Origin of the sequence: Bacillus sp. FJAT-27445 (assembly GCF_001510665.1) — a bacterium.
Taxonomy (GTDB): Bacteria; Bacillota; Bacilli; order Bacillales; family Cytobacillaceae; genus Bacillus_D.
In genome coordinates, this window is sequence record NZ_LMTI01000007.1 from 18,197 (window position 1) to 75,867 (window position 57,671).

Annotated in this window: 56 protein-coding genes, 1 pseudogene and 1 riboswitch (1 of these 58 cut by a window edge); of the genes and pseudogenes, 18 read left to right on the top strand and 39 right to left on the bottom strand. The window is 44.6% G+C overall.

What is annotated here, in order from left to right:
• Positions 1–98: 98 nt before the first annotated feature.
• The 4 genes from AR337_RS19555 to AR337_RS19570 are packed head-to-tail and all read right to left on the bottom strand — an operon-like array spanning position 99 to position 3,559.
• Positions 99–383, bottom strand: coding sequence for a ferredoxin family protein (locus AR337_RS19555; RefSeq protein ID WP_059173733.1), 285 nt, complete (start codon positions 381–383; stop codon positions 99–101).
• A complete protein-coding gene (locus AR337_RS19560) occupies positions 383–1,678 on the bottom strand; it encodes an FAD-dependent oxidoreductase (protein WP_059173734.1) in 1,296 nt (431 codons plus the stop codon). Before AR337_RS19560 ends, AR337_RS19555 begins: the two co-directional genes overlap by 1 nt.
• The gene (locus AR337_RS19565) at positions 1,671–2,702 is read right to left on the bottom strand and encodes an electron transfer flavoprotein subunit alpha/FixB family protein (RefSeq protein ID WP_059173735.1); all 1,032 of its coding nucleotides are present in this window, start codon (positions 2,700–2,702) and stop codon (positions 1,671–1,673) included. Before AR337_RS19565 ends, AR337_RS19560 begins: the two co-directional genes overlap by 8 nt.
• Before the next feature lie 32 nt (positions 2,703–2,734).
• Positions 2,735–3,559 (bottom strand): electron transfer flavoprotein subunit beta/FixA family protein, encoded by an 825-nt coding sequence (locus tag AR337_RS19570; RefSeq protein ID WP_059173736.1) that lies wholly within the window; start codon positions 3,557–3,559, stop codon positions 2,735–2,737.
• Positions 3,560–3,927: 368 nt separating this feature from the next.
• Between AR337_RS19570 and AR337_RS19575 the strand changes: the two genes are divergently transcribed.
• Positions 3,928–4,191, top strand: a complete 264-nt coding sequence (locus tag AR337_RS19575; RefSeq protein ID WP_156424477.1) for a hypothetical protein — start codon at positions 3,928–3,930, stop codon at positions 4,189–4,191.
• On the opposite strand, the gene AR337_RS19580 is transcribed toward AR337_RS19575, so the two are convergent.
• From AR337_RS19580 to AR337_RS19605, 6 genes are all read right to left on the bottom strand, one after another.
• Entirely contained in the window at positions 4,192–4,479 is a 288-nt protein-coding gene (locus tag AR337_RS19580) for an aspartyl-phosphate phosphatase Spo0E family protein (RefSeq protein ID WP_059173738.1), read from the bottom strand.
• A gap of 236 nt (positions 4,480–4,715) precedes the next feature.
• Positions 4,716–5,231 (bottom strand): acireductone dioxygenase, encoded by a 516-nt coding sequence (locus AR337_RS19585; RefSeq protein ID WP_059173739.1) that lies wholly within the window; start codon positions 5,229–5,231, stop codon positions 4,716–4,718.
• Between the two features lie 55 nt (positions 5,232–5,286).
• Positions 5,287–5,916, bottom strand: a complete 630-nt coding sequence (locus AR337_RS19590) for a methylthioribulose 1-phosphate dehydratase (RefSeq protein ID WP_059173740.1) — start codon at positions 5,914–5,916, stop codon at positions 5,287–5,289.
• Positions 5,910–6,584, bottom strand: coding sequence for a 2-hydroxy-3-keto-5-methylthiopentenyl-1-phosphate phosphatase (locus AR337_RS19595; RefSeq protein WP_059173741.1), 675 nt, complete (start codon positions 6,582–6,584; stop codon positions 5,910–5,912). Before AR337_RS19595 ends, AR337_RS19590 begins: the two co-directional genes overlap by 7 nt.
• Positions 6,581–7,777 carry a 2,3-diketo-5-methylthiopentyl-1-phosphate enolase gene (locus AR337_RS19600; RefSeq protein ID WP_059173742.1) on the bottom strand — a complete coding sequence of 399 codons (1,197 nt, stop codon included), beginning with the start codon at positions 7,775–7,777 and terminating at the stop codon, positions 6,581–6,583. Before AR337_RS19600 ends, AR337_RS19595 begins: the two co-directional genes overlap by 4 nt.
• A gap of 109 nt (positions 7,778–7,886) precedes the next feature.
• Positions 7,887–7,988: riboswitch (SAM riboswitch) on the bottom strand.
• A 75-nt stretch (positions 7,989–8,063) separates the two neighbouring features.
• On the bottom strand, positions 8,064–9,248 hold the full coding sequence (locus AR337_RS19605; RefSeq protein WP_059173743.1) for a pyridoxal phosphate-dependent aminotransferase: 1,185 nt from the start codon (positions 9,246–9,248) through the stop codon (positions 8,064–8,066).
• A 118-nt stretch (positions 9,249–9,366) separates the two neighbouring features.
• On the opposite strand from AR337_RS19605, the gene AR337_RS19610 reads away from it, so the two are divergent.
• Positions 9,367–10,155 carry a carbon-nitrogen family hydrolase gene (locus tag AR337_RS19610; RefSeq protein ID WP_059173744.1) on the top strand — a complete coding sequence of 263 codons (789 nt, stop codon included), beginning with the start codon at positions 9,367–9,369 and terminating at the stop codon, positions 10,153–10,155.
• 228 nt (positions 10,156–10,383) lie between these two features.
• Here AR337_RS19610 and AR337_RS19615 read toward each other — a convergent pair whose 3' ends face one another.
• From AR337_RS19615 to AR337_RS19625, 3 genes are all read right to left on the bottom strand, one after another.
• Positions 10,384–10,965, bottom strand: a complete 582-nt coding sequence (locus AR337_RS19615; RefSeq protein ID WP_059173745.1) for a metalloregulator ArsR/SmtB family transcription factor — start codon at positions 10,963–10,965, stop codon at positions 10,384–10,386.
• Between the two features lie 399 nt (positions 10,966–11,364).
• Positions 11,365–13,659, bottom strand: a complete 2,295-nt coding sequence (locus AR337_RS19620; RefSeq protein ID WP_059173746.1) for a thiamine pyrophosphate-dependent enzyme — start codon at positions 13,657–13,659, stop codon at positions 11,365–11,367.
• Between the two features lie 2 nt (positions 13,660–13,661).
• Positions 13,662–14,672 (bottom strand): 2-oxoacid:acceptor oxidoreductase family protein, encoded by a 1,011-nt coding sequence (locus tag AR337_RS19625; RefSeq protein WP_059173747.1) that lies wholly within the window; start codon positions 14,670–14,672, stop codon positions 13,662–13,664.
• Positions 14,673–15,003: 331 nt separating this feature from the next.
• Here AR337_RS19625 and AR337_RS19630 point away from each other — a divergent pair, with 331 nt between their 5' ends.
• The gene (locus AR337_RS19630; RefSeq protein WP_059173929.1) at positions 15,004–16,038 is read left to right on the top strand and encodes an acyltransferase family protein; all 1,035 of its coding nucleotides are present in this window, start codon (positions 15,004–15,006) and stop codon (positions 16,036–16,038) included.
• Positions 16,039–16,160: 122 nt separating this feature from the next.
• Positions 16,161–17,906 (top strand): B12-binding domain-containing radical SAM protein, encoded by a 1,746-nt coding sequence (locus AR337_RS19635; protein WP_059173748.1) that lies wholly within the window; start codon positions 16,161–16,163, stop codon positions 17,904–17,906.
• A gap of 16 nt (positions 17,907–17,922) precedes the next feature.
• Here AR337_RS19635 and AR337_RS23365 read toward each other — a convergent pair whose 3' ends face one another.
• Both AR337_RS23365 and AR337_RS23555 read right to left on the bottom strand, forming a co-directional pair.
• Positions 17,923–18,081 carry a hypothetical protein gene (locus AR337_RS23365; RefSeq protein WP_156424478.1) on the bottom strand — a complete coding sequence of 53 codons (159 nt, stop codon included), beginning with the start codon at positions 18,079–18,081 and terminating at the stop codon, positions 17,923–17,925.
• Positions 18,081–18,242: a hypothetical protein gene (locus AR337_RS23555; RefSeq protein ID WP_172797575.1), complete on the bottom strand. Its 162-nt coding sequence runs from the start codon at positions 18,240–18,242 to the stop codon at positions 18,081–18,083. The genes AR337_RS23365 and AR337_RS23555 overlap by 1 nt, the downstream gene beginning before the upstream one ends.
• Before the next feature lie 117 nt (positions 18,243–18,359).
• On the opposite strand from AR337_RS23555, the gene AR337_RS19640 reads away from it, so the two are divergent.
• The 5 genes from AR337_RS19640 to AR337_RS19660 all read left to right on the top strand — a co-directional run bounded on the left by AR337_RS19640 (position 18,360) and on the right by AR337_RS19660 (position 23,244).
• Positions 18,360–18,707 carry a DUF3905 domain-containing protein gene (locus tag AR337_RS19640; RefSeq protein ID WP_059173749.1) on the top strand — a complete coding sequence of 116 codons (348 nt, stop codon included), beginning with the start codon at positions 18,360–18,362 and terminating at the stop codon, positions 18,705–18,707.
• Positions 18,708–18,910: 203 nt separating this feature from the next.
• The gene (locus AR337_RS19645) at positions 18,911–20,035 is read left to right on the top strand and encodes a sugar diacid recognition domain-containing protein (RefSeq protein ID WP_059173750.1); all 1,125 of its coding nucleotides are present in this window, start codon (positions 18,911–18,913) and stop codon (positions 20,033–20,035) included.
• 112 nt (positions 20,036–20,147) lie between these two features.
• Positions 20,148–21,572: a glycolate oxidase subunit GlcD gene (gene glcD / locus AR337_RS19650; protein ID WP_059173751.1), complete on the top strand. Its 1,425-nt coding sequence runs from the start codon at positions 20,148–20,150 to the stop codon at positions 21,570–21,572.
• Positions 21,569–22,909 (top strand): (Fe-S)-binding protein, encoded by a 1,341-nt coding sequence (locus AR337_RS19655; RefSeq protein WP_059173752.1) that lies wholly within the window; start codon positions 21,569–21,571, stop codon positions 22,907–22,909. The genes glcD and AR337_RS19655 overlap by 4 nt, the downstream gene beginning before the upstream one ends.
• A 134-nt stretch (positions 22,910–23,043) precedes the next feature.
• Positions 23,044–23,244 carry an alpha/beta-type small acid-soluble spore protein gene (locus AR337_RS19660; protein ID WP_059173753.1) on the top strand — a complete coding sequence of 67 codons (201 nt, stop codon included), beginning with the start codon at positions 23,044–23,046 and terminating at the stop codon, positions 23,242–23,244.
• 28 nt (positions 23,245–23,272) lie between these two features.
• On the opposite strand, the gene AR337_RS19665 is transcribed toward AR337_RS19660, so the two are convergent.
• From AR337_RS19665 to AR337_RS19680, 4 genes are all read right to left on the bottom strand, one after another.
• A complete protein-coding gene (locus AR337_RS19665; protein ID WP_059173754.1) occupies positions 23,273–24,526 on the bottom strand; it encodes an anti-sigma factor domain-containing protein in 1,254 nt (417 codons plus the stop codon).
• Entirely contained in the window at positions 24,523–25,278 is a 756-nt protein-coding gene (sigI, locus tag AR337_RS19670; RefSeq protein WP_253701994.1) for an RNA polymerase sigma factor SigI, read from the bottom strand. Before sigI ends, AR337_RS19665 begins: the two co-directional genes overlap by 4 nt.
• Before the next feature lie 346 nt (positions 25,279–25,624).
• On the bottom strand, positions 25,625–26,704 hold the full coding sequence (locus AR337_RS19675; protein ID WP_059173756.1) for a DUF5667 domain-containing protein: 1,080 nt from the start codon (positions 26,702–26,704) through the stop codon (positions 25,625–25,627).
• 225 nt (positions 26,705–26,929) lie between these two features.
• On the bottom strand, positions 26,930–28,510 hold the full coding sequence (locus AR337_RS19680) for a peptide chain release factor 3 (protein WP_059173757.1): 1,581 nt from the start codon (positions 28,508–28,510) through the stop codon (positions 26,930–26,932).
• A gap of 474 nt (positions 28,511–28,984) precedes the next feature.
• On the opposite strand from AR337_RS19680, the gene AR337_RS19685 reads away from it, so the two are divergent.
• Both AR337_RS19685 and AR337_RS19690 read left to right on the top strand, forming a co-directional pair.
• Positions 28,985–30,724 carry an AAA family ATPase gene (locus tag AR337_RS19685; RefSeq protein ID WP_059173930.1) on the top strand — a complete coding sequence of 580 codons (1,740 nt, stop codon included), beginning with the start codon at positions 28,985–28,987 and terminating at the stop codon, positions 30,722–30,724.
• A 127-nt stretch (positions 30,725–30,851) separates the two neighbouring features.
• The gene (locus AR337_RS19690; RefSeq protein ID WP_059173758.1) at positions 30,852–31,274 is read left to right on the top strand and encodes a YkvA family protein; all 423 of its coding nucleotides are present in this window, start codon (positions 30,852–30,854) and stop codon (positions 31,272–31,274) included.
• A gap of 25 nt (positions 31,275–31,299) precedes the next feature.
• On the opposite strand, the gene AR337_RS19695 is transcribed toward AR337_RS19690, so the two are convergent.
• The 9 genes from AR337_RS19695 to AR337_RS19725 all read right to left on the bottom strand — a co-directional run bounded on the left by AR337_RS19695 (position 31,300) and on the right by AR337_RS19725 (position 40,906).
• The gene (locus AR337_RS19695; RefSeq protein WP_059173759.1) at positions 31,300–31,857 is read right to left on the bottom strand and encodes a cell wall hydrolase; all 558 of its coding nucleotides are present in this window, start codon (positions 31,855–31,857) and stop codon (positions 31,300–31,302) included.
• A 200-nt stretch (positions 31,858–32,057) separates the two neighbouring features.
• Positions 32,058–32,927 carry a carbohydrate ABC transporter permease gene (locus AR337_RS19700; RefSeq protein ID WP_059173760.1) on the bottom strand — a complete coding sequence of 290 codons (870 nt, stop codon included), beginning with the start codon at positions 32,925–32,927 and terminating at the stop codon, positions 32,058–32,060.
• A complete protein-coding gene (locus AR337_RS19705; RefSeq protein ID WP_301335734.1) occupies positions 32,928–33,935 on the bottom strand; it encodes a carbohydrate ABC transporter permease in 1,008 nt (335 codons plus the stop codon).
• Positions 33,936–34,021: 86 nt separating this feature from the next.
• The gene (locus tag AR337_RS19710; protein ID WP_059173761.1) at positions 34,022–35,314 is read right to left on the bottom strand and encodes an ABC transporter substrate-binding protein; all 1,293 of its coding nucleotides are present in this window, start codon (positions 35,312–35,314) and stop codon (positions 34,022–34,024) included.
• A 418-nt stretch (positions 35,315–35,732) separates the two neighbouring features.
• Positions 35,733–35,867, bottom strand: a complete 135-nt coding sequence (locus tag AR337_RS22905; protein ID WP_082687081.1) for a YjcZ family sporulation protein — start codon at positions 35,865–35,867, stop codon at positions 35,733–35,735.
• An 18-nt stretch (positions 35,868–35,885) separates the two neighbouring features.
• Complete coding sequence (locus AR337_RS22910) at positions 35,886–35,993, bottom strand: YjcZ family sporulation protein (protein ID WP_082687082.1); 108 nt, start codon at positions 35,991–35,993, stop codon at positions 35,886–35,888.
• A gap of 255 nt (positions 35,994–36,248) precedes the next feature.
• The gene (gene ytvI / locus AR337_RS19715) at positions 36,249–37,280 is read right to left on the bottom strand and encodes a sporulation integral membrane protein YtvI (RefSeq protein WP_059173762.1); all 1,032 of its coding nucleotides are present in this window, start codon (positions 37,278–37,280) and stop codon (positions 36,249–36,251) included.
• 182 nt (positions 37,281–37,462) lie between these two features.
• Positions 37,463–40,099: a cyanophycin synthetase gene (gene cphA / locus AR337_RS19720; protein WP_059173763.1), complete on the bottom strand. Its 2,637-nt coding sequence runs from the start codon at positions 40,097–40,099 to the stop codon at positions 37,463–37,465.
• A 3-nt stretch (positions 40,100–40,102) separates the two neighbouring features.
• A complete protein-coding gene (locus AR337_RS19725) occupies positions 40,103–40,906 on the bottom strand; it encodes a cyanophycinase (RefSeq protein WP_253701996.1) in 804 nt (267 codons plus the stop codon).
• Positions 40,907–41,116: 210 nt separating this feature from the next.
• Here AR337_RS19725 and AR337_RS19730 point away from each other — a divergent pair, with 210 nt between their 5' ends.
• Together AR337_RS19730 and AR337_RS23880 are read left to right on the top strand one after the other, a co-directional pair.
• Positions 41,117–41,335 carry a hypothetical protein gene (locus AR337_RS19730; RefSeq protein ID WP_059173765.1) on the top strand — a complete coding sequence of 73 codons (219 nt, stop codon included), beginning with the start codon at positions 41,117–41,119 and terminating at the stop codon, positions 41,333–41,335.
• Positions 41,336–41,414: 79 nt separating this feature from the next.
• Positions 41,415–41,648 carry a hypothetical protein gene (locus AR337_RS23880; protein WP_059173766.1) on the top strand — a complete coding sequence of 78 codons (234 nt, stop codon included), beginning with the start codon at positions 41,415–41,417 and terminating at the stop codon, positions 41,646–41,648.
• On the opposite strand, the gene AR337_RS24115 is transcribed toward AR337_RS23880, so the two are convergent.
• Positions 41,598–41,711 carry a hypothetical protein gene (locus tag AR337_RS24115; RefSeq protein WP_367576270.1) on the bottom strand — a complete coding sequence of 38 codons (114 nt, stop codon included), beginning with the start codon at positions 41,709–41,711 and terminating at the stop codon, positions 41,598–41,600. The genes AR337_RS23880 and AR337_RS24115 overlap by 51 nt on opposite strands.
• A 707-nt stretch (positions 41,712–42,418) precedes the next feature.
• On the opposite strand from AR337_RS24115, the gene AR337_RS19740 reads away from it, so the two are divergent.
• A complete protein-coding gene (locus AR337_RS19740) occupies positions 42,419–42,718 on the top strand; it encodes a hypothetical protein (RefSeq protein ID WP_156424479.1) in 300 nt (99 codons plus the stop codon).
• Between the two features lie 55 nt (positions 42,719–42,773).
• On the opposite strand, the gene AR337_RS19745 is transcribed toward AR337_RS19740, so the two are convergent.
• The 4 genes from AR337_RS19745 to AR337_RS19760 all read right to left on the bottom strand — a co-directional run bounded on the left by AR337_RS19745 (position 42,774) and on the right by AR337_RS19760 (position 45,744).
• Entirely contained in the window at positions 42,774–43,424 is a 651-nt protein-coding gene (locus tag AR337_RS19745) for an amino acid ABC transporter permease (RefSeq protein WP_059173768.1), read from the bottom strand.
• 12 nt (positions 43,425–43,436) lie between these two features.
• Positions 43,437–44,090, bottom strand: a complete 654-nt coding sequence (locus AR337_RS19750) for an amino acid ABC transporter permease (protein ID WP_059173932.1) — start codon at positions 44,088–44,090, stop codon at positions 43,437–43,439.
• Positions 44,091–44,182: 92 nt separating this feature from the next.
• Positions 44,183–44,995: a transporter substrate-binding domain-containing protein gene (locus AR337_RS19755; RefSeq protein WP_059173769.1), complete on the bottom strand. Its 813-nt coding sequence runs from the start codon at positions 44,993–44,995 to the stop codon at positions 44,183–44,185.
• Positions 44,996–45,015: 20 nt separating this feature from the next.
• Positions 45,016–45,744, bottom strand: a complete 729-nt coding sequence (locus tag AR337_RS19760; RefSeq protein ID WP_059173770.1) for an amino acid ABC transporter ATP-binding protein — start codon at positions 45,742–45,744, stop codon at positions 45,016–45,018.
• A 324-nt stretch (positions 45,745–46,068) separates the two neighbouring features.
• Between AR337_RS19760 and AR337_RS19765 the strand changes: the two genes are divergently transcribed.
• On the top strand, positions 46,069–46,440 hold the full coding sequence (locus AR337_RS19765; RefSeq protein ID WP_253701999.1) for a hypothetical protein: 372 nt from the start codon (positions 46,069–46,071) through the stop codon (positions 46,438–46,440).
• Between the two features lie 80 nt (positions 46,441–46,520).
• Here AR337_RS19765 and AR337_RS19770 read toward each other — a convergent pair whose 3' ends face one another.
• A complete protein-coding gene (locus tag AR337_RS19770) occupies positions 46,521–47,495 on the bottom strand; it encodes an aldo/keto reductase family oxidoreductase (protein ID WP_059173771.1) in 975 nt (324 codons plus the stop codon).
• A gap of 93 nt (positions 47,496–47,588) precedes the next feature.
• Complete coding sequence (locus AR337_RS19775; RefSeq protein ID WP_172797576.1) at positions 47,589–48,425, bottom strand: GNAT family N-acetyltransferase; 837 nt, start codon at positions 48,423–48,425, stop codon at positions 47,589–47,591.
• 198 nt (positions 48,426–48,623) lie between these two features.
• Here AR337_RS19775 and AR337_RS19780 point away from each other — a divergent pair.
• The 3 genes and pseudogenes from AR337_RS19780 to AR337_RS19790 all read left to right on the top strand — a co-directional run bounded on the left by AR337_RS19780 (position 48,624) and on the right by AR337_RS19790 (position 52,423).
• A pseudogene (locus AR337_RS19780) lies at positions 48,624–49,498 on the top strand (ABC transporter ATP-binding protein).
• An 11-nt stretch (positions 49,499–49,509) separates the two neighbouring features.
• Positions 49,510–50,466 carry an ABC transporter permease gene (locus tag AR337_RS19785; protein WP_059173773.1) on the top strand — a complete coding sequence of 319 codons (957 nt, stop codon included), beginning with the start codon at positions 49,510–49,512 and terminating at the stop codon, positions 50,464–50,466.
• Positions 50,467–50,572: 106 nt separating this feature from the next.
• Positions 50,573–52,423 (top strand): GGDEF domain-containing protein, encoded by a 1,851-nt coding sequence (locus AR337_RS19790; protein ID WP_059173774.1) that lies wholly within the window; start codon positions 50,573–50,575, stop codon positions 52,421–52,423.
• A gap of 146 nt (positions 52,424–52,569) precedes the next feature.
• On the opposite strand, the gene eis is transcribed toward AR337_RS19790, so the two are convergent.
• From eis to AR337_RS19810, 4 genes are all read right to left on the bottom strand, one after another.
• Positions 52,570–53,826, bottom strand: coding sequence for an enhanced intracellular survival protein Eis (gene eis, locus AR337_RS19795; RefSeq protein WP_059173775.1), 1,257 nt, complete (start codon positions 53,824–53,826; stop codon positions 52,570–52,572).
• 21 nt (positions 53,827–53,847) lie between these two features.
• On the bottom strand, positions 53,848–54,729 hold the full coding sequence (locus AR337_RS19800; RefSeq protein WP_059173776.1) for a GNAT family N-acetyltransferase: 882 nt from the start codon (positions 54,727–54,729) through the stop codon (positions 53,848–53,850).
• A gap of 287 nt (positions 54,730–55,016) precedes the next feature.
• Positions 55,017–55,292, bottom strand: coding sequence for a hypothetical protein (locus AR337_RS19805; protein ID WP_059173777.1), 276 nt, complete (start codon positions 55,290–55,292; stop codon positions 55,017–55,019).
• Between the two features lie 76 nt (positions 55,293–55,368).
• A protein-coding gene (locus tag AR337_RS19810; RefSeq protein WP_059173778.1) for a type III restriction-modification system endonuclease crosses the window boundary here: on the bottom strand, positions 55,369–57,671 show its 3' portion. It continues 658 nt past the right edge of the window; 2,303 of the gene's 2,961 nt are visible here — the last part of the coding sequence; its start codon lies off the right edge, out of view; its stop codon occupies positions 55,369–55,371.

The following is a 57,671-nucleotide window of genomic DNA, read 5'->3' on the forward strand; positions in this document are numbered from 1 at the left end:
AGCGAATTCAGGGATGCCATTCAGTGTCCTGCGGGCCCCGTCTTATGCTAGTCGGGGCTGACCCAGGGGCTTGCGCATTTTGTTCCTATTCTCTTAACCTAGGCAAGCCGGAATACGATACCATGGCCGCCTTTTGGGTATTCCCATTTAATATTTTGGTGCGGGCAGCCAATTCGGCAGCTGCCACATTCATGGCAGCCTTCAAAGCCTACCTGCATGCGGGTTCCTTCCCACTTGTAAACTTCTGCGGGGCAAAATACCGTACAAATCTTGTCAGGACATTTTGTCGCGCAAATATCATGATCCAGTACGGTTAAATGGGATTTCGTGTCACACCTGAAGCGAAGGAGGTATTGTTTTTCTTCTAGTGTTGTAACTGACATTATTTCACCGCCTTCCATGCTCGATAAATATCCTGAAGTACCTTAAAGGTACCACGTTCGCTTGTCATACTCTTCAGGATTTCCTTCTGCTTATCACGTTTCGGAGTCCCGTCGACCGTAAAGAACTTGCTCATCGCCTGATTCATCATCGGTACATATTCCTTAAAGTATTGTGGATACTTTTCAAAGGTATGGGCAGCATCCTTATACTTTTCAAGATCCTTCATTATAAAGCTTCCATAAAGTGCTTCGCGGTAGCTGTTCAAGCTGGATTCGCTAAAATTGTTACGGTTTTTCGCTTCAATAATAGCCTCGGCAGCAAGCTTTCCGGAATACATGGCCATGTTCGAGCCTTCACGATGGATCGCATTGACAAGCTGAGCAGCATCCCCGATCACTACAACCCCGTTCCCGGCAACCTTTGGAACAGATCTAAAGCCGCCTTCCGGAATCAAATGTGCCAAGTATTCAGCTGGTTCCCCGCCTTCAAGCATAGGCCTGACCATTGGGTGAGCCTTTAAATAGTCAAGCAGGTCATACGGCTTCAGTTTTGCCTTGATCATGCTCGATAAGGTTGTGCCGACACCAATATTGAGGCTATCTTTATTCGTATAAAGGAATGCAGTCCCAAGATTCCCTTTTGTAGAATCTCCGAAAATCTCAATTGTGCATCCATGGTTGCCTTCGAGGTTAAAGCGGTCGTTAATCTTCTCTTTTGGAAGATTGATAACCTCCATGACTGTCAGGGCAACTTCATCCGGACGGAATTCCTTGTGGAAGCCTAGCTGTTTTCCAAGTAAAGAGTTCACGCCATCCGCGAGAACGACAACATCCGCATACACATCTCCATCCGGCCTGTCAGTCCGCACTCCGATGACCTTCCCATTTTCCACAATGCATTCAGTAACGACCGTCTCGTTGATTAGAAGGGCTCCATTATCGACCGCCTTTTGGGCAAACCACTGGTCGAACTGGGCTCTTAGGACGGTGAAATTGTTATATGGCTCATTAGCCCATTCCATTCCTTTATAGCCAAAAGAAACGACTGATTCTTTATCCATCATCCAAAATCTTTGCTCGACAACCGGCCTTTCCAGCGGTGCTTCCTTCCAAAATTCAGGGATGAGTTCCTCCGTTTGCTTCCTATAGAGTACGCCGCCCATTACGTTTTTGCTACCAGGGTATTCCCCTCTTTCAATCAGCAGCACATTTAATCCATTTTTTGCGCAAACGAGGGCACATGCAGCTCCCGCAGGTCCCGCGCCAACGACGATAACATCAAATTTTTCAGGCATAACTGATTTCACCGCCCTTTTGGTTCCGCATCTGTTTGAATTGTTCTGTAAGTTTCGGGACGATTTCAAGTGCATCCCCTACGATTCCGTAGGTAGCAACATCAAAAATCGGTGCATTTGGATCTTTGTTGATTGCGATGATAATTTCAGAGTTTTTCATTCCAACTACGTGCTGGATCGCTCCGGATAAAGCTACCGCAAAGTATATTTTTGGGGTAACTGTTTCCCCGGTCTGGCCAATCTGCAGGTGGTGAGGCAGCCAGCCGGCTTCGACAACATCCCTCGTCCCGCCAACGGTCGCGCCAATTGCATCTGCAAGGTCGTTGAGCATTTGGAAGTTTTGCAGATCTCCCATTCCTTTGCCTCCGCAAACGATGACATGTGCTTCTGCAAGATTAACCTTATTTGTTATGTCTTTCACAATTTTAAGCACTTTTGTTCGCATATTTTCTTCAGAAAGTGCTATCGTTTCTTCAATGATTTTACCTGTTCGTGAACTGTCCGGTTCAAGGGCTTTCATCACCTTAGGCCTAACCGTCGCCATTTGCGGCCTGTGCTTTTTACACAGTATTGTCGCCATTATGTTTCCACCGAACGCCGGCCGGCTTGCCTCAAATAGTCGGTTGCTAATGTCAATATCGAGCATGGTCGTATCCGCGGTCAAACCAGTATTCAAATCCGTGGCGACGGCGCTTGCGAGGTCCTTTCCGTTTGGAGTAGCCCCGTAAAGGAAGATTTCCGGCTTATATTTTTCGGCCAGCATGATTACACCCTTCATGAATGACTCCGTCCGATAGTTCTTCATAACCGGATGGTCGATTACATACACCTCATCCGCCCCGTAGGCAATGACTTTGGATGCAAGCGGCTTTATTCCGTCTCCCATAAGGACCCCTGCCAGCGAAACTTCAAGCTTATCGGCGAGCATACGCCCTGCACCGAGCAGTTCGAGGGAAACGCCTTCAATTTCCCCATCTGTTTCTTCTATAAAAACCCAAACCCCTCTGTATTCATCTAAATTCATCAGAATCCTCCTATCCACATATGCTAGTTTGTTTAGTTTGCGGAACTGGGCATTAAGAGCTCTTTTTTCTCCATTAGGAGCCCCATCAGCTCTTTCACTTGCTCATCCGATGTGCCTTCGAGCCTTTTTCCTCCTTCAGGCTTTGGAGGAGAAAACATTTTGCCAACAATGGTCGGGGAGCCCTTCAGTCCCAACTGGGTCTTGTCAACATTTTCAAAATCGCTCACAGCCCAGATGACAGGCTCATACCTGGCCGCCTTTATCATATTCGGGAGCGGCGAATAGTCAATTTCATTAATTTCTTTTTCAACCGTCAGCAGGCATGGAAGCTCAGCCTGGATCAATTCGTAGCCATTTGTCTGCTTTCTTTTAATCAAAACGGTCTTTTCCTTTTGATTCACCTCGGAAACTTCGATGACATTGGTAATAGGCGGGATATCTAGCCTGCGGGCGATTCCTGGTCCAACTTGCCCTGTATCCCCATCAATGGCGTGCTTTCCGCAAATCACCATATCGATTGGCTTTTCCTTGCTAATCTTCTCAAGCGCCTTCGACAATGCGTAGCTGGTGGCGAGTGTATCAGCCCCAGCAAATGCCCGGTCTGAAATTAAATAGCCTCTGTCGGCCCCAATTTCAACACTTCGCTTAATAACGGCAGTTGCCTGTGGTGGCCCCATTGACAGCACGGAAATCGTACCGCCGGTCAGCTTCCGGATTTTCACTGCTTCCTGGACGGCATGGGCGTCATAAGGATTCAGGATGGCTGGAGCACTTCTGCGGTCAAGCGTATTTGTTTTAGGATTAATTTTAATAATTTTTGTATCCGGTACTTGTTTGACACAAACGACAATATGCATGTACTACCTTCCCCTCTGTACTAAATTGTTGTAAGCGTTTCCTTGGTTGAAAATAAAAATGCTTTGTAATACGATATATGAATCATAAAACAAGCATAGTACCAACAAAACGAATGGTTTGGAGTTTAAACCAAACTTCAGCAATTCCGGTCATAGGACGGCATAACACCTGCCGTACAAACATACGACGCTGATCATAACATTGCTGTTAATACTACTATAATAAATATTCAGATACAGACAATGATATAAATCACATTTAAAGGTTTTTTAAATATTTTTTGGGAGACGAGGATGAAATTGGACAATATTGAAGAAAGAGGTTCATCACCATAAGTGCTGGTTTATGATTAAAATGCGTAACTTATATGTTGATTGGAGCGGAGGGCACCGACTCCTGCGGGATGCAGCGGCAAGGTGGAGACCCCACAGGCGCAAGCGCCGAGGAGGCTCCACTGACGCCCCGCGGAAAGCGTGTGCCTGTAGCGCAAATCAACATATTTGCTAAAACCACTTTTTGTGGTGAAGAACCAAGAAAGAAGAGTTTAGCGGCGGTTACCGTAAAGGAGCAAAATGAGGTCTTTGATCATTGGATCAATATTTATTACAAAAAAAAGAGGATGCCAGCTTAGTTAGCATCCCACTACATTTTTAAATATTCCTGAATTTCCTGCCTGCCTGTCTCCAATATTCTTTCGGGCAAGTCGCCACTTTGATAGGACAATATCAACCTGGTTTGATCTCTCCCGGCAGGATTGCGTTGCCTTTTGATAGGCGACAATGATATCATCAAGCTCCTGGCTACATTGGATTGTCATTTCACTTGTTAATCCATTCTTATTTGCCAATTCAATCATTACTTTTCGTTTCTTCTGTATTTCTTCCAATAGTTTAATCATTTCAAAGCTATTTATAAACACCCTTAACCTGCCTCCAGTTGAATCAATTATTTTTCTATAAATGCGTGTCCTTACCTACAAAAATAATGACACTTGTTGAATTATGCCAGGCTTTGGAAGTAATGTAAATAGATTCGCAAAACAGGTCAAAACATCTTAAAATTCACCGTATTTCGACATCGATTTATCGGTATTGTTTCAAAAAAAGAAAAACCGGCTCCACTTGGAACCGGTTTTTAAGGCAAATTTTATATTACCTATTCATAAATTGGCACCCAGCCTTCGGGAGTTACAAAAATCCGGATGGCTACTACCTTCCTGTCTTCCTGGAGAGTAAAATAGTGGCGGACATTTTCAGGGACAGAAATCAGGTCTCCAGGGTCGAGGTTGACATCAAAAAACTCGCCATTCTTCCCTTGGATGACAAAGATTCCGTGACCGCTGACGATAAAGCGTACTTCATCGTCTGTGTGATGATGCTCCTTTTTAAAGTTATCGAGCAGTGTATCAAGATTAGGGGTGGAGTCAGAAAGAGAAATCACGTCCTGTGCCTTGTAGCCCCTCCTTGCTGAAATTTCGTTGATTTCGTTTTCAAAGGTTTTAAGTATATTTTCCTTATCTTCTTCCGAAAGCGTAAAATTTTCCTTTAGATTTTCAGAAAGCTTGTTAACATCCCAATGCTCATAAATAACTTCCTGGGATTCAAGGAAGGAAGCGACTTCCTCCTGTCCCCGCACTTCTTGGCCCCTTTGTTGAAATTTAATCCATGCCATATGAAAAACCTCTTTCTATATATTAGTGGATACCTTATTTTCAAGCTTGATAGTTTTAAACGACCTTAAACAGTTGGAAAGGTTTGTGTTCAAGGAGCCGGAGTTGGTAACGGAAGAGAAACTCGGATGCTTCAAGTACTTTCTTTGCTTCGAAAGCATTCCTTCCCCAAACCGTGATTCCGTGGTTCCGGATGAGTACAGCTCCAGTGTCACCGTCAATATGCTCTGCGAACGCCTTTGCCAATGAAGGGATATGGGCGTAATTTCGGATAATCGGGATTTTTAACACCGCATCCTCTTCCCACCTATCGAAGGCTTTGATAATTTCCTGGCCCTGAAAAGACACTTCTCCGCGTTCTCCGTAAATTTCGGAGATGACATTGTTGTCGATCGTATGCACATGGAGGCTGCAGCCTGCATTGGTCCTGCGGTATATTTCAACGTGAAGAAGAGTCTCCGCGGAAGGTTTCAAATGGGTATCCCCCACCGGCCTGCCATACTCATCAACAAGCAAAAAGTCTTCATCGGTCCTTTTCCGCTTATCCTTACCGCTTGCTGTAACAAGGAATTGCAGTGGATTACCACTAACTTTTATCGCAAGATTCCCACTTGTCCCCATAAACCAATCCCGTCCCGAAAGCTCATCCTTCACATCAGCAAGCTCGTTCCACTTTTCGTTCAGCATGCCTGCTCCTTCACCCCAGTCTTCTTTTTTATCCATGCAAGGCAATCATGAAAATTGTCGAATGGTGCATGTGGCAGTCCCCATTCCTCACATTTTTCCTTAAGCAAGTCACGCGCCAGGACAAAATCCGCTTGTTTTGCCGCCTCAAGGTCTGTTATTGAATCCCCGATGACAATTTTAAAATAATCCCCACCATGGCCAAGCCGCCTGATGACACTTGGCTTGCAGCAGCCGCAGTTATTGCCGCAACCTTCATCACAGCTGTTGGGCCAGAGAATGTGAATCCTTTCCCCGCTGAAGTCAGCACTGTTGCAGAATACCCCATTAAACGGGCCATATTGTGAAATGACTGGTTCGACGAAGAAATCAATGCCACCGCTTATAATATAAAGAGGAATGCCAACTTTTCTTGTAAAAGCAACAAATTCTCCAAAGCCCTCCCTGATTTTCGCCTGTTCAATAGCAAATTCGGCAATCTGTCCTTTTTCGCTCGACGGAAGTAGTGAGAATAATTCCCCAACCCCTTTCCTGATGGAGGTTTCTCCAGAAAGGATCTGGTCCTTAATCGGTTCCCACTCCGGCGGAGCAAAGGTCTTCATAATTGAAATTATGTTGTCCTTTTCGGTAATTGTTCCATCGAAGTCACAGTAAATAACGGGCGTTTTCATTTTACAGGCACCCCCCATAGCTCCAGGGCTTTTTCAAGTTCCGGTTGATAGGCAGCCGCATCTGACAGGCTGCGGCCGTCCAGGACTGCATCGATTGCTTGGCGAAAGGCCTTTCCCCCGGCAGCTGCTCCGCCCGGATGTCCATGGACTCCTCCGCCAGCATTAATGACTGAGTCAATGCCGAAGTCGGAAATCAAGGCTGGAACAAGTCCTGGGTGAATGCCGGCGGAAGGTACCGGTAACGCCTTTTTGTACAGCTCTTCCTTCGTCAGCTCCTTTGCAATCCCGAGCGCGCTTTCCCTTGCAAGCGCCACCGAGCCGTACGGTGATGGGAACAGAGCAAGATCCGCGCCCGAATACCTGAGCAGTTTCCCTAAGAGGAGGGAATGGGAAACCCCATATACAGAAGATGATACGATTGCACCGCTGAACGCCGGATGCGCCATGATTGGCAGGCCGATGCTTTCGTCCTCCCTAAGTTCCTGCAGGACATCCAGTCCGTAGGAAAATACATTGAACAAGAGTAGATCGGCGCCATCTTCCGCAAACCTTTTTGCTTTTTCCCTAAGTTCCGAAGTCCTCCCTGTTAAGTTCACTGCGTAAAGTGTCCGGTGGCCAGTTTCGGAAAATACTTCATCCAGGACGAGCCGGCCGGCCTGAATTCTTTTCCTCGAGGGGGTCAGCGGATTTTCGAAAAGGATTTCGTCATCCTTAACGATGTCGATTCCGCCCAATGCCTGCTCTCTAAGCTGGCTTGTGAGGAAATCGGGACTTTTTCCAAGTACACCCTTAAAAATGCTCATCAACAGCGGCCTGTTGAAAACATTGAGTTTATCCCTTAGCCCTTCAATCCCAAACCGTGGACCCGGAAAAAAACGTTTAAACTCCTGGCTGAATTCCAAATCCATCAGCCGAACTTTCCCATCGAGGGACAATTTTCCAAACACTGTAGTCAGGATTGCGGGAAGGTCCGCCGAGAAATTGGCTGCGGGATACGCTACCGAGATTGTTGCGATGGTTTCGGCGGTTTTTTCAGCCGATACCACTCTCCCTTTGTGCTTCCTTAACTGCTCCTGTTCCAGTGCGGGTAAATTGGTCCATGAACCGACCGTCAGGCCTAGGGCAATTTCCTCCGCTTTTTTCGCGGGATTATTTTCATCATGTATAAGATATGTCGCTATAATTTCGCTCATTGTGTGCCATCCTTTCTTACGTGGAATTTCCGATGGGCATAGATATTTTTCATTAAAGGCATTAAAAAAACCCCTTCCAAAGAAGAGGTTAGCGCAGCAAACTAATCTCTTCTCATCTATCAGCTTTCGCTGCAAGAATTAGCACCGTGCTTAAAATAAGTCGGTTGCCGGGCTTCATAGGGCTAGTCCCTCCGCCTGCTCTTGATAAGAAAATGATTTTTATTATATTCACTATTTTCATAATGTTAAGATTCAATATGGATTATCGCAAGAATTAATATTATTGTCAAACATTTTTTTGGAATATCTCCAAAGAACCAATTCGTTGGACCGCTTCAGCAAGCCTCTCCTCCGATGCAAGGAGGCCAACCCGTACATAGCCTTCTCCAAATTGGCCAAAGCCGATTCCTGGGGCAACCATGATATGCGCCTTTTCCAGCAGATAGTCGGCAAATTCCATTGAGCTGAAGCCTTCCGGAACCTTCAGCCAGGCAAAAAACGAGCCTGCCGGCGCAGCGACATCCCAACCAATTCGCTTTAATCCGCCAATTAAGGCCTTTCGCCTGCCTTCATACAAACGGACTAGTTCATTAACGCAGTCCTGGGAACCATTCAATGCTTCCGCGGCTGCTTCCTGTACAGCCCCGAACAGGGAAACATACATATGGTCCTGAATCAATTCAATAGCGGAAATAACGCTTTTGTTCCCAACGGCAAAGCCAACCCTCCAGCCGGCCATGTTGTAGGTTTTCGATAAGGTATAGATTTCTATGCCAATATCCTTAGCCCCTTCGGACTGTAGGAAGCTTATTGGCTTTTTTCCTTCGAAACCTATTGCCCCGTAAGCAAAATCGTGGACGATGCAAATACCGTGTTTGTTTGAAAGCGACACGGTTTCATCAAAGAACTCTTTTGTTGCAACTGCGCCAGTGGGATTGTTTGGATAGTTGAGGATCATGAGTTTGGCACTTTCCAAGGCTTCAGGCGAAATCGCTTTGTAATCGGGCAGGAAACCATTCTGCTCGAGGAGAGGCATTGTTTCAAGCTTCGCCTGGGCTAGGGCTGCCCCTGATAAATAATCAGGATAGCCTGGGTCTGGCACAAGCAACGTATCTCCTGGATTAAGCAGGCACTGCGGAATTTCCACAAGGCCGGCTTTTCCACCAAAGAGGATGGCTACTTCTGTATCCGGATCCAAATCAACGTTGTATTCGCGTTTATAGAAATTTGCCGCAGCCTCTTTCAAGTACCTGAACCCCTGAAATGGAGAATATTTATGGTTTAAAGGATTTGCCGCGGCATTCTGGAGTTTTCTCACAATATGGGCCGGCGTCGGCTGGTCCGGGTTTCCCTGCCCAAGATTGATGACGTCATGCCCTTTCTCAATTGTCTCGCCAACTTTTTTGACAAGCCCTGCAAAAAATTGGCCTGGTAAGCTGTTCAATAAATCCGACTTAGGATATTCCTTCACAAAAGCCACCTGCTTTATAATGGTTTGATTTTTTTATGGAAATCTAGTCACAAATGATATAACGTAATAGGTATCTTGTAAAGAGGTTTTTTACTTTTCTGAATTGGGGGAAAATAATTTGAAAATGAAAATCGCCATTTTACAAATGGATATTGCATACGGGAACCCGGCTGAGAATTATTCCATTGCCGAAAATTTGATTCAAGAAGCAGCAGATACAAATCCAGACCTCATTGTCCTGCCGGAATTATGGACGACCGGTTACGACTTGGACAGGCTTGATGAAATTGCCGATGACCATGCGCTGGAGTCAATTGCTTTTCTTGAGAAAAAGGCTGTTGAAAACCATGTTAATCTCATCGGAGGATCAGTCGCGAACCGAACCGGGGACGGAGTCGAAAATACGTTCCTGGTCGTCTCGAAGGATGGAAGCCTGGTCCATAAGTACAGCAAGCTTCATTTGTTTCAGCTCATGGATGAGCATCATTTTTTCAAACCAGGAACCGGAACAGCGAATTTCGAACTTGAAGGCCACGGCTTTGCCGGCTTTGTCTGCTACGACATCCGTTTCCCGGAATGGCTAAGGAAACATGCGTCGAAAGGGGCTGAAGCAATCATCGTTGTTGCAGAATGGCCGAAGCTTCGCTTGGCCCACTGGCGCGCGCTCCTGATTGCCAGGGCGATTGAAAACCAATGCTACGTCATTGCCTGCAACCGGGCGGGGAGCGATCCGAAGAATGTTTTTGCGGGCCATTCAATGGTAATTGATCCATGGGGCGAAGTAATTGCCGAAGCTGGTGAAGGCGAGGAAATTCTAAGTGCCGAAATCGATTTTGAAAAGGTGAAGGAAGTCCGGGGTATCATCCCGGTTTTTGATGACAGAAGGCCTGAACATTACAGGGAATAAGACACAAAATGCGCAGGCGCCTTGGTCAGCCCCGACCAGATTAAGACGGGGCCCGCAGGACGGGCCTTCCCTCCGTAGGGAACCGGCTTAAGACCTCGAGGGGCTAGGCGCTGGAGCTAGATTACAATAAATTGTTTCGAGTTATCCACAATGTTCTATTTAAAAATTTCCAGACAAGTACAAAGGAGGCAGTGCCAGGTGGCAGCCTCCTTTTTTTCACACACTTACCTACGGCTTTGCCCACATTTCTTCAGGGTTCAGCTCGTAAATGCCATTTTCTCTGTACATGTAATGGTTGATAATAAACTCACGCCGGATGGTCGCGTAATCATCATGGAAATTCTTGACGTATTCGTTAATTTCCTTTTCTTCGTACTTTTTCCCTTTTGCCAAGCCCCTTACGATATGTTCAAATACATAGAGCTTCTTTCTTCGTTGTGCCGGAATGTTTTTCAGCTTCCCATCCGCTGTAAAGAAGTTGCTGATAACCTTCTGCCTCTCCACGTTTGTATTAGCCATTTCGTCTAGTTCCTCCCCTTCCCGTTTCGCAAGCTGCGTTAGCGCCTTTGCCTGCTGCTCCATCACTTTTTCATTCAGATAAAAATAGATTGTATTTTTGTCCCTTCTCTCGAAGACAACATGGATTTCCCGTAGTTTTTTCAAATGATGGGTAATTGTTGGCGGAGTCAGCCCCAGCTTTCCCGCAATCGCCTGGCCATGAAGCGGGCCAGTTGCCAGAAGCGCAACAATCCGGATGCGTGTTGGATCGCCCATGGCTTTATAGAATGAAACCAGCCTGTTTAACTGCATATTCATCACCTTTACTAATTCGATATATATCTAATTAGATTTATATCAATTGTTTGCTGAATAGTCAAGAGAGGACTGGATAATTTCACTAAATTGGGGGAGTAATAATACGCGGTTGGTGACCTTGTCCAAATTGTGACAGTTTTCGATATATCTTAAAAGTTTTCGATAACTACTAGAAAATTTTCGATATATTTTCCGAGTACCTAAAAGGCAGCTCATTTTGACTTTCCATCACGGAATAAATATGCCATTAACAGCCAAAATGTACCCGGAAACCGAAAGCATCCCAAAATATGCAAATTCCGTTTGCCAAAATGCAAAAAGCGGCCTTTTTTCGCAAAAAGGACCGCTTTTCATTCATCTTTTTCCTATACCCATGTTTCAGACACCATTAGCTTATAGCATCGGATGTTCGTTCTTTGCCTTCAGTCGCTGCCAGCGGTTTTCGATTTCCTTTTCGAACGCCGCGAGCAATTCCTTATTTTCTTCTTTTAAAAGATGCTTGGATTTGCCCATGTATCTCAGCCATTCGGATGCAGGTACACGTTTATTTTTTTCCTCAGGATTGTATGTGATCGTTGTCGCGCCCTGCTCGATTTCGTAAAGCGGGAAGAAACAGGAATTCACTGCTTGTTCCATGATTGTGCTCCCGTAACGATCCTCTGATTTCCAGTTCAACGGGCAAGTGATTAGGATTTTCCCATATACTGTGCCAACATTCTGTGCGTACCACTGGGCCTTTGCACCTTTTTTAACAAGGTCCTGCGGGAATGCTTCTGTACCGGTGAAAACGTAAGGAATGTTTGCAGCCGCCATCAGCTGGGCCGTATCCTTATGATGGAAACTCTTTCCCTGCTGGGTTTTTCCAACACTTGTGGTACTCGTCATGTGGCCCATCGGAGTGGAATATGACATTTGAGAGCCGGTATTCATATAGCCCTCGTTATCATATTCAACAATGATCAGCTTGTGGCCGCGCAATGCGGTTCCAATCGCCGAGCCCATGCCAATATCCATTCCGCCGTCACCGGTAATCATAACGAATGTGACGTCATCGGCAATTTCAATTTCTCCGCGTTTTTGCAGTTCAAAGAACGCTTCAACGGTGCCAGACAACGTCGCCGCCCCATTTTGGAATAGGTTGTGGATCATCGTTTGCTTGTGCGATGTGTACGGATACGCAGTTGTCGTCACGTAAGCGCAGCCTGTCTGGTAAAGGACGACGATATCCCCCTCGATACCCTTAAAGAACAGCTCAAGTCCTGGGAATATACCGCAGCCTGGGCAGGCGCCGTGGCCTGAACCGAGGCGCTTTGGCTTGGAGGCCAGTGCCCTAAGCGGAGGGATTTTCACCTTCAGTTTGCCTGTTTCCTCATCCATTTTCACATCGATGAGGCCGGATTTATACGTTTCTCCGTATTGCGGCTCAATGACAGGCTTGAGCGCTTTTTCCGGGTTGCCTGGAACAATTCCGTAATAATCAAATGGCTTTTCTGCATATCCTTTTTCCTTTGCCTCTAATGCCATTTCAAAAAATGCTTCCGCATCATCTGAATAAAAGTCTTTACCGCCTAGGCCAAATACCCTGCTAAGGACAACCGTGGCGTTTTGTTTATCTTCCTGCAGCGCCGATTTTACCTCATGGGTCAGATTCGGCCCGTGAGCGCCATACGAATCGGCGCGCTCGCCCACTAGCAATGCCTTAACATTTTTCAGGGCTTCACGGATTTCCTTTGCCGGGAATGGGCGAATGATGTTCGGTGAAATGACCCCTGCCTTGATTCCTTTGGACCTAAGCTTGTCAACAACATCCTTTGCTGACTCGGCCGCGGAATTAAGGAGGAACAGTGCTACTTCGGCATCTTCCATTTTATAAAGGTCAAGTACAGGATATTCTCTGCCAGATAGTTTCGCATATTCAGCTGCAACTTCCTTGAAAACTTCCCCTGCGGCATAAATTGCTTCGGATTGCTGGAAGTGGTTGTTCATCAGGTCCTCGCCGTTCATATGCGCGCCAATAGTAACCGGTTTTTTCGGGTCCCTTGCAAAATTGTAATCAATCGGACATTCACCGACAAATTTCTGGACTACAGCCCGGTCCTTAAAATATTCAACCCTTCTCTTCTGATGGGAAGTGAAGAATCCGTCATAGGCGACGATGACAGGCAATCGGACCTTTGAATGTTCGGCGATTTTCAGTGCCATGATATTCATGTCATAAACTGCCTGCGGAGTCCTCGCGGTAAGAATGACCCAGCCTGTATTCAATGCATAGTACAAGTCGGAATGGTCTCCCCTTATATCAAGCGGACCGCTGACAGCCCTCGTTACGAGGTTCATGACCATCGGGAAGCGCGTACCCGCCTGGACCGGAAGCTGCTCGATCATGTAGAGGAGTCCGTTCGCGCTTGTTGCGTTGAAAACGCGCGCCCCAGTTGCTGCGGCACCGTAGCATATTCCTGCAGATCCATGTTCCCCATCCGCAGGTATAAGCTTGATGTCATGCTCCCCCCTTGCCTTCATCATGTCAAGGTATTGGGCCACCTCAGTAGAAGGGGTGATTGGGAAGTATCCCATAATATGATAATTGATTTGCGCCGCCGCCATCGCGGCCATTTCATTCCCGGATTCAAAGGTGAGCAATTGCTCCGCTTTTGCAGTTCCCTTAAGTTCTTTTTCTAACATGGCCATTTTTATATCCTCCCCTGCGCATAAGGAAAGTTTTGCCTGACCCGGTTGGCATCAGCATAGCCAATAGCCTCTCGGAGGTCGCTTAGCGCGTCTGTCGGGCATGCCTCTACGCACTTCAGGCAGCCTTTGCAGTATTGATAATCAATTCCCTTTAGGAACATTTGCTCCCTGCCGCGCTTGTCCTGACCCGTTTCCCAAACAAAGCAGAAATCAGGGCAAACCGTATCGCACGATGCGCAGTGGATGCATTTTTCAAGTTTCAGTTCTGGCAGGAAGCCCTGTCTGGATCCGCTAAGATCTTTAAGGATGCTGTTGCCAGGTGCGGGGATAACCCCGCCAATTTCTTGGGTAAGATAGCCAAGCTGAGGAAGCGGCCTCGTGAAGGTTTTGCCCTCGGCACCAGCTGGCACTTCATATACCTTGAACGTTACTTCATTGTAACCGCGTTCAAACGTCCTGATATTTGGCTCGACCAAGTGCGGGTATTTCTTTTCAAAAGTCCTTCTTATGACTGCTTTCATTGCCTCCGGATCAAGAAAATCACATATTCGATACAGCGCGCCAAGCATTGCTGTATTTACTTTCGTTTTTTCCTCAACCGCAATTGTTAAGGCATCAACGATTGCTAAAGTGCCATATTCAAGCTGCAGATCGGTTTTTATGCCGTCAAAATCCCTGGCCGAATTGACGAGGACAATCCCATCGGCCTCGAGTCCGCTGACGACATCGACCATTTTATATAAGGCTTCATGAAAAACTCCGATAATATGAGGCTGTTCAATCGGGCTGTGATCCCGAATCTCTACTTCCGCGTCGCAAAAACGGATAAAACTCTTTACAGGTGAACCCTTTTTCTCGGACCCGTAGGATGAAAAATTCGATCCATTCAGTCCAAGGCCAAGCACCCCCGCTTCAGCAAGCATTTTCCCAGCCAGATTCGCCCCAAGGCCCCCGATTGATTCGAGGCGTATTTCAAAGAATCCCAGATCATTTCTTTTTGGCAGAATTGACATGTCTTCCCTCCCATTTTCCCTTTCTTATGTTCTCAGCCGGCGATTTGCCGGCATCCCCACCATCTATTTTAGGCAACAGGAAATATTTACGCTGTGACAAAAGTTATACAACTCTAATAAAATTTAGATACAGCTCGAACTGTATTAACATGAATTCAGATTTCACAAAGGAAAGAGAGCAATCATAACAATGGATACAGATTCGAACCTGTATTATAACAGTACCCATCTTTGCAGACTGGCTTACTGGAATTCATTACCTTGTTTCTGCGAATTTAGTTAGGGTAATAAGGAAGTGAGATTGCTGGGGGTCTCTTAATTGGAGGAAATGATGAAAAAACGAAACCACTACTTTGACAATGCAAAATTCATTCTGATTTTTCTAGTTGTTTTTGGCCATTTGCTAAGAGCGTTTATTGAAGATAATGAAATCTTTTTTGCCCTATACAAGGCTATATATACGTTCCACATGCCCGCTTTCATCCTAATATCAGGCTTTTTTGCAAAAGGGTTCAATGAAAAAGGGTATGTCGCTAAAATTGCCAAGAAATTGATTCTGCCCTATATCATTTTCCAGGTTATCTACTCGGTTTTTTATTATTACCTATACCAGAAGCCTGATTTCCGGATGGACCCATTCGATCCGCATTGGTCACTATGGTTTTTGATCAGTATGTTTTTCTGGAACTTGCTACTAATCCCCGTTACAAAAATCAGGCCGTCCGTTGCGATAGCGGGGGCGTTTACTATTGGATTGCTGATCGGCTATGTCGGTTGGGTATCCAATTATTTGAGCCTTTCAAGGACTTTTGTGTTTTTCCCATTGTTCCTGACCGGCTATTACATGAAGAAGGAACATTTTTATTCCCTGTTTACAGTACGGAAACGGATTCTGGGAATGGCTGCGTTTCTTATCATTTTTGCCGGATTTTACCTCTATCCGGATATACAGTATCAATGGCTGCTCGGTTCCAAGCCTTACGAAGCAATGGGGGCCGCATCAGTCTGGGCCATGTTTAAGCGTCTGGGCATTTACGCATTGAGCCTGGTGATGGTCATGAGCTTTTTCGCCTTTGTTCCGAGAAAGGAATATTTCTTTACCAATCTTGGAAAAAATACACTTTATGTCTATCTGCTGCATGGTTTTTTCGTTAAGGTCTTCCGTGAAAGCGACATCGTTTCCTATTTTGACAGGACGGAACAGATTGTCCTCCTTGCGGGAATTTCCCTTATCATAGTCCTAGGATTGTCAAGCAGGCTAATCACGTCATTCACCCAGCCGCTTATTGAGCTAAGGGCATCGAAGACAAGGAAATTGCTCAGCCGGCTCTCGGACGGGCTTAGCGTAAACCAAGGGCGGCAATAAAGATTCAGTGCAAAGCAATAGTCCCTTCCCGTTCCCGGAAGGGACTTTTACTGTTCCTTCCTTTTACATCCTTGAGTGATTATACTAAAATACTTATAAGAACCTTTCAAGGAGCTATTTACATGAAAATAATTTGTTCGACTTTGAATGCCAAATACATCCATACCAATCTGGCTATACGATATTTGAAGGCTTATGCCGAACCAGAGTTCAACATTGAACTGGTGGAATATACAATTAAAGATCCAGCAATGAATATCGTCTCGGATCTCATTGCTAGAATGCCTGATGTCATTGGCTTTAGCTGTTATATATGGAATATCGAGGAAACCATTAAGGTTATTTCCATGATAAAAAAAATAAACCCTGCTATTGCCATCGTCCTCGGAGGGCCAGAAGTTACTTATGATACAGCACAATGGCTTGAAAGACTTTCGGCCGCTGACTATATCGTCATCGGCGAAGGGGAAGCGGCTTATAAGGAACTCCTTCAGGAACTTGAAAGCGGAGCGCCTAATCTTGGCAAAGTACCTGGTTTAGCCTACAGGCAAAATGGCCAGGTAAAAATCAACCTCCAGTCCGGCAAGCTTGATTTGAAGGAAATTCCTTCCCCTTACCAGTTTCCGGAGGATATAGAGCATCTGGGCAAACGGGTGACTTATATTGAAACGAGCCGCGGCTGCCCATTCAACTGCCAATTCTGCCTATCGTCAATCGAGGTTGGCGTTCGCTATTTTGACCGGGAAAAAATAAAAGAAGACATTCGCTACTTAATGGCGAACGGGGCAAAAACGATTAAATTTGTCGACCGCACCTTTAACATCAGCAGAAGCTATGCGATGGAAATGTTCCGCTTTCTCATTGATGAGCACTTGCCGGGGACGGTTTTCCAATTTGAAATTACCGCCGACATTATGCGCCCGGAGGTCATTGAATTCCTAAATCACGAAGCACCGAAAGGGCTTTTCCGTTTTGAAATTGGCGTCCAATCAACGAACGAGTATACGAATGAGCTTGTTATGAGGAAACAGAATTTTGATAAGCTTAAGCGAACGGTAACGATGGTTAAGGAAGGCGGCAAGATTGACCAGCACCTTGACTTGATTGCGGGTCTGCCGGAGGAAAACTATCAGTCTTTCCGGAAGACCTTTAACGATGTATTTGAAATGAGGCCCGAAGAATTGCAGCTTGGATTCCTTAAAATGCTGCGGGGCACAGGTGTGAGGCTGCGCGCGGATGAGCATGAATACATTTTTATGGACCAGGCACCTTATGAAATACTTGGCAACAATGTCTTGCCGTTCGAGGATATCATCCGGATCAAACAGGTTGAGGATGTCCTTGAAAAATATTGGAACAGCCACCGGATGGATACCACCATCGAGTATTTGATTACCAGGGAATTTGAATCCCCGTTTGATTTCTTCCAGGAGTTCGGAGCCTTTTGGGATCAAAAAGGCTGGGCAAGAATCGGACACCAGCTTGAGGACTTGTTCAAACGCCTCCGTTCCTTCCTTATCTCGAGAAATACACAAAACCTGGAAGTTGCCGAGGGGCTGATGATGTTCGATTACTTATCAAGGCAAAAATACAGCCCACGTAAACCATGGTGGGAAAAGCGGTTTGATAAAAAGGGCAGGAGCCTGTTATACCAGCGCCTGCTTGCAAACCCGGAAATTGCCGGCCAATCGTTTGAAGGCCTGAACCTTTCGGAAAAAGACATGTACAAGCATACCATTTTAGAGCCTTTGGCATTTGATTTAAACGAATATGTTGCTTCTGGTACGATTCGCTTCACCCCAACAGCCCTTGCGGTTTATTATGACCCGGCTGGAAAAGGGGCGAAGATCAGTTCATTCGCTCAATAAGCCGGCATCCGCCGGCTTATTTTTTCTTATTCGAGGAGCTTTTCGTTGTACTTCCTTCCTCTTTGTCTTGCCGGTTGGAAGCAAAAAGCTCATATAACTTAATTCCATTTACATCACCGAACTCAATACTGAATTCTTCCTTGGGACTTGATTGCTGATGAATCTTTTTTTTCATCAGCCTCGCCCTTTTCTTCCTTGCTTTGAGTTTCGATTGGCCCCTTTCATGGGATCCTCCTCATGGGCAAGCTCAGCTGAAAAGTCTGACTCCTGGGTATTTTTATGCGGTGTTTTGCTATATTTCTCGACAGCATTTCGTTCCGCTTTTCTTTTCGCCATTGGTACGCCTCCTTTTTCATTAGTTTCCTACAACCATGCAAAATTCATGCATCCCTGTTCCCCATTCATAAATCCCTCTCCTGTGCCTAAAAATAAAACTAAAAAGGAGGAAAACACATGGCAAAAGAGCGAAATAAATTGGAAAGACCGGAAATTGACGGAACACTCCCCCACCAAATTAACGCCCCGGATTTCAAAGGGACAGACATCGAAATGGAAACTCCTTTTGTTAACCGGTATGGTGTTGTAATCGGAGACAGCCTCTATTCTTCCCCGGACTCGCCACTTGAAAACTGGTCGGATAAAACCGACCCTGAAATCATGTCCGGTGATCAATGGGTCCACCCTACAAATGATATTGGTTGGAACACGAAAGAAAACAGGGAAATACTCGAAAGCAGAAGAAAGCCAAATGCGGTTCCATTCATGCACCCGCAAATCGATACAGGAAAAGGCACGGATTAAAAAACAAAATGCGTAAGCTCGCTTAAGCTGGATTACAATAACATGTTTCGAGTTATCCAAAATGCTCCATTCTATAGCTTCCTAAGCACGTAAGCAAAACGCTGTCCCCCCATGGATAGCGTTTTTTTATGAAAGGCTTAAAAGACCGGTCCTGCTGGAAAACAGTATATAATGGACTTTAACAGACAAGGGGGCGAAAAACGATGCTGAATCCGGATCTTGCAGGGAAAATTGTCAATGAGGTCAAGAGACTGATAGATGAAGATGTAATTGTCGTAAGCACCGATGGAACCATCATCGCCAGCACTGACCAGTCTCGTATAGGGGCTTTCCATGAAGGGGCACTCATCGCCGCGAGAGAAAAAAGAAAAATCACCATTACTGTGGATGAGCAAACAACTTTAAAGGGCGTTAAAGCGGGAATGAACCTTCCGATTTTTTTTCAAAATGAAGTAATCGGGATTGTAGGAATAACAGGCGACCCTTCAAAAGTGGCTCCATTTGGCGAAATCATTAGAAAAATGACAGAGCTGCTGATTGCCGAGGATTCCTATACAAGCCAATTCGAATGGCAATCACGCGCAGTTGAAACGTTTGTCATCGACTGGCTTCAAAACCAAAATCGGGAGGATTCGTTGACAGACAGGGCAAGGCTGCTTGGGATTGATTTGTCATTGGCTAGGATCGCTGCAATTATTGAGTTTAAGGCCATCCGCCAACCCATCTCAAGACAAACATGGTCCGTTATTTTCAATTGGCCCCTATTTTTACAATCCGATGTTGTAGCACGCTGGGGCAACGATCGAATTGTCCTTCTCCTCGACTATTCTCTTAAACCTGAAAGGGAGGAAATTGAACGGAAAATTCGGCAGTTTCACGAATTCCTTTCTGGCCTTACAGGAATTGTTCCGTTTATTGGCCTCGGGCAAGCAGTAGCTCCTCTAAGCATAGAAAAATCATATACTCACGCTGTAAGAGCGCTGAACATTGCGTCGGAGGGCAATCCTGTTGTTTTTGATGAAGATCTTACATTGGAAATGCTTCTTGATGATTTGAATACGGAAATAAAGAAAGAATTTATTACCCGGACGGTTGGCCCCATTTTAAAAGAAAGAGACTTGCTTCAAACAATTTCTGAGTTTTTTTCACAAAATCAGTCCTATAAAAATACAGCAAAAAACCTTCATATTCACATCAACACCCTTCACTACCGGCTAAAAAGAATCAAGGAATTAACAAACCACGACGCTGGCAGGACTTCTGATGTCACTGCTATGTACCTCGCAATCCGTCTATTAGATAAACATACAAAAATCGACTTATTATAAACTTTTTATTTAGATATACATACATAGCAGGTTGATGGGTGTTTTTTTATAATGGACTTATACCAATTTTTTCAGCGCTCAGTTGCTTTACAAAGGGATTGGAGGAATGAACATGCTGGCTCAAACGATTAGTAACGAGGTAAAAAGGAAGTTCATCGACATTGTTTCCGACGAAAATTATGAGGATTCGCAAACGAGCCGTCTCGTCTATTCCTATGACGCGACGCCGAATTTCCAGGCTTTGCCGGAAGCGGTCATTAGCCCTAGAAATACCCATGAAGTTTCTGAGGTTCTAAAAATTTGCAATGAGTACGGAATCCCTGTTGTGCCGAGGGGATCGGGTACCAATCTTTGCGGAGGGACTTGCCCTATTGAGGGAGGGATTGTCCTCCTGTTTAAACATATGAATAAGATTTTAGAAATTGATGAAGCCAATTTGACGATTACGGTCCAGCCCGGTGTTGTGACTAGCCAAATTATCCAAGCTGTGGAAGCGAAGGGGCTCTTTTATCCGCCGGATCCGGGTTCAATGAAAATCTCGACCATCGGAGGAAATATTAACGAAAATGCCGGGGGGCTGCGCGGCCTGAAATATGGCGTTACAAGGGATTATGTGATTGGTTTGGAGGCAGTGCTCCCAAATGGCGATACTATCCGGACGGGCGGAAAGCTTGCAAAAGATGTCGCTGGCTATGATTTCACCCGCTTGTTTGTCGGATCGGAAGGAACGCTTTGCATCATAACAGAAGCAATCCTTAAGCTTCTTCCACTTCCGGAAACGAAAAAAACGGGGCTTGCGCTTTTTGGGGATCTTGAATCAGCAGCCAGGGCAGTTTCGAAAATCATCGCCAATAAAATCATCCCGGCTACTCTTGAATTCCTGGACAATGCAACGATACGGGTTGTTGAGGATTATGTGAAAATCGGCCTTCCCATTCATGCGGAAGCTGTCCTTTTGATTGAACAGGATGGCCCACCGGAAATCGTTGAGCGGGATATGGAAAAAATAATGAAAATCTGCCTAGAGGAAAAGGCATTTTCCGTTGAAGTTGCGAAAACGGAGGTTGAAGCCGAGGCACTAAGGATGGCAAGGAGGACAGCTTTGTCCGCTTTGGCAAGACTTGCGCCGACCACGATACTTGAAGACGCGACAGTCCCCCGTTCTGAAATTGCCAAAATGGTTAAATCCATTACGGAAATAGCGGGAAAATACAATCTTAAGATTTGTACCTTCGGCCATGCCGGAGATGGCAACCTTCATCCCACCTGTCCAACCGATATCCGAAACAAAGAAGAAATGGCTCGTGTAGAAAAAGCATTTGAAGAAATTTTCGCGAGGGCCATCGAGCTTGGCGGGACAATAACAGGTGAGCACGGTGTAGGCATCATGAAGGCTCCTTACCTAGAGATGAAGCTGGGGAAGGAAGGAGTTGCGGCAATGAGGGCAGTTAAGGCAGCGCTCGACCCGAACAATATCATGAACCCCGGGAAAATTTTTGCGAATGACAACAGGAAACGGGTGGTGGTTTCAAAATGACTTCGGTACAGGAACGTGAAGCTATCCAGCAGCAGTTCAAAGAACGGATGGACGAAGATGAATTATTGAATTGCATGAGATGCGGTTTCTGCCTGCCAAGCTGCCCGACCTACATTGAATCGGGCTTTCAGGAAACCCACTCACCAAGGGGCCGCATCGCATTGATGAAGGCGGTTGCCGATGGGCTGATTGAGCCCGGCGAGGACTTTGAACGTTCACTGGATTTATGCCTTGGGTGCAGGGCGTGTGAGACGGTCTGTCCTTCAGGTGTAAGGTATGGTTCGCTCCTTGAGGAGGCCCGCGATATCATTTCCAGCAACAAAACCTACTCCTTTGGGGTTAATGTCGCCCGCAAAGCTGCTTTTAAAGGGCTGTTTCCCCACCAGGACAGAATGCGGTCCGTTGCCGGGTTGATTGGCTTTTACCAGCGGTCCGGCCTCCAAACAGCCGTCAGGAAGCTTGGGTTTATAAACCTCTTTCCGGAAAGCCTGGCTTCCATGGAAAAAATACTTCCAGACGTACCGCCGATGAAGGAGCTTAAAAACAGGCCGGAGTACATGCCCGCAATAGGAAAGCGGACAATGCGGGTTGCCTTTTTTAGAGGCTGCCTGATGGACACCATGTTCCTTGAAACAAATAATGCAACATTAAAGCTTCTTCAACTGGCAGGCTGTGAGGTCGTCATACCCAATAGCCAGGCATGCTGCGGTGCTCTTCACGGCCATTATGGTGAAAAAAATTCCGCAAAGGAAATGGCAAAAAAGAACATTGAAGCATTTGAAGGAACAGGAGCCGACTATATCATCTCCAATGCAGGGGGATGCGGCGGATTCCTGATCGATTATGGCCATTTACTTCAAAATGATAAAGATTGGCGAACAAGGGCAGAAATATTTTCCTCTAAGATTAAGGATCTTTCAGAAGTTCTTATTGAAGCAGGTTTCCTCGGGAAAGTGGATTTGGAACTGCCATCTCAAGTTGTCACCTACCAGGATTCCTGTCATTTGCTGAATGCCATGAAAACAGCCTCCGCTCCAAGAACTTTATTAATGGCAATCAAAGGGGCGGAATACAGAGAAATGGCTGAGGCAGACCGTTGCTGCGGTTCAGCAGGCATTTACAATATTATTGAGTCAGAGATGTCAATGAAGGTCCTGGATTATAAAATGGAAAAAGCAAAAGATACACATGCCGCCGCTATTGTAACAGCCAATCCAGGCTGCCTCCTTCAGATGAAACTCGGGATTGAACGAGAAGGATTAACAAAATCGATGAGGGCGACACATATTGCGGACTTCCTTCTGGATGCTGTAAAACACAGCTTGCCGGAAAGGTAAGATGTATTTAGGTAATATTCCTTTCTTTATCTTTGCCAATTGGGAAAAGAATTACCACTCATAAAACACAACCCGCCTTCAAAAACTACCCTTACAGAGAAGAAATCTCTGATGTTAGCGAAGGAGTGAGAATCATGGCAAGAAACAGCAATAAGCTACTTGTTCCAGGCGTAGAACAATTCCTTGACCAGGTCAAATATGAAATAGCCCAGGAGTTTGGCGTTCAGCTGGGTTCAGATACGGTATCACGGGCGAATGGATCTGTTGGCGGGGAAATCACAAAACGCCTTGTTCGCCAGGCACAGGCTCAAATGACCGGGCAAAACAATCAATAACAATCGAATAACATGGAAAAAAGTCCGGCTATTTGCCGGACTTCCCTTTTTCTTTTTGATTTGAGTCTGATTTATTTCCATCCTTGTTCCCATTATTGCTTTTGCCCTTATTCTCGGATTTCTTTTCATTGTTGTTGGGATTTCCTTTATTTTCGACAGGTTTTGGTCCCTTACTCTGGGGACTTGGTTTTTGTTCGCTTTTCCCTTTTTCGTTATTCTTCTCTTTTGGACCTCCCCGCTTTTTTTCCTGGTCACCACCTTTTGCATCTTTACCCTTTTTTCCAGGATTGTTTTCCTTGTCGTCCCCGAGATTATTTCCTTGGCCATTTCCGTGCCCGTTATTTTTCTTATCTTTATTTTTCTCTTTATTGTTTTTCCCGTTTTCTTTATTATCGGTTTTTTCCTTTTGGCCAGGTTTATCTTTACCGGATTCGGATTTTGGCTTTTTACCTTCATTCCCTTTACTTTCCTTGTTTGCAGGGTCGGCATTCAGTTCCTTTTTGGCCTGGCCCGGAGGGGTGTTTTTCTTTCCTTCCTTGCTCGGAACCGCAGACGGAACTGGAACAACTTGAGGAACATCCTGTATTACCGGCTTTGTTTCAACCGTTTTCGTTGTTTCTACCCCCGCCTTGTATATACCAGTAGTCACCCCGCGTTTCCGGGCCTCCTTCAGGTCTTTGGCAGAGCCATTAATAACTGTTACTTCATGGTTTTCCTTCTTTGCTGTAGCGGATATTTCCTTTATTGTTTCATTTAGCTTTTTTTCAGCCTGTTTTTCTTCTTTATCGGTTTTTACCGCTGAAATAATAACGGTATTCGTTTCTGTAAAATAGCCCTGGCGGCCGATTTCAGAAAGAATGTTTTCCGCTACCGTGGATACATTTTCCTTTTCCCAATCCTTCAACCCAGATACGATTTTCTTGCCTGCCGAATTATAGGCGTTTAATTTCAGAACCTGCATTTTGTCATTGACGCCAAGCTCAATGCTTGGATTTACATCAATGGACATATAGGCATATACCTGATTGCTGCCCTGCAAAGGTATGAGTCCGGAAGCCATAATGATAATGGCTGCAGCTGCTGCAATCCAAGTCCTCTTCATCCCCGCGAGTTTGCCAAATACAAATCCCTTTTTATTATGGGATTGTAAAGCTGGTTCAAAAGTAATTTCTTCCCCGATTGAGTACACTTTTTCTTTTCTACGCGCCCTCAAAAATTCTCCCTCAGGGGTCAATAAGGTAAGAAACGACTCATCCATTTCCATAATGATACCTGTCCTCATGAATCAAGCACCCCTTTAATATAATCCTTCATATAAACATAATCACCGGACATTATCAGAGCCATTGCGATAATATATTTTCTATTCCGTTCCAGAGTCTTTCGGCTGACGTCCACCATTTCCTCCAATTGTTTCATGGGAAGCCGTTTCTTAACGAGCAAGCTCTCTCTTAATTCTTCATTTTCAGCAAGCATCCTGGCAGCCTGAATGGCATTTTTGCGTGCATCTGCATGCTTTGGGGCTTGTTCAACCAATTCCTGGAAGCTAAGTTCATAGTCCCGCAGGTGTTGCTGGAAACGAAGGATTTCCTCCCGCCTTAACTCTTCATCTGTTTTTTTACGATAATCGTCAAGGGATAATTCATTTTCAATCATTGCACCCCTGGAATCCGGCTCGCCCGTTTCTGTCTGATTTTCCAGGCTTACAGTCGGATTCTTTGCTTCCTTGCGTATATGGTCAATCACTCTGCGCTTTATAAGTACCTCTGCAAAGCTTAAAAGTGAGCTTCCCCGTTCGGGTGAATATTTTTGGATGGCTTCATTAAACGCTATAAGGCCTATGCTAAACTCATCGTCTGATTGAACGATATACCTCTTGCATACAACCGAAACAGTTTTTGCAATGAATGGCTTGTAAGCTTCAATCAGTTCATTATTCAGCTTCTTGTCGCCCTGCTGTATTAATCGAACAGACTCCTCAAGCGTCCGCTTCTTTTTTTTGGCTAAGAACAATAAGCTTAGCATAAACCTCACCTCTCTAATCCCCAATTATAGCATATGAGAGATGCCAAGTGGTTTAATTGGGAGAAAAGATAGCTTTTTAGAGCTATCTTTTCCAATGCTTCATGCTTATGGCTTTTTGTTTTTTGCTTTTTTCTTTTTATTTCGGTTCTTCACCACAAAAAGTGGTTTTAGCAAATATGTTGATTTGCGCTACAGGCACACGCTTTCCGCGGGGCGTCAGTGGAGCCTCCTCGGCGCTGGCGCCTGTGGGGTCTCCACCTTGCCGCTGCATCCCGCAGGAGTCGGTGCCCTCCGCTCCAATCAACATATAAGTTACGCATTTTAATCATAAACCAGCACTTATAGTGATGAACCTTTATTTCCCGCTTTTTCCATGTTCTGACTCAAGGCCTTTTTCTTTTTTAGCTGTTTTCACTTCAATTTTCGCTTCAACCTTGGCAGCTTTTTCAGCTTGCTTAATGTTCTTTACTTCCTGCTTCGCCTCGCTGCGGATTTGCTTTACCTGTTGGTTCGCCTGTTTGCGGACTTCTTTTACTTCCTGGTTTGCTTGCTTGCGAATTTCTTTTGCTTCCTTTTTGGCTTGCTTTACTTCCTGCTTTTTCTGTACTGCTGGTACTGCAGGAGTTGCAGGTACTGCTGGTTCGGCTTTTACCACTGGTTTTTCAACTACAGCCTCTTCCTTAACACTTATCTCGTCGTCAGTTGAAACATTCGTTTCAGTTTTCACTGTAGCCTTTTCATCCTCGTTTGCTGCTTCTTCTGCTTTTGCTGCCATTTTAGCAATAGTTTTATCAATGTTTTTTTGCAGGGCTGCTTTGGCAGTTGGATTCTTGACCTTTTCAAGAGCAGCTTTTAAAGCGATTATGTTATTGCGGACAAGGTCTTCCCCAGGTTCATCATTGTCTTCATTCTTATCAACAGCCTTTTCTTCCTCTGCTGGCTGATCCTTTACTGTTTCTTCACCTTCGGCCGGCTGTTTTGTTTCATCCGCGGATTTTGGCTCGTCCGATTTTGGTTCTTCCGTTTTTGTATCCTCGGATTTTGGCTCTTCTGCTTTTGCTTCATACTCGTTTAGGTAAGCAATTCCGTCCTTAAGTGTTTTAACAGCAAGGTCTTCTTTGCCTGCATTAAAGAGTTCTTCCGCTTCTGCAAGCCTTTCCGCCGCATAGCCGGCAAGAAGTTCGGCTTCCTTCTCTTTATCAAACGTAATGGCAAGCTTAATTTTTTCTAGAGCGATTTTAACAAAGTAGAAGAAGTCACCTGGGACCAAATCCGGTTTTTGCACATCTTCGTTTATCTGTACGTTAGCGGCAACTGTGGAATCTGCCTGTACTTGAGTATTCGCGGACGCGAGTGTTGGGGAAAAGGCGAATGTTCCTGCAAGGGCCATTGCCATTGCTGCTTTCCCAATTTTTTTCATTTCAATGTTTTTCATCGTTGTCACCTCATGGTAAGATTTGAGCGGCCGCTTTTCACTAAAGCTTACGCAAGAGGTAGATGCTTTTTTGAGGGTACACAAAAAAAGAATATAATAAACATAAAAATAGGGCCATAAACCAACATGGTTTATGGCCCTAAGAAATATGGTAGAGCGGCTTGAGAAAAGCGCGCCGTAAAGGGAAAACAAAGAGTGCCTTCGTTTTTTTAAAGAATGGACAACTTAATCATGCATATCCATCGGGTTATAAAGCTTCACTTCCGGATTTTTATCCTGGAACCAACGTAATGCAAACTCATTTTCAAACAGAAAAGCATATTTTCCGAAACGGTCTTTGACGAGCAGGCTCCTGGAGTTTGAAAGATTTTCGTTAACAGAATCACCTTCAACCCACCTTGCTACCTTGGAGCCAAGGCTCTCCATGATGACATCCGAATTGTATTCGTTCTTCATCCGATGTTCGAAAACCTCAAACTGGAGCTGGCCAACCGCGCCGAGCAGATATTCCTCCATCCTTGCCGTTTTGAAAAGCTGGATAGCCCCTTCCTGGACAAGCTGCTCAATCCCTTTATAGAAGGATTTCTGCTTCATTACGTTTTTCGCAGATACCTTCACGAACAATTCAGGCGTAAATTGAGGCAGTCGTTCAAACTGGAATTGATCTTTGCCAGATGTAATCGTATCGCCAATCTGGTAGGTACCCGTATCATAAAGGCCGATAATATCCCCGCTTACTGCTTCATCGACAGTACTACGCTCTTCAGCCATAAATGAGGTTGACTGGGAAAGCTTGATTTGTTTCCCAATCCTTGGCACATTCACACTCATCCCACGCTCGAATTTTCCGGAGCATACGCGGACAAAAGCTATCCTGTCACGATGCGCAGGATTCATATTCGCCTGGATTTTGAAAACAAATCCAGAAAAATTTTCTGAAAGCGGGTCGATTTCCCCAACCGAGGAATTACGCGGCTTTGGAGGCGGCGCGAATTCCAGATAAGATTCGAGGAATGTCTGGACTCCAAATGTCGTAAGCGCGCTCCCGAAAAAGACAGGCGTCAAGTTCCCCGCTGCAACACGCTCAGGGGAAAAATCGTTCCCAGCCTCATTCAGCAGTAATACTTCTTCGAGTGTCTGGTCATACAAACCCGTTTTCTTGATTGGGTGGTCACCCTCAATTTCGCCGTCATCATTCAATGGAATGAATCGATCTTCTTCATCGACCCTAAACTGCTCAATGCGGTTATTGAATCTGTCGTAAATTCCCAAGAATTCCTTTCCCATACCAATCGGCCAGTTCATCGGGTAGGATTCGATTCCAAGCACTTCCTCAAGCTCTGCCAAAAGCTCAAGCGGTGCTTTCCCCTGCCGGTCCAATTTGTTCATGAATGTGAAAATTGGGATCCCGCGCATCCGGCAGACCTTGAAAAGCTTCATTGTTTGCTCTTCAATCCCCTTTGCCGAGTCGATAATCATGACCGCGCTATCGACAGCCATCAGCGTCCTATACGTGTCTTCACTGAAATCCTGGTGGCCAGGGGTATCCAATATGTTAACCCTGAAACCGTCATAATCAAATTGCATTACACTCGATGTAACAGAAATTCCACGTTGTTTCTCAATTTCCATCCAGTCGCTAGTCGCGAACTTCCCTGTTTTTTTTGCCTTAACCGTTCCCGCGTCCCTGATTGCTCCTCCAAATAGAAGCAATTTTTCCGTCATCGTCGTCTTTCCCGCATCCGGGTGGGAAATGATTGCAAAAGTCCTTCTTGAGAGGACTTCATCTTTAAGATTCTTACCCATATTTGTATCCTCACTTTTGACAATTAGATTTTGTCCATAACTTTTATCTTATCGCTGCGCACTGAAGTTTGCAATCATGAATATTTTCCTTATCGTATCAAACGTTTAAAATAATCAAAAAAAGTTTTGTGTATTAATTTCCCCTCTAAAGAACATATTGCAATGAAGGAAATTTACAATATTTTTCTAACGGGTTAAATATGGCGGGAATGTGTCCGAAAAACCAGCTTTTTTTAAAAAAACTCACTCTCGGCTAACGCATTTTTTTCATAGGGTTAATCCTCCTAAAGTCCCTTCCATTCAATAAAGCAGGGATGTTTACTGTGTTAAACGACTCATAAATTCACTAGTTGTTCAAACCTCGACCAATTAATTTCCTGCAATTCCCAGAGGGGATAATTCTCATTCCCTATTTATTACAAATAGTATTTTCATATAATGGAGATAGACATAAAGGAGATGAGCATAGTGGATATGAGTAAAAAGACAATTAATAAATTCATACCGCTGATTACAGCAGTTATTATAGCAGCCGCGGGAATTACTTGGGCAATTCAGTCTACGGTGAAAGAAACCGTCATTCCGTTCTCTTCGATGGAAAAGAAAATCGCAGCGGAAAACGGCAAAATTGTATCTCTGGAAGAACGATCCGATGGAAGCCTAACATTAACTACAAGCGAGGGAAAATTCATGGCAAAAGTGCCTCCTAATAGCCAGATGGCGAATGATTTAGTATCCAAATACAACGTTGACTACAAATTTACAAACAGCAGCAAGTACGGAAAATGGATTATGGGCGGAGTAATCGTTTCAATGGCAGCCGTGGCATTTGCCTTACAGAAATCAAAAGGCGGCAACGGAATCGGCGTTTCGAACACAATGAAAAACAGCCTATCCAAAGCACGTCCACTCCCGGAAATCTCCCTTAAGGATGTAGGGGGCCTCGGCGATGAAATGAAGGAAGAAATACTCCAGACACTTTCTATTATAAAAGAACCCGAGCGGTCCTCAAAGCTTGGCATTAAGCCCCCAAAAGGAATCCTCCTATACGGGCCTCCAGGGACTGGAAAAACTTTGCTTGCACAGGCGATAGCAAAGGAGCTTGGCGCAAATTTCTTTTCTACGAGCGGTTCTGCCTTCAATGAACTGTTTGTCGGCATCGGTGCTTCCAGGGTGAGAAGCTTGTTCCAAAATGCAAGGAAGCAAACGCCGGCCGTTATCTTTATTGATGAAGTCGATGCCCTTGCCGGAAAACGCAAGGCGCTTGGAGGGGAAGAATCCGAAAAGACCCTTACCGAGCTTTTGGTCCAGCTGGATGGGGGACACTCAAACGAAGGTATATTATTCGTAGCGGCAACGAATCGGAAGGACATGCTTGATGACGCGTTCCTCCGTCCTGGCAGGATCGATTTTTCCTTCCAAGTACCGCTCCCTGACACGAAGGGCCGCAAGGAAATTATCAACATCCATACAAAGGGTAAAATGCTTGCTGATGATGTATTCGCATCCCTGGATGACCTTGCTGAAAGTACTTCGGGATTTTCAGGTGCCGACTTGAGCATGCTATTTGAAACAGCCAGCAGGCGCGCCGTCCGTAACGGCCAGGATGTAATTACCAAAGCGGATCTTGATCATGCGTTGGATCGAACAATCCTTGGGAGTACTTCCCGGGAGCTTCAGGATGCTGATACGAAACGCAGGGTCGCAATCCATGAAGCTGGCCATGCAATTGTAGCTGCGATTACCAAACCAGGTTCTGTTCGAAAAGCAACCATTATTCCTAGAGGAGAGGCACTTGGGTATGTTGCGCCAATCCCTAAAGAATTGCACCTCTCAACAACCAGCGACCTTCTAGACCGGATTGCAATGATTCTTGCCGGCGGGGTTGCAGAGAGAATGTTCCTTGGAGAGCACAGCATTGGGGTCAGCGGCGATGTTCAGCAGGCGAAGCGCATCATTGAGCAAATGGTCGATACAGGGATGCTACAGGAAGGATTCACGCTCACTTTCGTAAAGACTGAAAAGGAAACGAAAATGCAGGAGCTGTTCCAAAATGGACTCGAAAAGTCCGAGCTGATCATCCGTTCTAACCGCTTAGCTTATGAGAGGCTAGTCGAAGCACTTCTAAAAAAAGAAACACTTGAAGGTTCTGAAGTTGAAGACATCATCGCTTCCAGTAATAAAGCAATTGAAGAAGAATTCATCTTAGCTTAAAAAATAAGCCGGGAACCGATTATATCGGAGCCCGGCATTTTTTGTCTAATTCGAAAAAGTTTAAGCCTGTCCTTTCTGTGGAAAATAATATGAAGGTACAAACCTTTTTGAAGAAAGGAAGCTGCATATGGATAAGGACTATGAAGGCATTGGCAAAAAATATGAACAGAAGGCCCAAAAATATTACGACAATCCGAAAGAAACGGATTCCCTTCTAAAAAGGGCTTTCGGAAAGGCTGATAAAAACAAAAAGTCACTTGGCGACACCTGGCACAAGCTTCAGCTCCTATTCGAACTTGCGAGGGCATGGGCAAAAGGAGAATATAAGGAAGTTTCCAAAGGGACAATATTGGCGGTTATCGGAGCTATTATTTATTTTGTATCTCCAATTGATATAATCCCTGACTTTATTTTGGGCCTTGGCCTGGTAGACGACGCCGCGGTGCTCGCGTTTACGTGGAAACGGCTGTCGAAGGATATTGAAAATTTCAAAACCTGGAAAAACACCATAGAAATGCATGAAAATCAAAAACCCCTTGCTTCAAGATAACAAGGGGTTTTTGATTATACGGTATTTAACTCGCAAAAACATGCCTTCCTATTTTGGCGGTGACAGTCCTGGTACGGATCCACCTATCTCCTGCGGTTACGGGATTGTAGAAAAACAATGCATCTGTAACCTTTTTCTCTTTCGATACTGCTTCCTCTACTGCCTTCTTTGCTTCGGCGCCTGCTGGTTTGTTTATCTCTCCATTAGCGACAGGATCAAATTGCCTTTTCTGATAAATCACTTCTTTCACTGTATCAGGGAACTGGCCGTTATGAACCCTATTCAAAACGACCTCCGCTACGGCTACTTTCCCTTTGAACGGCTCACCCTTTGCTTCGGCATGAACAAGCCTTGCAAGGAGATCCTTTTCTTCATTTGATAAAACCGGACCTTTGACCGCTGCTTTCACGTTCTTCTTATTTTGAACAGGCTTTACAGCTGCAGCCGCCTTTTTTGGCTTAAACAGCTTTTCAACAGCCGGAATGCAATTTGGATCATTCTGTTTTTTTACTAACAGGCTGCCAGGCAGGCAATTAGGGAAGGCAATCATGAGCGATATGGCTGGCGTAAAAAACCATTTCATCTCCTCCAACTCCCTTCTTTTTGGCTCCCTATAAGGCTAACATTGTATGAAGGGCGAAACCAACCCCAAAATGTTGCCATGGAAAAAGAGACAACTTTTTCCGATTAAAAAGTTGGAACTTCTGCAGCTCGACCATTCATCCCATTTTGGTTTTTACATTGGCAATTAAAAAACCCGGTGCAACCGGGTTTTCCAACTCCTTATCCCTTCGTTCCGGAAGAAATATTGGCCCCTTCAATAAAATAGCGCTGAAAGAAGAAGAATAACAAAACAACGGGCAAAAGGACGGTTACAGACATGGACATCAAATAATGCCATTGTGTCTGGACGGTACCCTTAAATGTCTGCAAGCCAATTTGTAATGTATACATACTCTCATCGTTAATGTACAGAAGCGGGCCAAGCAAATCGTTCCAAGCCCCGTTAAAGGAGAATATTGCGACTGCCATCAAAGCCGGCTTGGTCAAAGGAATCATGATATGCCACCAAATTTGCAAATGGTTGGCTCCATCAAGCACTGCCGCCTCGATCAGCGAGTTCGGGATGGTCATCATGAACTGCCGAAGCAGGAAGATAAAAAATGCGCTGCCGAGGAATGCGGGGACGATTAAAGGTAAGTACGTATTCACCCAACCCAGTTTGGAAAACAGGATATACTGGGGGACCATTGTAACAAACCCTGGAATAAGCATCGTTGAAAGGACGATGACAAACAATGCATTGCGTCCCTTGAACCGTATTTTTGCAAAAGAATAGGCTACGAGAGAATTTATAAGGACGCTGCCAATCGTACCTATTACTGCGATGAATGCTGTGTTCATTGCCCAGCGCGTGAAAGGCGCTGTCTGCCACGCTTTTAAATAATTTTCAAATTTAAATTCCTTAGGAAAAAAGGTGGGAGGGTATTGAGCAATCTCCGCTGGTGTTTTAAGGGATGTAGAGATCATCCACCAAAGCGGCGACAGGATAATCAAACTGCCTGCCAGCAGAATCAGGGTAATCGCCCAAGCCTTAACCTTTTCCTTGAATTTTTTCTTCTCATAAAACTTTGGAGCCGTGTACGTACTCATTTATTTTTCTCCCCCCTCATAATGGACCCAACGTTTGCCAATCTTCAAATTCAGCACTGTCAGGACCATGACGATGATGAAAAGAATCCAAGCCATCGCTGAAGCATAGCCCATATCGAAAACCTTGAAGGCATTGTTCCACATATGGAGGTTATAGAATAGCAGCGAGTTTGCCGGTGCTCCGCTTCCGTTTTCCGTCATTACGTAGGCTTCCTGGAAGATTTGGAATGCTCCAATTGTACTTGTAATGATGTCAAAGAAGATGATCGGGGAAATCATTGGAAGAGTGATGTTGAAGAACTTTTGGAGGCTGCTTGCCCCTTCAATATCGGCCGCTTCATACATTTCACTTGATACCCCCTGCAGGCTTGCAAGGTATAGCAGCATTCCACCGCCTACTGCCCACATTTTCATCAGGATTAAAGCGGGCTTGGTCCATTCCGGATCAAATAGCCACGCAGGGCCATCGATGCCAAACCAACCGAGGAAGGTGTTCACCAGCCCAGTTGATGGGCTTAATAGCTGCATCCATAAAAAATATACCGCTACCCCCGACAATATCGCCGGCAAATAATAAATAGTACGAAAAATCTTCATTCCGAGGATTTTCTGGTTTAAAAGAACTGCGATTAAAATAGCCCCTATAGTTGTGAGCGGCACGGAAAAAACAACGTAATAAAGAGTATTCCATAAGGATGTCCAAAAAAGATCGTCGATCGTAAACATTCTTACAAAGTTATCAAAACCAATAAAGTTCATTTTTGAAGTAATATTGTAATCGGTAAAGCTGGCCGCAAGGGAAAACAGAAGCGGCCCAAGCGTCAAGCAGAGAAAGCCGATAATCCAAGGGCTAATAAATAGATAACCCCATATGTTTTCCTTCGAGGACCTGGATATCCGCTGCCTTGGAGACTTCTGACGCGAAGTTTCCAAAGGCATTGAATTACTGATTCGCAGCTTATCATCTTCTGATGACAAAGAAATATTCGATGATTGAAGCGGCTTCATTCCACTTCCCCCTTTTCCGGTATGATTGAAAAGAGAAAGGACAGCACCGCCATCCCTTCTCTCGAGCATATTTTATATCAAAACGCTTATTTTTTTATTTTCTTTACATCCGCTTCTGCTCTTTCAAGTGCTTTCTCAGGGCTGAGCTTTCCGGTAAAGACCTTATCTATATGCGGATTGATCCTGTTCTGAAAATCAGGGTATTCAACAGGTACCGGGTAGAGATTTGTTTCCTCAAGGTTTTCCACGGTCAAATCGTATACTTCCTTGGCTTGTCCATCAAGCGACTCAGAAACGGCAGTAGCACCTTCAATGTTGGCGACGTTATCATAGTTCTTTTCTCCCCAATATTTTTGTGCTTCCTTTCCTGTCAGGTATTTAATGAACTCGACTGCTTCCTTTGGATGTTTGGAGCCCTTTGGCACCTCTACAACAAAGCCTCCGCCATCCGCCCAATGTCCACTGTTCTCATCATAGGCCGGAATCTTGGCAACACCGAATTCCAGGTCCTTACCATAATCCCGGATTTGAGTGTAAAAAGTACCGACATCAATCATCATTGCCACCTTACCTGAAATGAAAGGATTGGCTTGTTCACTTCCGAATTCAGCCTTGAATGCCTGAACGTTTTTTTCGCCATACCGATCCTGCCAGGAAAGCAGCCATTTAAGCGCGTCGAGCTTTTTAGGTGTATTCATTTCCAGCTTTCCATCATGGATGAATCCTTTGCCGCCATCCGCACTTGACATCCACGCAGAAGGCCCAGTATTTCCCCATAATGGGTAAAAACCGAATCGCTCATATTTATTTCCATTTTTAAGGTCAAGTTTTTTTGCGTATTCTTCTAATTCCGCCCATGTTTGCGGTGGTTTATTTGGATCCAGCCCAACTTCTTTGAATGCTTTTTTATTATAGAATAATAGCCTCGTGTCTGTATTAAATGGAACTGCGTAAGGCTTCCCTTTATATTCGACTGTTTCCCATAAATGCGGATAGAATTGGTCCTTAAATGAGCCGTCAAGGTATTTGCTTAAATCCTCTACCTGTTTATTCTCCGCGCGCTGGGCAACCGTGTTGATATCATTTACTATGACATCAGCAGGATTCCCTGCGGCCACCGAAGCAAGGTTTTTAGTCCAAATATCTCCCCACGGCAAAAAGGTATGCTTTACCTCAATTTTATCCTGGGAATCATTGAAATCTTTAACAATTTTTTCGATAATCGGCCTGCGGGTTTCAGATCCCCAAAACGTCCAGAAGTTAAGAACCACTTTACCGTCTTGCTGCTTCGTATCAGCTGAGCTTTCCTCCCCGCTGCAACCAGCCAGAGCCGCAATTACCAAAAGAATACATAAAAACCCAAAAACAACCTTCCTCATATTCTCCTCCTGTAAATCTATATAATTTTAGGCACTATATCTTTTTACCCATGTTCTTAATGTCGAAACTTATTTTGTGAAACGAATTGGGTTTTCGGCATCTGTTTGTTAATACTTGCATGAAAAGGACTAGTTTCATGAGGAGAAGCTGCTGAAAAGGAACGAGCTTCTATCGTGGATGCTAGTTAAAAAAGCATGAGTGCAATAATAAGAAAAATAGCATATGCGCCTGCGCTCAAGAATAAACCGCTGCGAGACAAGCAAAGATCGCTGTCTCTGATGTATATCCTCGGAAGCGTTCCTTTGTGTCCCTGCGGCGATTTTTTTAAAGAGCTTTCCTTAGTGGTCAGACCCAAGCCAGAAAATTCCCTAATGAATACAAAAAAGCTGAACCATGGGTCCAGCCTTTTGCTGCCAACTAGCACCTGAAGCAGGCAGCGCCAACTATAATCAACAGGATAAACAGGACGACGATTAGGGCGAAACCGCCGTGTCCATAGCCGCCAACTCCATAACCGCCGCAGCCATATCCGTATCCACCGTATCCGTACATAATAGAACCTCCTTTAAATTAATAGAAACCTCCGTACCCCCAGGAAGCCCCGATTATAACCAACAAGATGAACAACACTACCAGAAGGGCGAAACCGCCGCCGTATCCGCAAGCTCCTCCAGACATTCACATTACCTCCTTTAGTTAAGTCCATATATCCTATTCAGCATTGGGAAAATGTGCAATAGGCCCAGGCTGCAATTTTTATAAATGGGCGCGGCACAACAAAATGCCAGGGTTCACCTAGCCGGCCTTATTATGGCCAATAGAAATCTACCCCTCATACTTAGGGCAAACATTTTACAGAACAACCATTCACATGCCAAGGATTTTATAGTTCCAAAACGACAAAAGGAACCTCGCCAAAGGTTCCTTTTTATCTTATATTTTAAAATTCATTTTGATGACGTTGACTTTAATGAGCGCGTCAATCATGATAACAATCGCTGGCCCGGCGAACAGGCCAATAAAACCAATAAGCTTGAAGCCGATGTAGAGGCTTGCAAGTGACGCAAGCGGTGAGATTCCCAGGCTGGTCGCGTAAACTTTTGGCTCCACTGTTCTCCTGATGATAGTAATCGCGACGAACAGGACAATTAATCCTATCCCAAGAAATTGCTTATCCTGGATTAATGAAAAAACAGCCCAAGGCACAAGGAAAGATCCAGTTCCGAGAATTGGCAGTATGTCCACAATTACAATCAAAACTGAAAGCAAAGCGGCGTATTTCACCCTTAGGAGAAGCAAACCAATAAAAGCAAGCATGTAGGTGAGGAGGCTAAGGATGATTTGGGCTTTTATGAATCCAACTCCCGCCTTTGTCAGCTGGTTTAGGACAATGGATACCTTTCTCTTTGTACCTTCTGTTAAATGCGATTTGATTGAAGCCTTAATATCAGGGAGTTCAAGGCTGATTAAAAATAACGCAACAAGGTAAATGAGAAACTCGATGAGAAATCCCGGTATGGACGTCAAGAAACCAATTAAAGCTTGAATAATTTCATGTACAAACCGATCCAATGCGTATACAGTATTGTCAATTGTATTTTCCACAGAAATTATGACATCAGGCGGAAGTGTTTTTGAATAGGCTTTCCACTTTTTGATTAGCGGTTTGATGCCAGTTGCATATAAATCTCTGACAAATGTCGGTGTTTTCTCGGACAAGTTTATGACCTGCTGGAATAGGATCAGAAAAAGATTGTATCCGATAACCAAAATGCCCAGCAGGAATGTAATAAAAGCCGCGATCACAGATTTTACCCTGTTCAATTTCAATTTCCTTTGGAAATAGCCAACCAAGCCTTCAAGGAATGTCGCGGTTACCAACGCGAAGATAAGCGGCAAGCTATAAGGTATAAAAAAGATAAACAGCAGGGCAAGCCCTGCGAAGATAATCCACTTTTTCCACATTCTACTTCTCTCCCGGGAACTTTTAAGCACAGATTGCGCATTACCTAATTATAGCCTGTAAGTATGGCCATTGCGAAACATTTGTCGAAAAAAATGTAAAACGTCTAGCTCTCTCCTTATTAAGGAGTCTTCCAGTACTGCAAAAAAGGGGCGCCATGTTATACCTGCTGCCCCTTTTTCCTTTAGATAATTTTCCTTGCCAGGACATTTCCCTGGGCACTAACGAATGAAAAGAACTCGTTCACAACTGAGTATTTTTCATATAAGAAAATCAAGGTATCTCCTTCAGCCGACCGATTCCACGCTTCCTGGTATGCTTTGAGCTCCTCTGGAACGATGGAAATCCGCTTTCCGCTGTTACCTTTTTCTTTAATGGCTGCCGCCTGCATGATCGTCGCTGTTTCATATGGCGCCCTCCCCCTCAGGTCTTCGTCTTCCCGAATAATTAACCGGTCCGCATTCCTGACGGAAATTTTAGCCATTTCACGGATTTCGTGATCCTGCCTGTCTCCTGGAGCGGAAATGACGCTAATGGTCTTTCCAGTCTTAAAATGGCGGACAGTATCAAAAAATGCATTCATACCGGCAATATTATGGGCATAATCAACGATGATTTTCCTGCCTTCCAGTTCGAATGTATTAAACCTACCCTTTGATTGCTCACTATTAGGCTTGAAGGTCAAGGCCTTTTCCTTTAAAACTTCAAAAGGAACACCTTGTACATGGGCCGCAGCAAGTGCCTGAAGCAGATTTGAAATATTATGCCTTGCCTTTCCTTCAATTGTAACAGGGATATCTTTCGCAGGGAGGAGCCTATTTCCAATCCCGCTTTCGATGCAGTGAATCCAATTATCTTCATCTAAATACCATACTGTCCAACCCTTTTCCGCTGCTTCCTGGATATGATGGTTTGTGTAAAAAAGGCTTGTAAAAACAACATTGCCCCTAGTATGTCCAGCCATTTGGACGACTTCTGGATCATCAGCATTCAGGATACAGTACCCATTTTCCTTTACCACCTCAGGAATCAGCCTTTTTAATTTTACAAGCTGGCTGAATTCATCGATACCATCAAGGCCCAGATGGTCCTCGGATACATTCGTGACAATTCCCACATCGCATTGCCTAAAGGCAAGTCCCTCACGAAGGATTCCTCCCCTTGCAGTTTCAAGCACTGCGGCATCCACTTCTGGGTTTGAAAGGATTTTCCTAGCACTGATTGGACCGCTGCAATCCCCTTCATCAATTGTCTTATCGCCAATATAGACACCATCGGAATTCGTCATCCCAACTGTATATCCATCCCTCTCAAGGAAATACTTGATCATCCTGGTTGTAGTCGTTTTACCGTTCGTCCCAGTCACAGAAATGATTGGAATGGATGCTTCTTCGCTCGTTTTAAAGAGATAATCGACAATCGCCTTTCCGACATCGCGCTGCTTCCCTTTTGCAGGATAATGGTGCATTCTGATTCCAGGCGCCGCATTCACTTCAATTATCGCAGCAGTTTTCCTATTAAGTTCTGCTGAGATATCCTTGCAAATAAAATCGACACCCGCAATATCCAAACCAATTGCCTTTGCTGCTGTTATGGCCATCTCCCTTACTATTGGATGCACCTCATCCGTAACATCAATAGCCTGTCCTCCCGTGGAAAGATTGGCATTGCCCACTACCTGGACAATCCGTCCAGGTTCCGGAATTGAATCGAGAGTCAACCCGGATTTTTCAAGGTAGCAGGAAACAATCGGATTCAATGGAATTTTGGACATTGGTTTTTCATGTCCATCTCCCCTTAGCGGATTTTTGTTTTCTTCCTCAATCAATGTCCTGATGGAATCTTTTCCATTTCCAATTACAAAAGGGGCAATCCTCATGCTCGCTGCGATTAAACCGCCATCTACAATAAGAAGCCTATAATCATGCCCCTCATAATATCTTTCAACGATAAAGCTGCTTTCAGGGTTGTCCATGTAATGGAGAATGTTGAATAGCTCTTCTCTGTTTTTAATATTGGTATAGACTCCCCGTCCCTGGTTTCCATTCAACGGCTTGATTACAAGAGGAAAGCCTATTCGTTCCGCAGCTTCAAAAACTTCCTCTGCTGATGCAGCTGTCTCACCTTCCGGTACAGGCACTCCGGCTCCGGCGAGGATCGTTTTCGTTACCTGCTTGTCGCAGGCGTTTTCCACTGCCATGTAGGAGGTTTGGCTTGTGATTGTTGCCTGCACATACTTTTGCTTTGAACCTGTACCTAGCCTTACAAGGCTGTCATGTCCTACCCGTTCAACAGGGATTCTTTTTTCAAAAGCGGCATTGTATATAGCTTCCGTGCTCGGGCCAAGTTTATGTTCATAATAAAGGTTTTCAATTTTATCTATATAAGGCTTGGAATCCACTGCTTTCTCGCCTGAAAGAATCCTTTCAACTATTTCCTTTGCGGCTTCGAAAGCGTATAAGCCAGATTTAGGTTCGCGATAGTCATACGTAACAAAATATATCCCCTTTTTGTTGCTTGTCAGTGTTTTTCCTCTTCTGACCTTTATTCCAGCGAGATATTGAAGCTCAAGTGCCATATGTTCAAGGATATGGCCCATCCATGTCCCTTCCTTTAGCCTTTCAACGAAACCGCCAGGATAGCCAAGTGAACAAGTATGATCCTTCAAGCTCGGTATGGTTTCCAATAATGCTTCAGAAAAACCAGGGAGCTCGTTGGAAGGGCTGAATTCCAATTCTTCAAGATCCAGCTCGATCCACATTGTTGGTTTGTAACTAAAGTAGTTTGGCCCCTTTAAGTACCGCACGCGGTTCAACTTCATGGTTTACTCCCCTTTAATTAATAGTTTTCTGTTTTTAAAATCAAATGTGTAGCCGTGTGTCAATGTATGAAGCTTGAAGTTCGAGAGCGTTAATTCCTCGCTCCCTTCCTCGTTTTTCGTAACCTCGACAAAACTATTTTCCTTTCCATCGAGGATCAGTACCTGATGTTCGCCAATTACTTCAAATTGATTTCCTTGTACAAAGATCGCGGTATTCTCATCTATGCCAATTCCCATTAAATCAGGGTTCCCCGCGATTGCACCTAAAAGCCTGTCAAAGCGGGAACGCTGCGAAAAATGCTGATCAATTAACATATTTGACATAAACCCAAATCCTTTATCCATTTCAACTTGAAGGATTTCGTCGGAATCCTTGGTCAAGGCATTTACAATCATATGCTTACCCATAATGGAAGCGCCTGCGCTTGTGCCCCCCAAAACCATCCCTTGTTCCCATTTATCAAAAAGTAATTTGTGCAGCTTTGTGCCCGTTATCATTTGTGTTAATCGGCTTTGATCCCCGCCTGTTATGTACAGAGCGGAAAGGCCTTCGACATCGTTTAGGATTTGCGGGTCCCCGGCCTTTTCCCGGGAATCGACATCTATGGTTATAGGGTCTTTTTCCCCCAGATTTTTAAATACTTCTTTATATTCATTGCCTACTTCGACAGGAATTTTCGTTGCGGTGGTCAAAATCCCGATTCTGCCTTCATTCTGGAGCGAGAGTTCAACGAATTTTTTTAGGATGGTGACGCCGCTGTATTTTTCTTCCGCGCCGCCAATAATCAATAAAGGGCCTTTTGTCACAAACATCACCTGTCCGGTTAAATTATAAGAATATACAATAACGTTTATTTACCCATTTATTCCTTTTTTAAACGAAATCCGTAAAAAGGTATATGTGTGAAAAGTTAAAAATATAGCTGTATTTTTAAAAATAGTTATCGGAATGTTCGCTTACTGTGCTGTTTTAGCAGGTCCTGAAAAAGGGTATACCAAGAAAAGAGGTGATAATCGATGGAACGCAAGGATAAAAAGAAACATGCTTCCCTTCAGCAGGGCAACCGTGACAACCCCGAACAGTATCCGACAGACAAGGAGAGCCTCTTTGACAAATTCGAGAGCGAGATGAATATGGATCCGATTCCACTGGAGGATTTAAAGATGGAACAACAGGAAGAGAAGGCGAAACACCACACAAAAAATGATTCTTCAAGTGAAAGAAAATACAATTAAGGGTTTTAATTAGTTCAACAATATTATTGCTGTATACCTGAACATTTTTCCAAGAAGTCAACGATATGAAGGGATTATGATGGATTGGGATAAAGAAATAGACAAAAGCAATTCGTTGGAACAGGAACAAAAAATCAATCAGGAAAAGACATTGAACCTCAACGCGATCCCGTTAAACCACAAGAGGAACAGCGGGAAGAAAAGTAACACCGAAATCATAGAAGCATCTGCCTGGCTTAAGAGCCAGGCAATCCCTTTCACACTAATTACGGTATTCAAGATAGCTTTTATTCCTAATTCCGGATCTTTTTAGATTGAAACGGACCTCCACATCAATATCCCCTTGGCTAAACACTTCATCCCAATTCTTCTCCACTCTTTTAAAATCATGAGGATGTTTCCTTTATCGCTCCTCCCCAAAACCAAAAATATCGGATTTGAACTTTTTTGCGCATTCTTTATGGCCCCTTCAAGCTCTTTTTTTACATTGCTGCAAGCTTCTCCACCTTTTGGAAAGTTTTAACCTCAGTGAAATTTAACAGGTATTGAGTTCCTTCAACATAGCCGGAGGCGTGTATTTGCATCTTTAACTTTGTTCACCTTCCTTCAAGGCGGGCTCTCTTTCGTGATTTATTGTTTTAGACAAATACGGTGATAAACTTATTGTCCTTGTAAGGAAATGTTATGGATGTTTGGCGCAATTCATTCTAAGTCCACAAAAAATCCCTGATGCTTTTCATATCATAATCCCTCGAAGCCTATCTCCTTGAATACAGCAAGGGAATCGGAAATGACCATTGCGTCAACCCTCGCATTTTATCCAAAAGGTTCCTTAATAGGGTTATTTCACTTTTAATGGGCTAATTAAGATTCTAAATAAAACGAACTAATAGTGCAGCATCCCATTGGCCATGAATTTTTTTGTTAATTTCCCACCCTTTCTCAAGCGCTCTCTTATAGTCAGCCTACAGGCTCCTATCACAAATAAATCCCCAAAATCATAAACTATCTTGGATGAAAATAAAGGAGGAAATTGTATGGAAAACAGGCAAATGTTTGGAGCTCCCCATGGCGGGGGAGGGTATGGGGGATTCCCTGGTTATGGAGGATATGGCGGTTATCCTGGACATCATGGTTATGGAGGGTATGGCGGTTATCCTGGGTATCATGGATATGGAGGGTACGGTGGTTATCCTGGATATCATGGATATGGAGGGTACGGCGGTCACCCAGGATACGGAGGATATCCGGGACACCATTATGGGCATGACCACCATCATGGACATCACGGACATCACCACGGGCATCACCACGGCTATGGGGGATATCCTGGAGGATTCGGAGGCCACAGGCAGCAGGAATAAAATGCCCATTTTACATTAGCCGAAGCACGCTTTCATCCTTAAAAACAGGCAAAAAGCCTGACTCACTTTTAGAGTCAGGCTTTTTTTAATTCTAGCTTACCCGCAAGTATTGATAGCAAATAATTCACCGTGAAATACATAAACGCAAGGATAACAAGCATCGGGATGACATATCCATCCTTCTGGCCATAAATGATTTGTGCATTATGGGTCAGTTCAGGAAGTGAAATGACCACTGCCAGTGAGGTGTCTTTTAAAAGAGAGATAAATTGGCTGACAATCGGCGGAACCATCCTCCTCAAGGCCTGAGGCATGACAATGTAGCGGATGGTCTGGACATATCCAAGACCTGAAGAACGCGCCGCCTCAATTTGCCCTCTTTCAATTGAATTCAAACCGCTGCGGATAATTTCCGACAGCATCGCAGATTCGAATATTGTCAACGCGGCAATCGCTGCTGTTGTCACCGGAAGTTTGAGGCCCACCTCCGGGAGAGCGAAATACGTAAAGAAAATGATAAGCAGCAGAGGCAAGTTACGGATTGTTTCCACTCCAACCGCCAGAACCTGCGAAACGACTGGGATTTTTGCATACCGCGCCGTCCCGATTGCCCCGCCAATAATAAAGCTTAAAACTATGGCAATCGAAGCGACCAAAAGGGTTACCCCGAATCCCTGTAAAAGAAACTTTAAATGGTCAAACGAATAAGCTCCAATGAAATCCATTTGGGCACCCCCTTAATTGCTCTTAGCCATTCTCCGCTCCAAATAGCCAACGCCAAGGCTGAGCGGAATTGTTAACACCAAGTAAAACACTGCTACAAAAATATAGGTATCAAAGGTGACAAAGGTCCTCGAAGAAATGATATCCGCTTTGTACATTAAATCCATTCCGGCTATGACACCAAGGATCGAGGAGTTTTTTACGAGATTGATAAATTGGTTGCCGAGCGGCGGGATGACGATTTTGATAGCCTGGGGCAGGATGATCAGGAGCATGGCTTGGTTATACGTTAAGCCTGAAGAACGGGCTGCTTCCATCTGCCCTTTCGGTACCGCCAGTATACCAGCCCGTATTGCCTCAGCGATGAAAGCTGCCGTGTAGACGGCCAATGCGATTGTTCCCGCAGTCATCCCATCGAAATCCACCCCGACGGAAGACATCCCAAAGAAGAAAAAGAATGCGATGACCAGGACAGGTATATTCCTAATAAATTCAACATACGCCGTACCAATCCAGTTTAATGGCTTAATAGGGGCAATTCTGAAGATTGCAATCAGGGTACCGAGCAAAAAGCTGGAAATAAGTGCAATGAAACTTGCAATAATTGTAACCTTAAAACCATCGAGATATAAATCAATGTTGTTTGTTAAAATCGAAAAATCCACCAGGCACACCTCTCTTGCATTTGCCATAAGGCAAAGTTTTTTCCTTACCAAGCAATTAGGATGAGCCAGGAAGGCCCATCCCGATTTTTCTTCTTTTAATGCTCTTTAATCCAGTTGCTTTTGATTTCATCATATTTCCCTGAATCCTTAACAGCATTAAGCGCTTCATTCAGCTTGTCGACAAGGTCCTTATTGCCTTTTTTCACAGCAATTCCGTATGGCTCATCCGTGAATGTACCACCTACAAGCTCAAAGGAAGGATCTTCGTCGGCCATTCCATAAAGGATGGAGTCATCGGTAGTCAGGGCGTCGCCTTTGCCGGACTTCAAGGCAGTAAATGCTTCCGCATAGTTTTCAAATTCAAGCACCTGGGTTTCCGGAGCTTTTTCACTAATATTAACCGCTGAAGTGGAGCCTTTAACGGCTATTACTTTGGTGCCCTTTTTCAAATCATCCAGGCCTTTGATATTGCTGCCTTTTTTGACAAGCAGGGATTGGCCAGCCAAAAAGTAAACATCGGTAAAATCAACTTCTTTTTTACGCTCCTCAGAAATAGTCATTGTTGCGATTACAGCATCGATATCACCATTGTTAAGCATTGGAATCCGTGTCTTTGAGGTAACTTCCTTGAATTCCACTTTGGTCTCATCGCCAAGGATTTCTTGCGCGAGCGCCTTAGCCAAATCAATGTCGAACCCTTCCACTTTTCCGGTGCTTGGGTTCTTCAGGCCAAAAAGCCTCGTATCGTGCTTAACTCCGAAAATGATTTTATCCCGTTTTTCTATCTGTGCCATGACACTTTTGTCCTTGCTGTTTTTGCCGCCTGTTTTTTCCTCATTTCCTCCGCAGGCCGCAAGCATCAACACTGCGATAATTGACATGATTGTTAGTTTAAACATCCTTTTCATCTTCATTTCCCTCCTGAATTTTAATGGTTTAATATACGGCTGAGGAATGACTTAGCCCTTTCTTCCCGGGGGTTCTCATAAAACTCAGCCGGTGTTGCCTCTTCAAGGATCCTGCCTTCATCCATAAAAACAATCCTGTCTGCCACTTCTCTCGCAAAGCCCATTTCATGGGTGACGACAACCATGGTCATCCCTTCTTTTGCGAGAGCTTTCATAACATCCAGCACCTCACCAATCATTTCAGGGTCAAGCGCGGACGTTGGTTCGTCAAACAGCATGATTTCCGGCTTCATCGCAAGGCCGCGGGCAATGGCGACCCGCTGCTGCTGGCCTCCAGACAACTGGGACGGATAGGAATTCGCCTTTTCCGGAATGCCTACTTTTTCAAGGTATTTGAGCGCGGTCTCCCTAGCCTCCTTTTCAGACTTTCCAAGAACTTTCATCGGGGCGAGTGTAATATTCTCAAGGACGGTCTTGTGCGGATATAAGTGAAAATGCTGAAAGACCATTCCTATTTCCCTGCGCAGTTTATTGATGTCGGTTTTCTTATTGGCAACGCTTACATTGTTGACGGTCAATCGACCTGTAGTTATTTCCTCGAGCCTGTTGATGCAGCGGAGCATTGTGCTTTTTCCCGATCCTGATGGCCCTATGACTACTACAACCTCTCCCTGATTAATCTTAAGATTGATATCTTTCAGGACGTGGAAATCACCGAAATACTTATTAACGTTTTCGAAAACAATCATGTTCCTTCCCCTCTCATCAAAACGTTATTCACTATGTAAATAGATTATTATAAATGTATGTGTATTCAAGATTATTATAAATTTTCTGAATTTATTTTTCTATTATAATATAACAATTACAAATTGGTCAATCTTGTGACAATACAGTTGAAATGAAGAATCCATATAGGTTTTATACATTTTTCATAAAGAAAAGATTTCCCCCGCTAAAAATTATATATATTTTTCGGCTTTATTCACGTAAGTGCGCCATTTCCCGGGATTTCATAATATATCAAGTTTAATCTTTTGTTCAAAAGGAAGAAGTACAGGGAGGGAAAAATAATGGGAGGAGAGATGGCAATGTATCTCGAAGACTTTGAGAATCAAAAAGTACAAATTAAATTCCGCAACTTTCCTGAGGAGATGGCAGGGGATGTGACAGGTATTTACGAACCCGGGGAGTGGTACTTGGCCAAACTGGTGAAAAGCGAAAACTTCGGGATATGGGTTGAAAACCCCTGCTACAAGCGAACAATGGTAAAGGACGACGAAGGAACGGCAATACCAAAGGAAGAACAAATTGAAGAAACCTGTGTAACCCACCTTCTCATCCGTTGGGAATACATTAGCTCAGTTATTACTTTTCCGGAAGAAACGCATGTCGGAGTCGACAAAAAAGCCCATCTCATCGGTTTTCAGCCAGACCTTGATTAAAGGAAACATTAATGGTGCCAGGCACCTGGATGGGACAAAAAACGTTCCAACCGGATGCCTGGCACCTAAAAATTTTATAATCAAGGAAGTGGGTTTCCTCTAGAAGCGATATATAGGCTGTACCATTCTTCCCTAGTCATGAGCTTTGCCTGGCGGTGTGAATCCTGGCAATTTAGGATACGCTGTGGGTTTGTTGTTCCAATGACGGGTTGTATGGATGCGGGGTGCCTCATAAGCCAGCCAAGGACGATGGCTTCCTGTGTAGTGCCTTTTTCCTCGGCCAGCCTGGCAACGAGTTCCGCAGTTTCTTTTTCGGAAGCGGTTGTGTAATTTTCTTTGCCTGAATAGACGCCTTTTGCGAGAGGAGCCCATGCCTGAAGTTGTATCATTTCCAACATACAATACTCAAGTAGTCCGTCTGCGAAGTTTGTTTCAACCCCTGCCGGCTGATTGACATGGACTCCTTGATTGAGCCAATCGAGTTTTTTGAGGCTCATTTCCATCTGGTTTACAACGAGCGGGCTGTCAACATAGGATTGAAGAAGTTTTATCTGGGCAGTATTCATGTTCGAAACGCCAAAATTCCTTACCTTTCCTGATTTCATCAAAGTGGTAAACGCTTCCGCTACTTCTTCAGGTTCCATTAGCGGGTCGGGACGGTGGAGTAGAAGAATATCCAAATAATCAGTACCAAGCCTTTCGAGAATCCCATCAACCGAATGAAGAATGTGGTTTTTGGAAAAATCGTATCGGCCGGGATTGCTTCCGTCTTTGGGACGGATTCCGCATTTACTCTGAATCATGATTTTTTCTCTTAGGCCGGGCTGCTTCCCAAGGCAAAGCCCAAAAACGGTTTCCGCCTTTCCCCTCTTGTAAATATCCGCATGATCAAACATAGTTATTCCCGATTCCAGAGCGGTTTCCAATCCCCGCTCAACTTCCATAATATCCCTTTCGTTTATTTGGCTATTGTTCCATTCACCGCCAAAACCCATACAGCCTAAAACAAGCCGGCTGCTGGTTATTCCCCTTTTTTCCAATGGCATTAGTCTCATATTGGTTCCCCCTCTTTTAAGTTTGTTAAATTGTATACCCTCCTAGTGAGTAAAACACCTTACCTCGCCAAGGGCCACCGAAAAGCCTTACTTTTAAGCTTGGGAAGTAATTGGATGCTTGAACTTTGGAGGCAGATTGACCCTTTCTGATTTCCTAACAAACATTGTTTCACTGCCGAGGAATGGAGTTTCTACCATAGGCAGCCCATAAGAATCAGGAGTGAAATGAAAAACAATCCTGACTGTCTCTTCCCCTGCTATCTTATCCAGAACTGATGGCAGATTGGCTTTGGTCCTGCTAATCAGGTCAAATAGCTGCAATTCTCCATCTGATTCTTGATAGATGGCGATGCACTCCTCATCCTCAAGATAATAAATGGAATCCGAAAATACATTCATACAATAGAACATAAGCAATTCTTCCGTACCTTCAGTAGCGAATAAGCTCGACACCTGGATTCTCTGTTTTGCAAAATTGAGGAGGAATTCCCTGTCTTTACGGTTCTCCATATTAAGTTGCAGGACATCGTTGTGGTTGTTTGCCTTTCCAGAGTAAGGGAGGGAATTAACATATTCGGCGACAGGGGCAAAACCAAATTTAGGGTAAAAATCAAGAACTTCTTGATTGGCGAATAAATACATTACGTCGTATTGTCCTTCGTATTCCTTCAACACCCGTTCCATTAGTTTCCGTGCAAGCCCCTTGCCCCGGTAATCAGGATGGACCATAACCGTCCCTATCTGTAGCCCGTCCTTTAACTCCCCATTCATCACCAATCCAATTTTACTTACGGACACATTGGCTATGATCGTTCCGCCATCACAAAAGGAAAACGGCCTATACTTTTCTGTCCAAAATCCCTTTTTGTACCAGCCCTCAAAATTGATTCCAAATACAGTTTCGGCAAGGGCGCACAAGCTTTTCCTCAAAACGGGGGCCTCCCGATAATCGCTTTTGTATATATAAGCCATCTATATCTCTCCCAGAAAAAATTGCATAACTTCTTCCATTTTACTCCTATACTGGATGTTATACCAACCTTAGATAGTGTACTATTAATTTAGAAAAAAGATTTTAATAGAGTAACACAACTGGAGGTCATTTCCTTGGAAACCGTACTGGAATTAATGAATGTTAAAAAGACTATTAGGAAGAAAACAATTATAAACAACCTTAGCTTTTCGGTACGCAAAGGAGAAGTATTCGGTTTCCTTGGTCCAAACGGCGCAGGTAAGACAACGACCATCCGGATGATTGTCGGGCTAATGGACATTACCGAAGGGGATATCGTTATTTGCGGGACAAGCATTAGAGAAAACTTCGAGGAGGCAATTGGCAATGTAGGGGCGATTGTCGAGAATCCAGAGATGTACAAGTTTCTCTCTGGCTACCAAAACCTCCTACAATATAGTAGGATGCACGGAGGAATCGCCAAAAGCAAACTTGCTGAAGTAGTCAACCTTGTCGGGCTAGCCGACCGGATCCATGACAAAGTAAAAACCTATTCACTTGGAATGAGGCAGCGCCTGGGACTTGCGCAATGCCTTCTTCATGACCCAAAGCTTCTCATCCTTGATGAACCTACAAACGGCCTTGACCCTGCCGGTATCCGGGAGATTAGGGACCACTTGAGGATGCTCACTCGAGAAAAGGATATGTCTGTCATTGTCTCCAGCCATCTCTTGTCGGAAATGGAACTAATGTGCGACAGGATTGCCATCATTCAGGACGGTGAACTTGTTGAAGTGCAGGATGTCAATGCGTTTGTACCGAAAGCGTGCCAAGGTATTCATTTGAAACAGGGCCGCTTGGCGCTTTCCAGAGCTGGCTCCAAACGGAATGGAATGCAGTTTTTACAACGGGCGGCTTTACAGTAGATGTTAAGCGGGACGATATCCCGTTTATTGTAAAAAAATTAATTGAGGCGGATGTTGCTGTATTCAGTGTTAAGGCAGAATTGAAAACATTGGAAGACCGCTTCTTGGAAATCACCGCGAATTAGGAGGAGGAAGGATGAAAAATCTTGTACTCAATGAATTAGTGAAGATCTTCAGCAGGGCCGGAACATATGTCATGATTGGCCTTATTGTTATTTTGGTGATGGGGATGGCGGGCCTTTCGAAATACGAGGAATACGACAACCCTCCCAAGGAAAATCCCCATTGGAAGGCAGAGCTTGAGAGGCAGCTTGTAAATGACCGTACCTCCCTTGAAAACTTCGGGAAAAACAACGGGAATCTCGGCATGTTTTACAAACGGGAAATAGCTATTAAAGAATACCGGATCAAGCATGATATGGCACCGCCGGTTGGCATGCATGTCTGGTCATTTGTGAATGATTCGAAAAACTTTATCAGCTTTGTAGGTTTATTTGCGATTGTCATTGCAGCCGGGATTGTCGCTTCCGAATTTTCGTGGGGAACGGTCAAGCTTCTTTTAATCAGGCCGATTGGGAGATGGAAAATTCTTTTGTCAAAGTATTTGGCTGTGCTCCTGTTTGGTACCGGGCTGTTAGCCGTATTATTTGTCTTTTCCCTTCTGGTTGGGCTTCTTCTCTTCGGTCTACCTGACAACCCCGCACCTTATCTGGTTTATGCGGATGGGATCGTCGGGGAACGGAACATCGCTTTGCAGCTTATCGCCGAATATTTGCTTAGCTCAATTGATATATTGATGGTGGCAACCATGGCATTCATGATTTCAGCTGTCTTCCGAAATAGCTCTCTCGCGATTGGAATCTCTCTGTTTCTGCTTTTGACAGGAGGGACCTTGACAATGCTTTTGGCGGGAAGGTTTCAATGGACAAAGTATTTTCTCTTTGCAAATACGGACCTGACTGTCTACATAAACGGGACGCCACCGGTTCCCGGAATGACCCTTGGTTTTTCAATCATCATGTTATTTCTATATTTTTCGTTCTTTCATCTTCTTGCTTTTTGGATATTCTCAAAGAGGGATGTGGCGGCATAATCTATGGGTTTTTCAATTCGGGATCCTTCCTCTTTTTTCAAGTTAATTGTAAAAATAGGCAACGCAACCAATCTTTATGCTGTATAATTAATATGGGTGATGCTTAGTGAATTATAGGGCACTTTTTTTCGCAATGTTAACAATTCCAGCAGTGTTATACATACATATTAAAAATTGGGATTTAATTTTGGTGGCTGTTTCTCTTGCCGCGATAGCCTATTTTCTAATCAGCCAGAATCAATTGAATAAGGCAAGGCAGGAAGCAAAACAGTTCAGGGAAGAGCTTTTTGAAAAAAACAAAAAGCTTGAAACAATATTCAGCCACTCCGCCTTGGGGATAATGGTTGCGAATAGGGACGGCCAACTGCTTGATGCCAATACAAAATTTCTTGAAATGCTTGGATATTCAATGGACGAGCTAAAGACACTCTCATTCATTGACCTTACATTTCCCGAGGACCGCGAGAAAGACAGGGAGCTGTATAAGCTTGCTGTTGAAAAAAAAGGATCATATTCCAAGGAAAAAAGATACCGGAGAAAAAATGGCGAAATGTTCATCGGAAAACTTTCGGCTTCCTTTGTGCTTGGAGAAGATGGCGAGCCAATGTATGCGATTGCCCATGTAGAGGATATTACAAAAGAAAAACTTCTTGAAAAAGATTTGAAGGAAAGCCAGAAACGGTACAGGGATTTAGTTGCCTACTCTCCTGAGCCAATCATTGTCCACCGGGACGGCCTGATTATTTTTGCGAATGAAAAAGCCTGCAAAATGGTTGGGATGACGATGAAGGAGCTGTACAATAAATCAATTTTTGATTTTATCAGCCCGGAATACCACCAACGGACAAAGGAAAGGCTGGATGAGCTGCAAAACGAAATGGGTGAAGAGGAAGCCCGCCCTTTTAAAATCATCATTCCCAGCGGCCAGAAATTAACGATTGAACTTACCCATAAAGCGATTGAATACGAAGGCCTGCCTTCCATCCAGGCGATATTCCGGGATGTCACAGAACGCAGGCGGCTTGAGAAAGACCTGAGAAAAGCGACTGAACGGTACAGATTTATTACTGAAAATTCTAAGGACGTCATCGCTTTTATCGATTCGGATGGGTGCTATGATTACATCTCCTCCGCTTGCAAGGATATCCTCGGCTATGAACAGGAGGAATTAATCGGCAAGAATGCTTTTAAGTTAATCCATGAAGATGATGTCCCCGAACTGGAACATGCCAGGCTTGAGAATCTATCAGGGGCGAAGGACCACTTTTCCCTCCTCTACCGCCATCAGTTGAAGGATGGCTCATATAGATGGATTGACACCGTTGCAAAGGTCTTAATGAATGAAAGAGGAGAAATTGACTCCATTCTTGCTATTTCGAGGGATGCGACCAAGCGGAAGGAAAAAGAAGAAAGCCTTGAAAATGCAAATGATTTCCTGAAGCTGCTTTCCTCCCTTGATGGCTTGACCGGCATTCCAAACAGGCGTTATTTAGAGGAAGTACTGGATAAAGAGTGGGAGCGGAATAAAACGAATGTAACGCCTCTCTCTGCAATCATGCTCGATATCGATTGTTTCAAGCTATTCAACGATACGTTTGGCCATCTCGCAGGGGATGATTGTTTAAAACAAGTAGCATCAATCATTCGAGACGCCGTCAAACGCCCAAGGGACATTGCTGCAAGGTATGGAGGTGAAGAATTCATCATCCTCCTTCCCGAAACAGATAAGGCAGGGGCAATGGTCATAGCAGAAACCATTCGAAAATCAGTGCGTGAAAAGGAAATTCCACATCCATCTTCGGAAATTAGCAATTACGTTACGATTAGTGCCGGCTACGCCACAATCGTACCGGATGGCCAATTTACCCCTAAAGATCTGATTCACGAAGCCGACATCGCCCTCTATCAAGCCAAAAGGAATGGCAAAAACAAAGTATGCTGCCAACTAGCCCGGTGAAGCAGGGGACGTATCCATTGCTTCATTCTGGTTAGATAAAAAGAAACGCCGTTAATTTGGCGTTTCTTTTTCTATCTCCGTTTTCATTTTCCGCCTGGCAGCCCCATTCATTTAGGCTGCTTGCACCTTAAATAACTTGTTCCCCATTAGAAAGGAGTCGTGCAGACAGGTTTCGTTTCCGCCTTAAAAGCCTTCTCTACAACACGCAAGTAATTTGAATTACTGATTTTCAGCTTTCCATACCTGTACAGTTTTCCTGCGTCGACGGAACCCATCATCAAAGACGAATAGTCTGATACATCCAGCTCGATTTCAAAATCAGGATGCTCGCCTACACCCTCTGAAAGCTTCCCATCCTCCAATTTCAGTTGAACTCTGGCAGGACAATCAGAGAAAAAGCTGTCATGGACAAGTATGGAAAAAGCCGCTGTCACGTTGTTGAATCTCCTGCCACCAATGTCTTCAATCATTTTATCAAGGTCGATGATCCTGTACATCAGCCCGACTCCTGAAGTGTTTGTTTCGTGAAAGACACTCGGAATCAGGTGGTCACTGCCATTCCTTGCGTCTCCTAGCAAGTACTCCAGGCCATCATCCTGTGTATTGAGGATAACACGCTCAATTTGGTCAGACTGTGTATGGAGGAATTTCACAAGGCTCGCGAGCGCATCTGGCGTTTCATTGATGAACTCTCTGATAACAAGATTGTTTCGGAGGAAATTTTGTTTATTGGACTGGTCAAACCCATAAATCATATAGCCTTGCAGTTCCTCGCCATTGAAAGCGCCAACGATGCGGTTTTCGGGGTTTTTAAAAATAGCGTCTGTGTCAAACCCAGTTTTAAGAATCATGCCGTGTGTTTTTTTCGCGTAACGGTTATAGCATTCCCTGATTTTTTCCTTATCGGCCACCCCAAGCATCGCAAGCTCTTCCTTGCTTCCGCCAGGCGGAAAGCTTTCAGGCTTTATCCTGTATTGGTTCATCTTCGTCCCATAACCGAAGCCCATTTTTTTGTAAAAATCAGGCCTGAACGGATAGAGCATTGCAATTGATGCTCCTTTTTCCTTAAAATGCCGAATAAAATATTCAATGAGCTCCTTGGCTACCTTCTCCTTTTTATGTAAAAGGTCGACGGCGACAAGGCCGACCCCTCCGGCAGGGACCATTTTTCCGAAAAGGTTCATTTCAAATGAATGGAGCCTCATCCCGCCAATCAGCTTCCCGGACCTGAACAGGCCGTAAAACTCGATCGTACCTGATTCTTCATGAACGCGGCGGAGATTACTGGCAAGCTTTTCTTTAAATTCAGGGGTATTTTCCTTATTTGCTGGAAAGGCCTGTATGGCAATGCCGGCAAAGTCCAGGAAATCATCCCCCTCCAATTTCCTGATTATAGATTCCATTTTGGCACTCCCCATGTTGTTCTATTCCATTTCCTTGTTCATCATGACCTGATTAACAAATGGCGTGAATCCTATTTCCTTAAGGGCTCCATGGGCAAGGCTGCTTTTTTCTTTCGGCAGGTTTAGGACAACCCTTCTGATGTCATCGTCAAACGACCCAAAAAGGTAGTTTAAAAGTACCTGCATTATTTCCTTTGCATCCTCCCGGCTTTCATCCGCTTCACATTGATAAATTGTAGTTGCTGTGTGTACACCAGCTTCATTAAAACCTTTTTTGAAGTAGGCATAGCCGGCATCTTTTCCATTTTCATCAGACAGGATGGCTGCTTCGGCCACCTTGGCGCTTTGCCAGTGGGTCTGCCATGGATTGCCACCCTTGTAAAATGGAAGGTTGCCAACCTGGACCGGATGGGCATCCCTTATGGAAAAACGTTCTCCTGCCTTGAGTGGATTATCTTCAAGTTTTCCTTTTAACTCGAGGTATTCAAGGCGATCAACAATTTTATAACCAAGGCTTTCATACAATGCAATTGCTTTGTCGTTTCCTTCTATTGCCTCTAGCATTGCCAGCTGGACGCCTTCCTGCTTGTAAACATTGAGCGATTCTTCCATAAGCGCGCGCCCGACGCCCTGCTTCCGGTATTTCACCGCAACCGCTGTGCCACCGTTCCACGCTGTTTTTACCCCTTTGATGGTGCGGATTCCATTCACGATCAATCCTGCAGGCTCTCCGTCCACAAATGCGACAACGCTCATAGATGGCGAGAGATCCTCTAATGGAAATCTTTGCAGGAAGGCCTCATGGGTCATCGTCAAATCCACGAAGTACTCCTCAAACCCAGTATTCCAAGCGGTTAACACTTCGTTGAATGTACAATCTGTAAGCCGTTTTATCTCTATCATTCTCTCTCCCCCAATTAGCTTAATTTACCATTCCCGTTTAGTTTAACCATTTGGGGGTTTGGCCGTCAAAAATGAACTGCCGCCTGGGAATTGGCGGGGCGGCAGTCATGTTTATTTATTTATTTGGATTTCTTTTTTAAACTATGCCTATGAAGGCATTTTGAGCGGGGAAGATTAATGAAATGTGTCTTTATAAACACGGTTAAGGGAATGCCGGTTTCAGTTTAGCCATCTGGTCATTTCGCGACTCTAAACCCGCGAAATGATAGTCCTGTGTCCCGATACTCTCAAAAAATCTGCAATCCGATTTTTACCGTAAACGGCCTTGCCACATTTTCGCGCGTCCTTTCAAGATTTCTTGGCCCATTGGCAAGTGCGTCTTCCAATGAAACTGCACCTTCAGTGATTCCGAAAATGGCATCGATATTTTCGTAGAGTGGTTCAATTCCATCGCCAAGGATTGCATACTCCGCTTCCGCCTCTATACCAAGCGGGTCGCTTACCGTTTTTGTAAAAATCCGCCCTCCAGTAGCATCTGCAAGCGACCGCATTGTCCTTTCCATCCATCGGCCATCGAGTCCACGAACTTGCGAAAACCTCCTCTCAGAAAAAAAACAACCCGGGCATCGCCGGGCTGCTTCATCCATTCACTTTCAGCATAAATTCATTTACATCGCTTTCCGGTCCAGCAAAGGCGATTCCGGCATCAATTGCCTCAAAATGCTTTTTCGCAAATTTGATTTTCGCCAGTTCTTCGGGACGGAGGCCTGATTCAATGCTTGTGCCTTTCGTCTCGATGACAAAGTACAGCTTTTCCTCACCGCCTTTTGTGATGACCGCAGCCCAGTCCGGGTTGTAATTGCCAACTGGCGTTTCAATTTTGAACCAGCCAGGCAGCTTTACGTATACTTTGACATCGGGATCGTTTTCAAACCGTTCGGCAAACTTCGCCTCGATGGTATAAGAATCGTACAGCACAAAGTCGAACGGGGACTTTCTGCTTGGCAATGCGTTGTCATTCAAATAGGCAAGCAGCTCTTCATTTTTGAAAAGTTCGACCGCATAGCAGGAACTGTCCCCAATCTTGTGGTAACGGACCCCATCCGCGAGCAGGAGCTTCATTTCCCGCTGGATGATTTTTGATGCTTCTTCAATGAACTTTTGCGGATTGTTTTTAAAATCGTCAAGCCTTCCGCAAGCGGCCAAAATTCGCACTACCGTTTTCCTTGTCAAGTTTGTCCTGTTCTGCAGCTCGGTGATGATATCTGGAAGCACACGGCCCGGAGCAATGTAGTCCTCGACACGTTCGCTTGTCATCGAGCCTTCCACGCCTGATAAACGGTCAATCCCTGAAATCCGGTCCTTCCTTGAGATGATCCGCACCCTGTCAATTTTGGGCATCGTGGAAATTCCGGCCACCGCTTTTTCAATCAGCTCGCCGCTGTCAAATTCAACCGAGTAAACAGTCTTGTACTTGATTTTATCCCACAGCTCAAGGAACTCGGCAGAATCGAGGACAGCCTTGTTCAGCTTTACTTTTCGTTTCTTCGAGGCATCTTTGATCGGCAGACGGTTCACAATATGGTTCAATTCCCTCATGATGGCTGATGTCCATGGACTAAATTCATCTGGGAGCACGAGCCCGCCCTTTTCAAGTGCTTCCTTCATTGAGCCTGTTGCCTTGTCTTTTCCGTCTACATACCTGGAGGCCTTCAGCCAAGCGAACAACTCCGCCGATTTATCATATCCAAGCGGTTTTAATTCATCGCTTTCCGGATTAAAATAACCAAGTTTCGCGAACGTATGCTTTTCAATTTTCCCAAAAACAATCCCGGTCTGCTCTTCCATTTCCTTCTGCAGGTTTGCGACAAACTCTTCATATGATTCATTCGCCATAACGGTAAGCGTATTAATATTGTAATCATCGACGCGCTCTCCGTCCTGGTTCACGGCGAGCCTCAAGCCGCGGCCGATTTCCTGGCGCCTGCTTATATACGTGCCCGCTGAATCCTTAAGCGTACAAATCTGGAATACATTCGGGTTGTCCCAGCCTTCCCGGAGTGCCGAATGCGAAAAAATGAACCTAAGCGGCTCATCAAGGCTTAGAAGCCGTTCCTTCTCCTTCATGATCAGTGAGTAGACATCCGTATCAGCGGCTGTGTTTCCTTTCGTATCCTTCAACACGCCTTTTTTATCCTGGGCAAAATAACCGTTGTGAATCCTGTCTACCTGTCCGGCTTCCTCAATGATGTCTTCAAAAAGTCCCCGGTATTTCGGCTTTTGGATCAGCTTCCGGTATTCTTCTTCAAAAATCTCCGCGTATATACCGGGAACCGGTCGCCCGTTCCCATCGTAATCACGGTAGTTTGCGACCTTGTCTATGAAAAACAAACTCAGCACTTTGATTCCTTTAGGCTTCAGCAGCAATTCCTTGTCGAGGTGCTCTTCGATTGTTTTACGAATTTGATACTGTTTCAAATTATCTTCTCCGAACGAACCGATCGCTTGCCCAATCGCAAGCCTGTTTCCGTTTACCTCGATTGATTCACTGCCTTCGGTCCAGTCGATTTGCTCAACGAACACGTTGCGGTACAGCTCCCTCCCGCCTGAAACGTCGAACAGCTCATCGCCGTTTTTCACCATTTTAGCCGTCCGCTTTACCTTTCCTTGTTTTTCCACGTCAAGTTCAAGCTTCGCCTTGCCCGGCTTCACTTCAATCAGCTTCATGTATGGCTGATTATGGTCTTGTTCGGAACGGACCGACATGACTTCGATTTTCTTGACGAGTTTTTCATTATACGCATCGACCGCATCGAGCCTGTACACCATATTGTATGTTTCCACATGCGTCGCCGAATAGCGAAGGGTGCAAAGCGGCTGCAGCGAGGAGATGGCTTCCTTCGATTTTGGCGTCCTATCAACGCTTTGCGGCTCATCGATGA

Coding starts and splice junctions, on each gene's coding strand:
- AR337_RS19555 (WP_059173733.1), bottom strand. CDS start 383: ATGTCAGTTACAACACTAGAAGAAAAACAATACCTCCTTCGCTTCAGG.
- AR337_RS19560 (WP_059173734.1), bottom strand. CDS start 1,678: ATGCCTGAAAAATTTGATGTTATCGTCGTTGGCGCGGGACCTGCGGGA.
- AR337_RS19565 (WP_059173735.1), bottom strand. CDS start 2,702: ATGAATTTAGATGAATACAGAGGGGTTTGGGTTTTTATAGAAGAAACA.
- AR337_RS19570 (WP_059173736.1), bottom strand. CDS start 3,559: ATGCATATTGTCGTTTGTGTCAAACAAGTACCGGATACAAAAATTATT.
- AR337_RS19575 (WP_156424477.1), top strand. CDS start 3,928: ATGTTGATTGGAGCGGAGGGCACCGACTCCTGCGGGATGCAGCGGCAA.
- AR337_RS19585 (WP_059173739.1), bottom strand. CDS start 5,231: ATGGCATGGATTAAATTTCAACAAAGGGGCCAAGAAGTGCGGGGACAG.
- AR337_RS19590 (WP_059173740.1), bottom strand. CDS start 5,916: ATGCTGAACGAAAAGTGGAACGAGCTTGCTGATGTGAAGGATGAGCTT.
- AR337_RS19595 (WP_059173741.1), bottom strand. CDS start 6,584: ATGAAAACGCCCGTTATTTACTGTGACTTCGATGGAACAATTACCGAA.
- AR337_RS19600 (WP_059173742.1), bottom strand. CDS start 7,777: ATGAGCGAAATTATAGCGACATATCTTATACATGATGAAAATAATCCC.
- AR337_RS19615 (WP_059173745.1), bottom strand. CDS start 10,965: ATGCAGTTAAACAGGCTGGTTTCATTCTATAAAGCCATGGGCGATCCA.
- AR337_RS19620 (WP_059173746.1), bottom strand. CDS start 13,659: ATGGCCATGTTAGAAAAAGAACTTAAGGGAACTGCAAAAGCGGAGCAA.
- AR337_RS19625 (WP_059173747.1), bottom strand. CDS start 14,672: ATGTCAATTCTGCCAAAAAGAAATGATCTGGGATTCTTTGAAATACGC.
- AR337_RS19630 (WP_059173929.1), top strand. CDS start 15,004: ATGAAAAAACGAAACCACTACTTTGACAATGCAAAATTCATTCTGATT.
- AR337_RS19635 (WP_059173748.1), top strand. CDS start 16,161: ATGAAAATAATTTGTTCGACTTTGAATGCCAAATACATCCATACCAAT.
- AR337_RS23365 (WP_156424478.1), bottom strand. CDS start 18,081: ATGAAAAAAAAGATTCATCAGCAATCAAGTCCCAAGGAAGAATTCAGT.
- AR337_RS23555 (WP_172797575.1), bottom strand. CDS start 18,242: ATGGCGAAAAGAAAAGCGGAACGAAATGCTGTCGAGAAATATAGCAAA.
- AR337_RS19640 (WP_059173749.1), top strand. CDS start 18,360: ATGGCAAAAGAGCGAAATAAATTGGAAAGACCGGAAATTGACGGAACA.
- AR337_RS19645 (WP_059173750.1), top strand. CDS start 18,911: ATGCTGAATCCGGATCTTGCAGGGAAAATTGTCAATGAGGTCAAGAGA.
- glcD (WP_059173751.1), top strand. CDS start 20,148: ATGCTGGCTCAAACGATTAGTAACGAGGTAAAAAGGAAGTTCATCGAC.
- AR337_RS19655 (WP_059173752.1), top strand. CDS start 21,569: ATGACTTCGGTACAGGAACGTGAAGCTATCCAGCAGCAGTTCAAAGAA.
- AR337_RS19660 (WP_059173753.1), top strand. CDS start 23,044: ATGGCAAGAAACAGCAATAAGCTACTTGTTCCAGGCGTAGAACAATTC.
- AR337_RS19665 (WP_059173754.1), bottom strand. CDS start 24,526: ATGAGGACAGGTATCATTATGGAAATGGATGAGTCGTTTCTTACCTTA.
- AR337_RS19675 (WP_059173756.1), bottom strand. CDS start 26,704: ATGAAAAACATTGAAATGAAAAAAATTGGGAAAGCAGCAATGGCAATG.
- AR337_RS19680 (WP_059173757.1), bottom strand. CDS start 28,510: ATGGGTAAGAATCTTAAAGATGAAGTCCTCTCAAGAAGGACTTTTGCA.
- AR337_RS19685 (WP_059173930.1), top strand. CDS start 28,985: ATGAGTAAAAAGACAATTAATAAATTCATACCGCTGATTACAGCAGTT.
- AR337_RS19690 (WP_059173758.1), top strand. CDS start 30,852: ATGGATAAGGACTATGAAGGCATTGGCAAAAAATATGAACAGAAGGCC.
- AR337_RS19695 (WP_059173759.1), bottom strand. CDS start 31,857: ATGAAATGGTTTTTTACGCCAGCCATATCGCTCATGATTGCCTTCCCT.
- AR337_RS19700 (WP_059173760.1), bottom strand. CDS start 32,927: ATGAGTACGTACACGGCTCCAAAGTTTTATGAGAAGAAAAAATTCAAG.
- AR337_RS19705 (WP_301335734.1), bottom strand. CDS start 33,935: ATGAAGCCGCTTCAATCATCGAATATTTCTTTGTCATCAGAAGATGAT.
- AR337_RS19710 (WP_059173761.1), bottom strand. CDS start 35,314: ATGAGGAAGGTTGTTTTTGGGTTTTTATGTATTCTTTTGGTAATTGCG.
- AR337_RS22905 (WP_082687081.1), bottom strand. CDS start 35,867: ATGTACGGATACGGTGGATACGGATATGGCTGCGGCGGTTATGGAGTT.
- AR337_RS22910 (WP_082687082.1), bottom strand. CDS start 35,993: ATGTCTGGAGGAGCTTGCGGATACGGCGGCGGTTTCGCCCTTCTGGTA.
- ytvI (WP_059173762.1), bottom strand. CDS start 37,280: ATGTGGAAAAAGTGGATTATCTTCGCAGGGCTTGCCCTGCTGTTTATC.
- cphA (WP_059173763.1), bottom strand. CDS start 40,099: ATGAAGTTGAACCGCGTGCGGTACTTAAAGGGGCCAAACTACTTTAGT.
- AR337_RS19730 (WP_059173765.1), top strand. CDS start 41,117: ATGGAACGCAAGGATAAAAAGAAACATGCTTCCCTTCAGCAGGGCAAC.
- AR337_RS23880 (WP_059173766.1), top strand. CDS start 41,415: ATGGATTGGGATAAAGAAATAGACAAAAGCAATTCGTTGGAACAGGAA.
- AR337_RS19740 (WP_156424479.1), top strand. CDS start 42,419: ATGGGGGATTCCCTGGTTATGGAGGATATGGCGGTTATCCTGGACATC.
- AR337_RS19745 (WP_059173768.1), bottom strand. CDS start 43,424: ATGGATTTCATTGGAGCTTATTCGTTTGACCATTTAAAGTTTCTTTTA.
- AR337_RS19755 (WP_059173769.1), bottom strand. CDS start 44,995: ATGAAAAGGATGTTTAAACTAACAATCATGTCAATTATCGCAGTGTTG.
- AR337_RS19760 (WP_059173770.1), bottom strand. CDS start 45,744: ATGATTGTTTTCGAAAACGTTAATAAGTATTTCGGTGATTTCCACGTC.
- AR337_RS19765 (WP_253701999.1), top strand. CDS start 46,069: ATGGGAGGAGAGATGGCAATGTATCTCGAAGACTTTGAGAATCAAAAA.
- AR337_RS19770 (WP_059173771.1), bottom strand. CDS start 47,495: ATGAGACTAATGCCATTGGAAAAAAGGGGAATAACCAGCAGCCGGCTT.
- AR337_RS19785 (WP_059173773.1), top strand. CDS start 49,510: ATGAAAAATCTTGTACTCAATGAATTAGTGAAGATCTTCAGCAGGGCC.
- eis (WP_059173775.1), bottom strand. CDS start 53,826: ATGGAATCTATAATCAGGAAATTGGAGGGGGATGATTTCCTGGACTTT.
- AR337_RS19800 (WP_059173776.1), bottom strand. CDS start 54,729: ATGATAGAGATAAAACGGCTTACAGATTGTACATTCAACGAAGTGTTA.
- AR337_RS19805 (WP_059173777.1), bottom strand. CDS start 55,292: ATGGAAAGGACAATGCGGTCGCTTGCAGATGCTACTGGAGGGCGGATT.